The sequence below is a fragment of the Streptomyces zaehneri genome (assembly GCF_032248645.1).
Lineage (GTDB): Bacteria > Actinomycetota > Actinomycetes > Streptomycetales > Streptomycetaceae > Streptomyces > Streptomyces coriariae.
Map to the genome: position 1 here is coordinate 115,343 of NZ_JASTTJ010000017.1, position 54,904 is coordinate 170,246.

Here is a 54,904-nt window from a genome sequence, read left to right on the forward strand (position 1 = left end):
GGCCTCCGCGACGTTACAGTCGCATGTCCGCAATGCGAACACGCACTCCCAATAATGCAGTTGACTTGTTCAAGTCAAGGTCTGTCTTTTCTCGTAAACCAGTAGTCAAATGGCGTCACTTGACTACACGCGTATAACAGCGCGCGGACCTTCCTTGACAGGGATCCCCCCTTTCCGCGCGTCCGGACGCGTGCGTGGGAGGACATCAAGTGACCAGTAGATCCTGGACGTTCAGGACGGCCGCCACGGTCGTCGCCCTTGCGGCGGCCTCGGCGACGTTCTCGACGTTCGCCGTGGCACAGGCCGCCGACAACACCTCGGCGAAGGCCCCGGCGGTGGACCGGCAGGACCCGCAGCCGGCCAAGGCCAAGGAGCACGACTTCGACGGCCCGCTCAGCAAGACCCAGGAGGCGCAGCGCGAGGAGGCCATCGAGCAGGTCATATCCGGCGAGGCGTCGGTCAAGGACCGGGACGGCTCGAAGGTCGTCCAGCTCAAGAGCCGGAAGGGCGACAGCAAGTACGTCGAGCTCGGCCGCGAGAAGACCGACAAGATCTTCACGATCCTCGTCGAGTTCGGCGACCAGGTCGACAGCCGCTACGGCGGCACGGCCGGCCCGCTGCACAACCGGATAGCCGCGCCGGACCGCAGCAAGGACAACTCCACCGCCTGGCAGGCGGACTACAACCAGAAGCACTTCCAGGAGCTGTACTTCGGCACCGGCAAGAACACCGAGTCGCTGAAGAAGTACTACGAGAAGCAGTCCTCGGGCCGCTACTCGGTCGAGGGCGAGGTGACCGACTGGGTCAAGGTCCCGTACAACGAGGCCCGGTACGGCTCCAACAGCGCCTCCACCGGCGCCTGGTACGCGGTCCAGGACGGCGTCAACGCCTGGGTCGCCGAGCGTGAGGCGGCCGGCGCCACCGCCGCCGAGATCAAGGCGGAGCTGGCCGAGTTCGACCAGTGGGACCGCTACGACTACGACGGCGACGGCGACTTCAACGAGTCCGACGGCTACATCGACCACTTCCAGATCGTGCACGCCGGTGAGGACGAGTCCGCGGGCGGCGGCGCCCAGGGCGAGGACGCCATCTGGGCACACCGCTGGTACGCCTTCGGCACCGACGCCGGCTCCACCGGCCCGGACACCAACAAGCTCGGCGGCGCCCAGGTCGGCGACACCGGCATCTGGGTCGGCGACTACACCATCCAGCCGGAGAACGGCGGACTCGGCGTCTACGCGCACGAGTACGGTCACGACCTCGGTCTGCCGGACGAGTACGACACCTCCGGCGGCGGCGAGAACTCCACCGGCTTCTGGACGCTGATGTCGTCCGGTTCCTGGCTCGGCACCGGCAAGGAGGCCATCGGCGACCTTCCCGGCGACATGAACGCCTGGGACAAGCTCCAGCTGGGCTGGCTGGACTACGACGTCGCCAAGGCGGGCGTGAAGTCCACCCACACGCTGGGCGTCGCGGAGTACAACACCAAGAACGCCCAGGCCCTCGTGGTCCAGTTGCCGGAGAAGGAGGTCACCACCGAGGTGGTCGCCCCGGCCGAGGGCGCCACGCAGTGGTGGAGCGGCAGCGGCGACGACCTGCGCAACACCCTGACCCGCGCGGTCGACCTGACCGGCAGGACGTCGGCCTCGCTGTCCCTGGACGGCTGGTGGGACATCGAGCAGGACTACGACTACCTGTACACCGAGGTCTCCACCGACGGCGCCAACTGGACGCCGATCGACGGCACCCTGGCCGACGGCAGCGCCGTCCCGCGCGACGGCAGCGGCAAGCCCGCCCTGACCGGCACGGTCGACGCCTACCAGAAGCTGACCTTCCCGCTGAACGCCTACGCGGGCCAGAAGATCAGCCTCCGCTTCCGCTACGCCACCGACGGCGGCGTGGCCCAGAAGGGCTTCGCGGCCGACGAGATCAAGGTGACGGCGGACGGCGCCACGCTGTTCTCCGACAACGCGGAGACCGCGGACGCGGCGTGGACGGCGACCGGCTTCTCCCGGATCGGCGCGTCCATCACGGACGACTACGCCCAGTACTACATCGCCGAGAACCGCCAGTACGTGTCGTACGACAAGACCCTCAAGGTCGGCCCGTACAACTTCGGCTTCTCGACGACCCGGCCCGACTGGGTGGAGCACTACGCCTACCAGAACGGCCTGCTGATCTGGAAGTGGGACACCTCGCAGGCGGACGACAACACCAGCCAGCACCCGGGTGAGGGCCTGATCCTTCCGGTCGACTCGCACCCGACCGCGCTGAAGTGGGCCGACGGCTCCGTGATGAACGCCCGTCTGCAGAGCTTCGACTCGCCGTTCAGCCAGTACCGGACGGACGCGATCACGCTGCACAGGGCGGACGTCGCGGTCAAGATCAAGTCGCGTCCGGGTGTCCCGGTCTTCGACGACGGCAAGTCCACGTACTACGACGCGACGACCCCGCTCGCGGGCGTCAAGGTCACTGACACCAACACCTCGATCAAGATCGTCAATGAGCCGCTCAGCGGTTCGACGATCAAGGTGAAGGTCGGTCCGTCGACCAAGTAGTCGACGTTTTAGCAGGTCAGACGCGTATCGGCGGCAACCCCTCTGGCGGGTTGCCGCCGATCGTGTTTAGGTGCCTCCTGTGCCCTTCTTATTGACACCTGCATCGACACCGACATCGACAGCGACCTCGGCGCCGGCCCCGGCGACGACCTCGATACCGACGCGCACGGGGGTGTGACCGCATGGCCGCAGGAGGCTTCTGCAAGCTGCCCGACGGCATGGTGGTGGTGGCGTTGAACCTGCCCAGCCCGACCGCCCGAGAGGGCCTCCCAGGGTCCTCCACGGACGTCCGCGTGCTGGTTCACGCCCGGAACCGGGCCCGAGCCCTGACCAGGCTCCGCAACCTGGGCCTGCGGGCCGTCTACCTGCGCGGCAACGCGGCGCCACCCACCCCGGACGAGGTCACGGCGGTGCTCCACCACCCGGACGGCCTGATCTGGCGCACGGCCCCCGGAGGCGGTGTCCCGATCGGCGTCGTGGCCGTACCGGAGCTGTGGCGCCCCATCCGCTCGCTGCTGCGGGGCGCGGCGGCGGCATAGCCGCGGGGGCCACCGGAACGCGCTGCGCGCCTCAGTACGCCTCGACGACCCGTACCTCCTCCTCCGTGACCACCGCGTCCACGATGCGGAACGAGCGGAACTGGAACTCGCCCCCGCCGTCCGTGTCGGCCGTCGACACCAGCACGTAGTGCGCGCCCGGCTCGTTCGCGTACGAGATGTCCGTGCGGGACGGGTACGCCTCCGTGGCGGTGTGGGAGTGGTAGATGATCACCGGATCCTCGTCGCGGTCGTCCAGCTCGCGGTAGAGCTTGAACAGGTCGCCCGAGTCGAACTCGTAGAACGTGGGCGACATGGCCGCGTTCAGCATCGGGATGAAACGTTCCGGGCGGTCCGTGCCCGCCGGACCCGCGACCACGCCGCACGCCTCGTCGGGGTGGTCCTTGCGCGCGTGGGCGACGATCTGGTCGTGCAGGGCCTGGGTGATGGTCAGCATGGTCGCCAGGATAAGCAAAGGGGCCGTTCCGTACCGAGGAGTGGTACGGAACGGCCCACATCGCGGACGTCCTGAGCGGCTGCCGCAGGGGGCGCCACGAGTGCTCCCTGCGGCCGGACGTCCCGGGGGTGGTCGACCGGTCGGTCAGCCGACCTTCTCGAACTCCGGCTCGCGCCGTTCGGTGATCTCCGGGTTGCGGCCCTTCAGGACCGCCCAGCCGATGCCGAGCGCGACCGCCCAGCCCGCCATCACGTAGAGGCAGACCCGGGAGTCGGCGTCGTACGCGATCAGGCCGGTGACGAAGAGCAGGAAGGCGATGGCCACCCAGCTGAACGCCGAGCCGCCCGGGGCCGGGAAGGACGAGGCGGGCAGCCGGCCCGCGACGACCGCGCGGCGGTACAGGACGTGGCTGATCAGGATCATCAGCCAGGTCCAGATGCCGGCCGCGGTGGCCACCGAGGTGACGTAGCCGAAGGCCTTCTCGGGGACGACGTAGTTCAGGATCACGCCGATGCCCATGAACAGCACCGAGACCGTGATGCCGAAGGCGGGGGTCTTCGTCGACGACAGCTTGCGGAAGACCGCGGGGGCCTCGCCGCTGTCGGCCAGGTTCCGCAGCATCCGGCCCGTGGAGTACATGCCCGAGTTGCAGGAGGACAGGGCCGCCGTCAGCACGACGAAGTTCACGATGCCGGCGCCCGCCGGGATGCCGATCTTCGCGAACGCCTCGACGAACGGGCTCACGCCCGGCGCGAACTCCGTCCACTTCACGACGCAGAGGATGACGGTGAGCGCGCCGACGTAGAACAGCGCGATACGCCACGGAAGGGTGTTGATCGCCTTCGGGAGGGTCTTCTCCGGGTCCTGCGACTCGCCTGCCGTGACACCGACCAGCTCGACCGCGAGGTAGGCGAACATGACGCCCTGGAGGGTCATCAGGGACGAGCCGACGCCCTTGGGGAAGAAGCCGTCGAAGGCCCACAGGTTGGAGACCGCGGCCGTGTCGCCGGCGCTGCTGAAGCCGAAGGTGAGGACGCCCAGGCCGATGACGATCATGCCGATCAGCGCGGTGACCTTCACCATCGAGAACCAGAACTCCAGCTCACCGAAGAGCTTCACGGAGATCAGGTTGACCCCGAACAGGATCACCAGGAAGACCAGTGCGGTCACCCACTGGGGGACGGCCGGGAACCAGTAGTTGACGTAGATCGCGGCGGCCGTCAGCTCGGCCATACCGGTGACGACCCACATCAGCCAGTACGTCCAGCCGGTGAAGTAGCCGAAGAACGGGCCGAGGAACTCGCGCGAGTACTCCGCGAAGGAACCCGAGACCGGGCGGTAGAGCAGCAGCTCGCCCAGCGCCCGCATGATGAAGAAGATGATCCCGCCCGCGAGGGCGTACATCAGGATGAGACTGGGGCCGGCCTTGGCGATGTTCGCCCCGGCGCCCAGGAAGAGCCCGACGCCGATGGCGCCGCCGATGGCGATCATCTGGACCTGGCGGCTGCCGAGTCCGCGTTCGTATCCCTCTTCGGGAGTGTCAGTGACAGCGGTGTCAGTGACCTTCTCGGAGGTCATGTGTGGTGCGCCTTTCTCCATGCCGAACCGGGCCTCTCGTCGGCCTCGGATCGGGTTTCGATCCCCCCGGATTGATGGAGCGATGCCTGGCCGGCGATCAACCGGCTCGGTGGCGCACCCGGCCGAACATGCGGATGGTGTTCGCCGGGCGGTCGTGAAGATTTATCACGCCCGCAATATTGATCAACCGGGCGCGCTGTGGCGCACGACACAAGAAGAAGCGGATGAACGAGACACAAAGAGGACACTCCCGGCCGTCGCGTTGACGCGATCGTTATCCGGATTTGAGCGTCCTCTGAGCGAACAAAAAAGCGAAGGAATCAGGGCAGAAGCGTCGTCACGAGGGTCTCCTGGAGCCCGCCCAGCCACAGGTACGCCATCACCATCGGCTTGCGCGGGTCCTCGTCAGGCAGCCGGTAGAGGAGATCGGTGTCGTCCTCGTCGGTGATCTCCAGGCGGGAGCCGATCGCGAGGCGCAGGTCGTTCAGCGCGCGGAGCCACTGCTGGGACTCCTGCGGCGTCAGCTTCAGCACCGCCCCGCCCGCGCCGGCCGCCTCGGAGGCCAGCGCGTCCAGCGAGCGGACCACCGTGAGGGCGTTCTCGCGCTTGCCGGCCCGCAGGTCGTTCTCGGTGTAGCGGCGGAACTCGGCGGAGTGCGCCTTCTGCTCGCCCGCCCGCTCGGGCCCCGGGGAGCCCTCCGGGTCGGTGTAGGCGTCGGGGAAGAGGCGGCGCAGCACCGGGTCGGCGGGAGGCTCGCTCGGCCCGTCGGCGAAGAGCTCGGCGAGCGGGTCGTCGGGGGCGTCCTCGGCCGGACCGGGGCCGATGAGCTCCAGGAGCTGCACGGCCAGTGACCGGATGATGGAGATCTCGACGTCGTCGAGTGCGACGGCCGCGCCGCCGCCGGGGAGCGGTTCGAAGTGTCCAGGCATAGGAGGGGAGGCTACTTCCGGTCCTGCTGGAGGGTGGCCCACAGGCCGTATCCGTGCATCGCCTGCACGTCGCGCTCCATCTCCTCGCGCGAACCGCTGGAGACGACGGCCCGGCCCTTGTGGTGGACGTCCATCATGAGCTTGGTGGCCTTGTCCTTGCTGTACCCGAAGTACGACTGGAAGACGTACGTCACGTAGCTCATGAGGTTGACCGGGTCGTTGTGCACGATCGTGACCCAGGGGACGTCCGGCTCGGGTACGGCGAAGACCTCCTCCGCCGACTCGGTGCGTTCGATCTCAAGGGGAGCGGGTGACGTCACAAGCCCATGCTGCCACGCATCCGGGAAATCGTCACACCGACGAAAAGGGAGTAGCATCCATTGCCATGCTGCACATACCGGGGGACAACCCCCGGACCCCCGGCCGCGCCTGGGGTTGCCGGAGAGTCACGGACTGGGTGAGTTAATTGGACGTTGCGGACCTTGGGCTGCCGGTGGAAGTTCCGTCGACGGCGCTCTTCACGGACCAGTACGAACTGACGATGCTCCAGGCAGCCCTGAAAGCGGGCACGGCCGAACGGCGCAGCGTGTTCGAGGTCTTCACCCGGCGGCTGCCGGAGGGCCGGCGCTACGGCGTCGTCGCGGGCACCGGGCGGGTCCTGGACGCCGTCGAGAACCTCCGGTTCGACGCGGACGTCCTCGGCTTCCTGCGCGAGCGGAACATCGTCGACGACGAGACCCTGGAATGGCTCGCCGGATACCGCTTCTCGGGTGACATCTGGGGCTACCCGGAGGGCGAGGTCTACTTCCCGGGCTCGCCGATCATGCGCGTCGAGGGCTCCTTCGCCGAGTGCGTGCTCCTCGAGACCGTGATCCTCTCCATCCTCAACCACGACTCCGCGATCGCGGCCGCCGCCTCCCGGATGTCCTCCGCCGCGGGCGAGCGCCCCCTGATCGAGATGGGCGCCCGCCGCACCCACGAACTGGCCGCGGTCGCCGCCGCCCGCGCCGCCTACATCGGCGGCTTCGCCACCACCTCCGACCTGGCCGCCGGCTTCCGCTACGGCATCCCCACCGTGGGCACCAGCGCCCACGCCTTCACCCTCCTGCACGACACCGAGCGGGACGCCTTCCAGGCCCAGGTCGACTCGCTCGGCCGCGGCACCACCCTGCTCGTCGACACCTACGACGTCGCCGAGGCCGTCCGGACGGCCGTCGAGGTCGCCGGACCCGAGCTCGGCGCGGTCCGCATCGACTCCGGTGACCTGCTCCTCGTGGCCCACCGGGTGCGCCGGCAGCTCGACGAGCTCGGCGCGACGGACACCCGGATCGTGGTCACCTCCGACCTCGACGAGTACGCCATCGCCTCGCTGGCCGCGTCCCCCGTCGACGCGTACGGCGTCGGCACCCAGCTGGTGACCGGATCCGGGCACCCGACCTGCTCGATGGTCTACAAGCTGGTCGCCCGCGCCGGATCCGCCGACCCGCAGGCACCGCTGGTGCCGGTGGCGAAGAAGTCCTCCGGCGGCAAGACCTCCATCGGCGGCCGCAAGTGGGCGGCGCGCCGGCCCGACGCGCACGGGGTGGCCGAGGCCGAGGTCGTCGGCACCGGCGCCGTCCCCGCCGCACTGGCCGGCCACCAGCTGCTCGTCGAGCTGCTCAAGAGCGGCGAGGTCGTCGGCCGCGAGCCCCTGGACGCCGTCCGCGACCGCCACATCGCGGCCCGCGCCGGCCTGCCCCTCTCCGCGACCCAGCTGTCGCGCGGGGAACCCGTCATTCCCACGGAGTATGTACAGGACCAGTCGGGTAACTAGGGCGTGTGCCCGGCACACACCGGGCGACGCCCCCTCCCGCGGGACCGACAAAGTCTCTAGGCTCAATTACTTCACCCTCAGTCGAAGGACACCGACCATGCGCCGCGCCTTGATCGTCGTAGACGTGCAGAACGACTTCTGCGAGGGAGGCAGCCTCGCGGTGGCCGGCGGTGCCGACGTGGCCGCCGCCATCACCGAGCTGATCGGACAGGCGCCCGCCGGATACCGGCATGTGGTGGCCACCCGCGACCACCACATCGCGCCCGGCGGCCACTTCGCCGACAACCCCGACTACGTGCACTCCTGGCCCGCGCACTGCGTGGCGGGCACGGAGGGCGTCGGCTTCCACCCCAACTTCGCGCCCGCCGTCGCCTCCGGCGCCATCGACGCCGTCTTCGACAAGGGCGCCTACGCGGCCGCGTACAGCGGCTTCGAGGGCGCCGACGAGAACGGCGCCACGCTGGGCGACTGGCTGCGGGACCGCCACATCGACGAGGTGGACGTCGTCGGCATCGCCACCGACCACTGCGTACGCGCCACCGCCCTGGACGCCGCCCGCGAGGGCTTCCGCACCCAGGTCCTGCTGGACCTCACCGCGGGCGTGGCCAAGGAGAGCACCGACCGGGCCCTGGAGGAACTGCGCGCGGCCGGCGTGGAACTGACGGGCAAGCCGGTCGTCTAGGGCCCGTCCGACCGTCCCCGCCGGGCGCGCGACGCCCGGCACGGCGCCTCGCCGCGGTGTCGGATCACCCGAGTGCATCCGGTACGCGGGCGGTCCGCCGCCTCGCGACGCGCCGCATCAGAGGCCGCGCGCCGATCCGACGCGCATGGTCGGACCCGCCCCAGGACCCGCCCGAGGGCAGGCCCTGGCCCCGGCGCCGCCCCCGCCCGCCGGTTACCGTTTCCGCAAGGTGCACGTACAACTCGCCCCAACGGAGATGGTGTTGACGCAACGCTCGCACGTACGGCGGCCCACGCTCGAAGACGTCGCCCGGCAGTCGGGAGTCTCGAAGTCGACCGTGTCCCGGGTGATCAACGGGGAGGCCCGGGTCCGGGCGGAGGTCGTCGACCGGGTCCGCCGGGTGATCTCCGAGCTGGGATACGTCCCCAACCAGGGGGCCCGGCAACTCGTCACCCACCGCACGAACGCCGTCGCCGTGGTCGCCGCCCAGCCCGAGAACCGGCTCTTCATCGACCCCTTCTTCGACCTCCTCCTGCGCGGCATCCGCCGCGAACTCGCACTCCACGGCGCCCAGGCCGTCCTGCTGTTCCTGGAGGAACCCGACGACTACGCGCGTGTGGCCGACTACCTCGGCGGCGGCCATGTCGACGGCGCGATCCTGTTCTCCCTGCGCCCCGGCGACCGGCTGGCCGAGATCATCGACCGGCTCGGCCTGCCCGCGGTGTTCGGCGGCCGCCCGCTGCTGCGCGACGGCGACCCCGTGCGGCCCGGCCAGGCCCACGTCGACGGCGACAACCGCGGCGGCGCCCGGCTGGCCGTCCAGCACCTGGTCGCCCTCGGCCGGCGGCGGATCGCGACCGTCACCGGGCCCTACGACCAGGAGAACTCCGCCGCGGACCGGCTGGCCGGATACCGGGACGTGCTGCGCGACACCGGCGCGCCGCCCCTCGTGGAGCGGGCCGACTACACCCGGCAGGGCGGCGCCGACGCCATGGCCGCGCTCCTCGACCGCCACCCCGGCCTCGACGCCGTGTTCGTCGCCTCCGACCTCATGGCGTCCGGCGCCCTGCAGACCCTGCGGGAGCGCGGGCGCAGGGTCCCCGAGGACGTGGCCGTCGTCGGCTTCGACGACCTCACCTCCATCGCCGAGACGACCGACCCGCCGCTCACCACCGTCCACCAGGACATCGAGGAGATGGGCCGGCTGATGGCCCGGCTGCTGCTCGCCCGGGAAGACGCCCCGGACGGGTCGCCGGAAGGGGCGCCGGAAGGGTCGCCGGACGGGCCCTCCGTGATCGTCCCCACCCGCCTGGTGCGCCGCGCGTCGGCCTAGCGGCACGGTGGCATCTCACTCCCCGGCCCCATACCGTCCGCGATGTGGGATCACATTCCAGGAGCCGGACCGGGAATCGATACGATGAGCCCATGGTTCTGAACGACGTGAGCGAGAAGACGCCGGGCGCACTGCTCGTGGCGCGGCTGCACGTCGACCTGTGCAGGCTCGCCAGCGACATCTGTTGACGCACCACCCGCCGCCGTACGGCCGTGAGCCGACGGGGGTACGCCCGCGCGAGCGCAGCCGAGCGTGGGGGAGCCACACACGCACGAACCCGCGCCGCCCACACCTTCCGACAGGAGCCCTGAGCCATGGCCATCGAGGTCCGCATCCCCACCATCCTCCGCCAGTACACCGACGGTCAGAAGGCGGTGGAGGGCAACGGTGACACCCTCGCCGACCTGTTCACCGACCTCGAGACCCGGCACACGGGCATCCGGGCCCGCATCGTGGACGACGGAAAGCTGCGCCGCTTCGTCAACGTGTACCTCAACGACGAGGACGTCCGCTTCGTCGACGGCATCGACACCAAGCTGACCGACGGCGACACCGTGACCATCCTGCCGGCCGTGGCCGGCGGCATGGCCTGATCGGCCCCGACCCCCATGCGTTACGACTCCCCGCTGGCCGCGGTGGGCAACACCCCTCTGGTGCGCCTGCCGCGGCTCTCGCCGTCCGCCGACGTCCGCATCTGGGCGAAGCTCGAGGACCGCAACCCCACCGGCTCGGTCAAGGACCGCCCCGCCCTGCACATGGTCGAGCAGGCCGAGAAGGACGGCCGCCTCACCCCCGGCTGCACCATCCTGGAACCGACGAGCGGCAACACCGGCATCTCCCTCGCCATGGCGGCCAGGCTCAAGGGCTACCGCATGGTCTGCGTGATGCCCGAGAACACCTCTCAGGAGCGCCGGGAACTGCTCGCCATGTGGGGCGCCGAGATCATCCCCTCCCCGGCGGCCGGCGGTTCCAACACCGCGGTCCGCGTCGCCAAGGAGCTCTCGGCCGAGCACCCGGACTGGGTGATGCTCTACCAGTACGGCAACCCCGACAACGCGGGCGCGCACTACGCCACCACGGGCCCCGAGATCCTCGCCGACCTCCCGTCCATCACCCACTTCGTCGCAGGCCTCGGCACGACGGGGACGCTCATGGGCGTCGGCCGGTTCCTCCGCGAGCACAAGCCGGACGTGAAGATCGTCGCCGCCGAGCCGCGCTACGACGACCTGGTCTACGGCCTGCGCAACCTCGACGAGGGCTTCGTGCCCGAGCTGTACGACGCCTCCGTCCTCACCACCCGCTTCTCGGTCGGCTCGGCGGACGCCGTGACCCGCACCCGTGAACTCCTCCAGCAGGAGGGCATCTTCGCCGGCGTCTCCACGGGCGCGGCCCTGCACGCGGCGATCGGCGTCGGAAGGAAGGCGCTGAAGGCGGGGGAGAGCGCCGACATCGCGTTCGTCGTCGCCGACGGCGGCTGGAAGTACCTGTCCACGGGCGTCTACACCGCGGCCACCACGGAGGAAGCGATCGAGACCCTCCAGGGCCAGCTCTGGGCGTAGGGTTTCAGGTAGCCAGGTGACGGACCTGGTCCCACAGGACCGGGTCCACCACACCCACCCTGCGCCGGAAGTCGCTCACCCGGACCTGGCGCAGCTCGTCCGTCTCCAGGAAACTCGGCCGCCCCTGCGCGTCCCCCACGGCACCCGGCGGCAGCGGGATCACCCCGGCCCGCTCGTCGTGGTACTTGCTGGTGATCTTCGCGACGGTGGCGCGGTCACCGCGCACCATGAGCACCAGACACGGCCGGTCCTTCACCCCCGGACCGTCCTCGAACGGCACGTCCGCCCACCAGATCTCCGCCGGCTGGGGGCGGCCGGCGACGCCGTGGCCCCGGGTCGGCCGGCCCGAAGGCCGCCCCGTCGTCCGGCCCGGCGGCCGGGTCCCGCGCCGCTTCGGCCGGCGGCCCCGCCCCCAGCCGTCCACGAGTGTCGCGACCAGCGCGAGCAGTATCACCGCCGCGAGCGCGAGCCACCAGGACGTGTCCATACGACGACGTTACCGGCGTGCGGGCGCCGCCGCGCGCCCCATCGCCACCTTCACATGCCCCCGGTCCAGCCGAACCGGTGACACCACAGGTGAGTTCGCCCACAACGGCCCCTGGCGGAGGAGCGACCCGGGGTTTCGCGCCTTACGCTCGACGCACCGCACGACCCCCGTCGCCCCATTTAACGATCATTCGTTCCACGATCCGTCCCCCGGACCTCACCCGGTACTTCTCGGTTTCCCGCCAGCGGAGGTTTCGCCTTCATGAAGCTCACCGTCGTCGGCTGCTCGGGGTCGTTCCCGTCCGCGGAATCGGCCTGCTCGAGCTACCTCCTCGAGGCCGACGGCTTCCGGCTGCTTCTCGACATGGGCAACGGCGCCCTGGGTGAGTTGCAGCGCCACTGCGGTCTCTACGACCTCGACGCGATCTTCCTGAGCCATCTGCACGCCGACCACTGCATCGACATGTGCGCCTACTTCGTCGCGCGCTACTACCGGCACGACGGCGGCCGCTGCGACCCCATCCCGGTCTACGGCCCGGAAGGCACGGAGCACCGCCTGACCACGGCCTACGCCGACACCCCGTCGGCCTCCTCGATGAGCGAGGTCTTCGACTTCCACACGGTCAAGCCGTCCACCTTCGACATCGGCCCGTTCACCGTGCACACCGAACGCGTGGCGCACCCGGTGGAGGCCTACGGCATCCGCGTCGAACACGGCGGCAGGTCGCTGACCTACTCCGGCGACACCGGCGTCAGCCCCGCGCTGGAGGACCTCGCCCGCGACACCGACCTCTTCCTGTGCGAGGCCGCCTTCACGCACGGCAAGGAGAACATCCCCGACCTGCACCTCAACGGCCGCGAAGCCGGCGAGACGGCGAGCAGGGCGGGCGCGAGGAAGCTCGTACTGACCCACATCCCGCCGTGGACCGACCCCCGGATCAACCTGGCCGACGCCCGCGCGGTGTTCGACGGCCCGGTGGAACTGGCCGCGCCACGGCTGACGTACGAGATCTAGAGCCGACGCCACGCAGAAGGCCCCGGAGCGGTTCAGGGCTCCGGGGCCTTCGCATGTCCAGCGCGGGCGGGGTAGTGCCTACGCCTTGGTGAGGTCCTCGACCTCCTCCTCGGGCTCACGGCCGGGGGTGGGGAGGTTGAACTTGGTGATGGCGAAGCGGAAGACGACGTAGTAGATCGCGCCGAACACCAGGCCGATCGGGATGATCAGCCAGGGCTTGGTGGCCAGGTTCCAGTTCAGCGCGTAGTCGATGAAGCCCGCGGAGAAGGTGAAGCCGGCGTGGACGCCCAAGGCCCAGGTGATCGCCATGGAGAGGGCCGTCAGCACCGCGTGGATCGCGTACAGCAGCGGCGCGATGAACATGAACGAGAACTCGATGGGCTCGGTGACACCGGTCACGAAGGAGGTCAGCGCGAGCGAGATCATCATGCCCAGCACGGCCTTGCGGCGCTCGGGGCGGGCGGTGTGTGCGATGGCCAGGGCGGCGGCCGGCAGACCGAACATCATGATCGGGAAGAAGCCGGACATGAACTGGCCGGCCGTCGGGTCACCGGCGAAGAAGCGGGTGAGGTCGCCGTGCACGACGGCACCGGTGGCGTCCTTGAAGTCGCCGATCTGGAACCAGGCGACGGAGTTCACGAACTGGTGCATGCCGACCGGGATCAGCGCGCGGTTGATCAGACCGAACAGGCCCGCGCCGAACGCGCCCAGACCCGTCATCCACTCGCCGAAGTCCGAGATGACCTCACCGATCGGCTCCCAGACCAGGCCGAAGAAGACACCTACGAGCGTGCCGACGAACGCCATGATGATCGGCACCAGACGGCGGCCGTTGAAGAAGCCGAGCCAGTCCACCAGCTTCGTGCGGTGGAACCGCTGCCAGACCACCGCGCCGAGCAGACCCATCACGATGCCGCCGAGGACACCGGGGTTGTTGTAGGTCGCGGCTATGTCCGCACCCGCCTGGACCTTGGCCTCGGCGACCGGGAACGCCTTCAGGACGTTGGCGTAGACCAGGAAGCCGACCAGCGCGGCCAGCGCCGTGGAGCCGTCCGACTTCTTGGCGAAGCCGATCGCGACACCGATACAGAAGAGCATCGGGAGGTTGTCGAAGATGGCACCGCCGGCCGTCGCGAAGACCGCCGTGACCTTGTCGGGCAGATGCAGCTTCTCCTGGACGTCCGACTGTCCGAGCCGCAGCAGCAGGCCCGCCGCCGGCAGCACGGCGATCGGGAGCTGAAGGCTGCGGCCGACCTTCTGGAGCCCCTGCAGAAGGCCGGATCCCCATCTCTTCTGTGGGGCCGCCGTGGGCGCGGTGGCGGTGCTCATAGACTTCCTCCATCGGGTGGTGGTCTACACCACTCAGTGGTGTAGACCATGTTGTAGCACGATGAAGGTGGCATAAGGAACCCACGATTACCGTAATCGTGGTATTACGCTCGGCTACGCCCGGCGACCCCCCGGCCGAGCCCCGGGCCGCGCCCCCGACTACGCCTTCGTGACGTCCTCCCGCTCCTCCTCCGGCTCCCGCCCGGGAGTCTTCAGATCGAACTTCGTGATCGCGAAACGGAAGATCGCGTAGTAGACGGCGGCGAAGCCCAGCCCGATCGGGACGATCGCCCACGGCCGCGTCGCCAGGTTCCAGTTGATGACGTAGTCGATGAGCCCGGCGGAGAAACTGAAACCGTCGTGCACACCCAGCCCCCACGTCACCGCCATCGACGCCCCCGTCAGCACCGCGTGCACCGCGTACAGCAGCGGCGCGACGAACAGGAACGAGTACTCGATCGGCTCGGTGATGCCGGTCACGAACGACGTCAGCGCCACGGACAGCATCAGACCGCCGACCTCCTTGCGGCGGGACGGCCTGGCGCAGTGCGTGATCGCCAGCGCCGCCGCGGGCAGCGCGAACATCATGATCGGGAAGAAACCCGAGGTGAACTGACCCGCGTCCGGGTCCCCCGCCAGGAACATGTTGATGTCACCGTGCACCACCGTGCCGTCCGGCTTCGTGAAACTGCCGAACTGGAACCAGATGGGCACGTTCAGGAACTGATGCAGACCGATCACCAGCAACGCCCGGTTCGCGACACCGAAGATGCCCGCACCCCACGCGTCCAGCCCGTCCAGCCAGTCACTGAAACTCTCCAGGGCGTCACCGATCGGCGGCCAGACCCACAGGCACAGCGCGGCGAACGCGATCGCCACGAACGCCATGATGATCGGCACCAGACGGCGGCCGTTGAAGAAGCCCAGCCAGTCCACCAGCTTCGTGCGGTGGTACCGCTGCCAGAAGTAGGCCGTCAGCAACCCGATGACGATCCCGCCGAAGACCCCCGGATTCTGGTACGCGAAGGCCCCCACCGTGTTGTCGGTCGCCTGGCACCCGATGTTCGGGATCACCTTCGAACCCGGCTCGCAGTCCTCCGGGAACTGCCGCAGCACGTTGTAGTAGACGAGGAATCCCGCCACCGCCGCCAGCGCCGTCGAACCGTCCGACTTCTTCGCCATGCCGATGGCCACACCCACACAGAACAGCAGCGGCAGCCCCAGGGAACCGTCGAGCAGCGCCGCGCCCGCCCCCGCCATCACCTTCGCCACGTCCGTCCAGCCGAGCCCGTCGTCCCCGAACACATCAGGCTGACCGAGCCTGTTGAGGATGCCCGCGGCCGGCAGCACCGCGATCGGCAGCTGAAGACTGCGTCCCATCTTCTGCAGACCCTGGAACGCGGTGTGCCAGCGCCGGCGGGCCGGGCTGATCTCGGTCTCGGCGCTCTCGGCACTCATCGTTTGGCGACCGCCTGTCAGGTGGTGTAGACCAGCTACGGACGATTGGGTTGCTGCGACGTCATCACTGACGTCATCCTTCGGCAGACCCGGCACAATCGCTCGCGAAGTTGGGCCAACTGTGGGTTACTGCGAAAAGCGGTTCACATCGCGGTTCGCATCAGGGAATTCAGGGAGACGGAACATGGCCACCAAGGCTGAGAAGATCGTCGCCGGACTCGGCGGCCTCGACAACATCGAAGAGATCGAAGGCTGCATCACCCGGCTGCGCACCGAGGTCAACGACGCCTCACTCGTCGACGAAGCCGCCCTGAAGGCCGCGGGCGCCCACGGCGTCGTCAAGATGGGCACCGCGATCCAGGTCGTCATCGGCACCGACGCCGACCCCATCGCCGCGGAGATCGAAGACATGATGTGAGCCTTCGCGCTCACACCTGAGGACCACCGAAGGGGCTCCTCCCACCACCGTGGGAGGAGCCCCTTCCACAGGTACGGCTAGCATCAGCGCCATGTCTCGAATCGACGGCCGCACCCCCGAACAGCTCCGCCCCGTCACCATCGAACGTGGCTGGAGCAAGCACGCCGAGGGCTCCGTCCTCGTCTCCTTCGGCGACACGAAGGTCTTCTGCACCGCCTCCGTCACCGAGGGCGTCCCCCGTTGGCGCAAGGGCAGCGGCGAGGGCTGGGTCACCGCGGAGTACTCCATGCTCCCCCGCGCCACCAACACCCGCGGCGACCGCGAGTCCGTCCGCGGCAAGATCGGCGGCCGCACCCACGAGATCTCCCGCCTCATCGGCCGCTCGCTGCGTGCGGTGATCGACTACAAGGCACTGGGCGAGAACACCATCGTCCTCGACTGCGACGTCCTCCAGGCCGACGGCGGCACCCGCACGGCGGCCATCACCGGCGCGTACGTCGCGCTGGCGGACGCCATCACGTGGGCCCAGGGCAAGAAGCTCGTCAAGGCCGGCCGCCAGCCCCTCACCGGCACGGTGAGCGCGGTCTCGGTCGGCATCGTCGCGGGAGTCCCGCTCCTCGACCTCCGCTACGAGGAGGACGTCCGCGCCGAGACCGACATGAACGTCGTCTGCACCGGCGACGGCCGCTTCGTCGAGGTCCAGGGCACCGCCGAGGCCGAGCCGTTCGCCCGCGAGGAACTCAACTCCCTTCTGGACCTTGCCGTTCTGGGCTGCACGGAACTGACTGTCCTGCAGCGCACGGCACTTGATACGGTCCTCGAAAAGTAAAGGGAACACCAAGAAGGGCGGCGGGCGCGAGCAACCGGCCCGCCCGCCGGCGCGTCTTGGCCAGTACACCAACGGGGGCCTCCTGGGCCTGGCAAGGGGAGGAACACACTGATGTCCACGGCCGCGAGCCGACGCCCGAACCGGCGTCGCCGAACCGTCATAGCCGCCGCCACGGCGGCCGTCGCCCTCACCGTGGGACTGACGGCGACCGGCTGCGACGCAGTCAACAAGGCCCTGGACTGCGTCCAGACCGCCGACTCCATCGCCGACAGCGTCACCGACCTCCAGCAGGCCGTGGAGAACGCCGCGAACGACCCCACACAGACGGAGGAGTCGCTGACCTCCATCGAGAACAACCTCGACAAGATCGGCGACAAGACGGACAACGCCGACGTCAACAAGGCGGTCGACGACCTCCAGGCCGCCGTCGCCAACGTCCGCACCGCCGTCGAGAACGGCGACAACACCCCCGACCTCAGCCCCGTCACCGACGCGGCGGGCGAACTGACGAAGGTCTGCACCCCGTAGTACCCGGCAGAACCCGGCAGAACCGGGCGGAGGAACTGGGGATACTGGGCGCATGACCCGCCTGATCCTCGCCACCCGCAACGCCGGAAAGATCACCGAACTGAGGTCGATCCTCGCCGACGCAGGCCTGCCCCACGACCTCGTCGGCGCGGACGCCTACCCCGACATCCCCGACGTCAGGGAAACCGGTGTCACCTTCGCCGAGAACGCGCTCCTGAAGGCCCACGCCCTCGCGCAGGCGACGGGCCTCCCGGCCGTCGCCGACGACTCGGGCCTCTGCGTCGACGTGCTGAACGGCGCGCCGGGCATCTTCTCCGCCCGCTGGGCCGGCAAGCACGGCGACGACCGGGCCAACCTGGACCTGCTCCTGGCCCAGCTCTCGGACATCGCCGAGGAGCACCGGGGCGCCCACTTCGCCTGCGCGGCGGCCCTGGCCCTCCCGGACGGCACGGAACGCGTCGTCGAGGGCCGTCTCACCGGCACCCTCCGCCATGCCCCGACCGGCACCAACGGCTTCGGCTACGACCCGATCCTCCAGCCGGCCGGCGAGACGCGCACCTGCGCGGAACTGACGGCAGCGGAAAAGAACGCGATCAGCCACCGGGGCAAGGCGTTCCGGGAGCTGGTGCCGGTGGTGCGGGAGTTGCTGGGCTGAACCAACGATCCAGGCCCTGCGCCTTCGAATCGAAGGTGCAGGGCCTGTTTCTTTTGTACGCCCGGTCGGATTCGAACCGACAGACACAACTACCTAAAAGTTGCCGCTCAGCCCTTGGCGTACGGGCGCCAGTGCTGCGGCCTACTTTACTGGGCTAGGTCGCTCTGCGTCCGCCCCCTCTGCACCAGGTGTCGGTGACGGCGTGGCAGTTAGGACACAACAACCTCAGGTTCTCCCGGCGGTCATCGCTCCAGTCCCCGTTGATGTGATCGACCTCCAGGGTCATGGGCTTGCCGAGCCACTCGGGGCCTGTGCCGCAGTTCGCGCAAGCCTCTGGTACGCCGACCTCGTGCAGCGCTCGGCGAAGTAGGCGGGTCCTGGTCCGGCGCTTGCCGTCGTGCTGAACGAGGATCTCTGCAGGCCGCCTCGACATGTCAGGCCGAGTCTTGCCCCGCTGGTGGGCTTGCCCCAAGAAGTGCGCGGTTTCGAGACCTTCCTCGGCGATCCACTGACGCAACAGCGCGCGTTGCCCGCCGTTGTCCGGGCGTTCCAGACAGCGTAGAGCCCCTCCGGTCGTTCCCTGGTGTATGCGCTCGCCCCCATCGAAACCCCCTCCGTCCCCGACCACCCGTTCGTGGTCTCGTACGGAGTAGCGAGCCGTTTATCGGACAGTCACGCCCGGTAAGTGAAGCGGCCCGTGTCGGGGGTTCCGGCGCGGGCCGCTTGCCGGCGGTGAGGGGGCTCAGATGCCCAGGTCCTTGATGATCTTGGCGACGTGGCCGGTGGCCCGGACGTTGTACAGGGCTCGTTCGACCTTGCCCTCCTCGTCGACCACGATGGTGGAGCGGATGACGCCCATGTACGTCTTGCCGTAGTTCTTCTTCTCGCCGTACGCCGCGTAGGCCTCGGTGACGGTCTTCTCGGGGTCGGCCAGGAGGGTTACCTTCAGGGACTCCTTGTCGCGGAACCTGCCCAGCTTCTCGGGGCTGTCGGGGGAGATGCCGATGACGTCGTACCCGGCGCCGGTCAGCAGTTCCAGGTTGTCCGTGAAGTCGCAGGCCTGCTTCGTGCAGCCGGGGGTAAGCGCGGCCGGGTAGAAGTAGACGATGACCTTGCGGCCCTTGTGGTCCGACAGGGACACCTGGTTGCCGTCGGCGTCGGGGAGGGTGAAGGCGGGGGCCACGTCCCCGGGCTGGAGTCGCTCGCTCATCGGGCCAGCGTAACCGGGGGTCCTGACAGTGCGGCGGCGGGCAGAGCTGACAGACTGTCCAGAACAAGACACAGCTGACTTCGGAGGCCTTACCGTGGCGGAGACGTCGGACACCAGAACCCCGGCGCAGATCGAGGCGGACATCAGGGCCCGCCGCGAGGTGCTGGCGGAGACGCTGGACGAGATCGGGGTGCGGGTGCATCCGAAGACCATCGTCGGGGACGCCAGAGCCAAGGTCGTCGCCAACGTCGATCACACGCTCGGGAGGGCCTACGTCCAGGTCAACCGCGCCGTGAGCGAGGTGCGTGCGCAGTTCGTGAACGAGGAGGGCGCGCCCCGGCTGGAGCGGGTCGTGCCGGTGGCGCTCGTGGTCGTCGGCGTGGTGGGGCTGCTCGCGTTCAGCGGGCGGCGCCGCAAGGGCTGATCCCCTGCGCTCCTCGTGCGTCTGCGCGGGGTAGGTTCAGTGGTGTGAGCGCCAAGAGAGACGACCTGAGTACCACGCACGACAAGCTGCCCATCCGGATGCTGCACGACCGTGTGCTCGTGAAGCAGGAGACCGGTGAGGGTGAGCGGCGTTCGGGTGGCGGCATTCTGATTCCCGCCACCGCGGCCGTCGGTCGTCGGCTGGCGTGGGCCCAGGTCGTCGCCGTGGGGCAGAACGTGCGGACCGTGGAGCCGGGGGACCGGGTGCTGTACGACCCCGAGGACCGTGCGGAGGTCGAGGTGCGGGGCGTCGCGTATGTGCTGATGCGGGAGCGCGATCTGCATGCGGTGGCGGCCGACCGGTTCGAGGGCTCGGAGGACTCGACCGGCCTGTACCTCTGATCGGCCTGTGGCTGTGTCTGTGCCTGTACCTCTGATGTAGTCGGCAAGAAGGGCTGGTGACCATGGTCACCAGCCCTTTTGTCGTTTCCTTGCTACGTTTGGAAGGAGCCCGACGAGACGCGCCGTACCGGGATGCCGCAGGAAAAGACGACGCATCGCTGTGTCAGTGCGTTCGCTCTCGCGTTCGCGTCTCGGAGGTGTCTGTCCATGGCCTGGGTTCTGCTCGTCGTCGCCGGTCTGCTGGAAGTCGGCTGGTCGATCGGGATGAAGTACACGGACGGGTTCACGCGGCTCGTCCCGAGTCTGTTCACCGGCGCCGGCATCGTGGCCAGCATGCTGCTGCTGTCGTACGCCGCCCGTTCCCTCCCCATCGGTACCGCCTACGGCGTGTGGGTCGGGATCGGGGCGGCGGGGGCCGCGGTGGCCGGCATGGTGGTGCTGGGGGAGCCGGCGACCGCGGCCCGGATCTTCTTCGTGTGTCTGCTGCTGGTCGCCGTGGTGGGGCTGAAGGCGACCAGCGGTCACTGAGGACGTCAGCCGGCGTCAGCCGGCTTCGGTCCGCTTCGGTCCACGCCGGTCCCGGCAGTCCACGTCAGTCCCAGCCGGTGGCTGTCAGCTGGGGGCCGGTCGTCGTGCCATCCGTGTTGCCGGTGCCTCCGGTCGCGCCGTCGGAGGTGCCGGTGGACGTGTTGCCGTCGGTGGTGCCGGAGTTGGTGCCCGAGGTCGTTGCGCCGGACGCCGTGCCGCCGTCGGTGGTGCCGGTGGACGTGTTGCCGGTGGTCGTGCCGCCGTCGGTGGTGCCGGAGGTGGTGCCCGCGGTGGTGCCGCCGCCGGTCGTGCCGCCGTTCGTCTGTCCCTGGGTCTGGCCCTGCGTCTGGCCCTTGGTGGTGTCGGTGTCCGGCGAGCTGCCGTCGGACGCTTCGTCGGTGGGCTCGTCCTCGGAGGGCGGGGCCGAGGGGTAGGCGGACTGCTCGCCGCCCTCCTGGATCTGGAGGTTGAAGTCCGCGGCCGGTTCGCCCTTCAGGGCGTTCTTGGTGAACTGGGCCCAGATCTCGGTGGGCGCCCCGCCGCCGTTGATGCGGGGCAGCCCCATCGCGCCCTTGAGGGACTTGTGGGCGGCGGTCTGCGGGTCCTGGCCCATGACGGCGACCACGGTGGCGAGGTCGGGGGTGTAGCCGGCGAACCAGGCGGCGGTGTCCTCCTCGGCGGTGCCGGTCTTGCCCGCGGCGGGCCGGTCGGCGGCGAGGGCCGCGGTGGCGGTGCCGTTCTGGACGACGCTGCGCAGGACCGAGGTGGTGGTGTCGGCGGCTTCGCGGCTGACGACCTGGGAGGACTTCTGCTCGGGCAGGTCGACCACGTCGGAGCCGTCCTTGGTGACCTTCTCGATCAGGGTGTACGTGCCGTGCTTGCCGTGGTTGGCGAGGGTGGCGTAGGCCTCCGCCATGTCCAGGACGCTGGCGTTGGCCGTGCCGAGGGCGATGGAGGGGTAGGGCTGGAGGTCGGGGGTGTCGGTGGGCAGGCCGAGTTCGATCGCGGTCTGCTTGACCTTGGCGGGGCCGACGTCGACGGCCATCTGCGCGTACACCGAGTTCACCGACTTGTCGGTGGCGGTGCGCACGTCGATGTTGCCGTAGTTGACGTAGTCCTCGTTCTCGGGGGCGTAGGTGCCGCCGGACCAGCCCTGGATGGGGCGCTTGTTGGTGCCGTCGTAGACCGTGTTGGGGGTGATCTGGCGGCCGTCCTGGGTCTCGGAGCCGTTCTCGACGGCCGAGGTGAAGACGAACGGCTTGAAGGTGGAGCCGACCTGGAAGTCCTGGCGGGTGGCGTTGTTGGTGTACTGCTTGATGTAGTCGATGCCGCCGTACAGGGCGAGGACCTTGCCGGTCTTGGGTTCGACGGCGGCGCCGCCCGCGCGGACGTAGGTGTCGACCTTGCGGTTCTTCTTGTCGAGCTTCTTCATCAGCTTGTCGTTGACGGCGTCGACGAAGGCGTCCTGCTTCTTCCTGTCGATCGTGGTGGTGATGCGGTAGCCGCCGGCGTCGAGTTCGTCCTGGGTGACGATCTTGTTCTCGCGCAGGTAGTCCTTGATCGCGTTGACGAGGTAGCCGCGCTGTCCGGACATTCCGGTGTCGGCGCCCGAGGTCTCCTTGACCGCGGGGAACTTCATGCCGGTGCGCGCGGACTCGTCGAGCCAGCCCTTGGTGACCATGCCGTCGAGGACGTAGTTCCAGCGGGCCTCGGCGGCGGCCTTGTTCTCGGGGTGGGCGATGATGTCGTACTCGCTGGGCGCGTTGACCAGGGCGGCGAGGTAGGCGCCCTGGGCCGGGGTGAGCCTGGCGGCCTCGATGCCGAAGTAGGCCTTGGCGGCGGCCTGCATGCCGTAGGCGTTGCGGCCGAAGTAGCTGGTGTTGAGGTAGCCCTCGAGGATGTTGTCCTTGGAGGTCTCGCGGTCCAGCTTGATGGAGATGAAGAACTCCTTCACCTTGCGGGTGACGGTCTGTTCCTGCGCGAGGTAGTAGTTCTTCACGTACTGCTGGGTGATCGTGGAGCCGGACTGCTTGCCCTTGCCGGTGGCGGTGTTCCAGCCGGCCCGGAGCATCGCCTTGGGGTCGATGGCGGACTCGGTGTAGAAGTCGCGGTCCTCGGCGGCGAGGACGGCGTGCTGGGCGTCCTTGGAGATCTGGGAGAGGTCGACGTTCTCGCGGTTGACGGTGCCGTCGCGGGCGATCTCGGTGCCGTCGGAGTAGAGGTAGACGTTGGACTGCTTGGTGGCGAGCGCGTTGGCCGGCGGGATCTCGACCATGGAGTAGCCGAGGAAGAAGAGTCCGGCGAGCACCAGGACGCCGAGGACGAACGTACCGAGCACCATCCGCCAGGTGGGCAGGAGCCGGCGCAGTCCGGTGCGCTTGGGTCGCTTCATCTTCTTGCCTCCCTCGCCACTTCCTCCGTCACCCGCCTCGGGGGCTCCGGGTGCCGAGCCCTCGGTGGGCTGCTGCGGCTGTGGCTCGTCACTCATGTGTTGCTGGACTCCTGTTTCGCGTCGTACGTTCCCGTACGCCTCGTAAGCCTCGTACGCCTTCTGCGTCCCCTGTTGAAGACTCTCGCACCAAGCGTTCCGTTCCCGACAATCGGCGCGCGTTCGGTCACACGTCGTGCCCGGAAAACGCGTGGCACGGGGCCGCAGCGGCGCACTAGGCTCCTGCGTTTCGGTGTCGAAGAGGGCACGAGGGGTGACTGGTGGGCGAGGAGGACGGTTGCCTTGGGATCGGCGCGGTTGTACGCGGCCGTCGCGGCGGGGGGTTTCAGAAGGTACGCGACCTATCGGGTGGCGACGGCCGCGGGAGTGTTCACCAACACCGTTTTCGGCCTGATCCTCGTCTACACATATCTGGCGTTGTGGGACGAGCGGCCGCACCTGGGGGGCTATGACCAGGCGCAGGCGGTCACCTATGTGTGGCTGGGGCAGGCGCTGTTCGCGACGCTCGCGATCCAGGGCGGCGGTTTCGAGACCGAGTTGATGGAGCGGATCCGTACGGGTGAGGTCGCCGTCGACCTGTACCGGCCGGCCGATCTCCAGGCGTGGTGGCTGGCGGGTGACCTGGGTCGGGCGTTGTTCCAGCTGCTGGGCCGCGGTGTGCTGCCGTTCGTCTTCGGGGCGTTGTTCTTCCCGACGGCGTTGCCCCACGATCCGGTGATCTGGCTGGCCTTCGCGGTGACGATCGCGTTGGCGATGGTGGTCAGTTACGGGATCCGGTTCCTGGTGGCGTTGAGCGGGTTCTGGTTGATGGACGGCACGGGTGCGGTGCAGGTGCTGATGGTCACCGGGATGTTCTTCTCGGGGATGGCGCTGCCGCTCAACGCGTTTCCCCAGCCGCTGGGGGACATCGTGACGCTGCTGCCGTGGTCGGCGTTGTTGCAGATGCCCGCGGACGTGCTGATGGGGCGGACGGATCCGCTGTTCGCGTTCGCGTTCCAGGCGGGTTGGGCGGTGGTGCTGCTGGCGGTGGGCCGGCTGGTGCAGGGGGCGGCGACGCGGCGGGTGGTGGTGCAGGGTGGGTGAGGGCGGCCGGCTGGTGGAGGGGTTGCGGGCCTATCGGCTGATCGCCGGGATGTGGATCCGTTCGACGCTGGCCTACCGGGTGTCGTTCGTGCTGACCGTGGTCGGTGGTCTGCTGGTGACCGGGCTGGACTTTGTCGCGATCTTGCTGATGTTCTCGCAGGTGGACGTGCTCGGCGGGTACACGCTGCCCGAGGTCGCGTTTCTGTACGGGTTGTCGGCGATGTCGTTCGGGCTCGCGGATCTGTCGATCGGTTCGGCGGGCCGGCTGGGTTCGCGGGTGCGGGACGGCACGCTCGACACGTTGCTGGTGCGGCCCGCGCCGGTGCTGGCCCAGGTCGCCGCGGACCGGTTCGCGCTGCGCAGGGTGGCCCGGCTGATCCAGGGCACGCTGGTGCTGGGGTACGCGTGTGTGGCGCTGGACGTGGCCTGGACGCCGGTGAAGGTGGCGCTGGTGCCGGTGATGCTGGTGTGCGGCGGGTTGATCTTCTCGGCGGTGTTCGTGGCGGGCGCGGCGTTCCAGTTCGTGGCGCAGGACGCGTCCGAGGTGCAGGCCGCGTTCACGTACGGCGGTCAGACGCTGTTGCAGTATCCGCCGACCGTGTTCGGTACGGAGCTGGTGCGCGGGGTGACGTTCGTGCTGCCGTTGGCGTTCGTCAACTGGGTTCCGGCGGCCCATGTGCTGGGGCGGCCGTATCCGTTGGGGCTGCCGGAGTGGGCGGCGTTCGCTCCGCCGCTGGTGGCGGTGGCGTGCTGTGCGGTGGCGGGGCTGGCGTGGCGGGCGGGGCTGCGGACGTATCGGAGTACGGGGAGTTGAGGAGTGCCGTGTCGGAGGGTGTGAGGGTGTCACAGAGCGCGTTCATCGAGGTGGACCGGGTCGAGAAGGTCTTCGACGTGCGCAGGAGGACCGGGTTTCTGAAGCGGGAGCTGCGGCGGGTGCGGGCGGTGGACGCGATCTCGTTCACCGTGGCGCGCGGTGAGATGGTCGGTTACATCGGGCCGAACGGTGCGGGGAAGTCGACGACGATCAAGATGCTGACGGGGATCCTGACGCCGAGCGGGGGCCGGCTGCGGGTCGCCGGGATCGATCCGTCCCGGGAGCGGACGCGGCTGGCGCATCGCATAGGGGTGGTGTTCGGGCAGCGTACGACTCTGTGGTGGGACCTTCCGCTGATCGACTCCTACCGGCTGATGCACCGCATGTACCGGATCCCGGACGGCCGTTACCGGGAGAACCTCGACCGGCTGGTCGAACTCCTCGATCTGTCGGCGCTGTTGGAGGTGCCGGTGCGTCAGCTGTCGCTCGGCCAGCGGATGCGCGGGGACATCGCGGCGGCGCTGCTGCACGATCCCGAGGTGCTCTATCTGGACGAGCCGACGATCGGTCTGGACGTGGTCTCCAAGGCGCGGGTGCGGGAGTTCCTGCGCGAGCTGAACACCGAGCGCGGCACGACGGTCCTGCTCACCACGCACGACCTCCAGGACATCGAGCAGCTCTGCTCGCGGGTGATGGTCATCGACCACGGCCGTCTGGTCTACGACGGTGCGCTGGCCGGGCTGCACGAGGCGGGGGAGAGCGAGCGGACGCTGGTGGTGGACCTGGAGCGGGAGCTGCCGCCGGTCGAGGTGGGGGAGGCGGCGCGGGTGGTGAGGGTGGACGGGCCGAGGCAGTGGCTGGCGTTCCCGGCATCGGAGTCGGCGGCTCCGCTCGTCGCCCGGATCGCGGCGGAGTATCCGCTGGTCGACCTGTCGGTGCGGGAGCCGGACATCGAGGCCGTGATCGCCAGGATGTACCAGGACCGGGAGACCGCGAGGGAGACCGTAGTGCCGGCGCCCGGGAACTCGTAGGCTGCTGATATGACCGACGACGCAGCCCCGGGCCTGCCGGAACTCCGTGCCTCCGACGCCGATCGTGAGCGGGTCGCCGAGGTCCTGCGGGACGCCCTCGCGGAGGGCCGGCTCGACATGTCGGAGTTCGAGGAACGGCTGGAGGAGACGTACAAGGCGCGCACGTACGGGGAGTTGGCGCCGATCACCCGGGATCTGCCGGTCGCCGGGGTCACGCCGCCGCCCGTCGTGTCGCTGCACAAGGAGCCCATCGAGGAGGGGAGTTGGGCCGGGCGGATCGTGGGCGGCGAGGGTTCGTCGACCTGGGCGGTGGCCGTGCTGTCCGGCTTCCAGCGCAGGGGCCGCTGGACGGCCCCCCGGCGGTTCAACTGCTTCGCCTTCTGGGGCGGCGGGGAGATCGACCTGCGCGAGGCGAACTTCGCCGCCGGTGAGATCGAGATCAACTGTGTCGCGATCATGGGCGGGGTGCAGATCACGGTGCCGCCGGGGGTCGAGGTCGTGGTCCGCGGGATCGGCGTGATGGGCGGGTTCGACCAGCGGGAGACCGGTGTGCCCGGCGAGCCGGGCGCGCCGCGGGTGGTCGTCGGCGGGTTCGCCTTCTGGGGTGGGGTCGGCATCGAGCGCAAGAAGACACGGGCCGCCCGGCGGCAGGAGAAGCTGGACCGCAAGGCGGCGAAGCGCGAGCTGCGGTCGTCGTCCCGGGACGACGAGTGGGAGACCCACCGCCGGATACTGGAGGGCCACAAGGACCTGCTGCACGGGCACGGCCTCGGCCACGGCGGGGGCCACGGAGCGGGGTCCGGGCCCCGGGAGGAACAGCGGGAGCGCCGCTACGAGGACTGAACCGGCCCCGAGATCCGCTCGGGCCGAGCCCGGCGCGCGGCCCGGCGGGTGTCACAGCCGGGCGGGTGCCGCTCCCGCCAGCTTCGCCAGGTCGATGGTCTCCGCCATCTTGCGGTAGCCCCGGTCGCTGGGGTGCAGATGGTCGCCCGAGTCGTACTCCGGGCGCAGGCCGCGCGGGTCGTACGGGTCGCGCAGTGCCCGGTCGAGGTCGACGACCGTGTCGAACACCCCGTCCGCCCGGATCGCCTCGTTGATCCGTTGCCGTACGCCCTCGCGGCCGTCGTTGTAGCCGCGGTGGCCGCGGAACGGCATGAGGGTGGTGCCGACGACCCTGATGCCGCGGGCGTGGGCGCGGTCGACGAGGGTCCGCAGGCCGTCCACGACCGTCTGCGGGTCGGCGAGCCCCGGGTCGCGCAGGATGTCGTTGATGCCGAGGTCGATGACGACGGCCTTGACGGCGGTGCGGCCGAGGACGTCCCGTTCGAAGCGGTTGACGGCGGCGGCGCCGCGGCGGGAGTCGTCCGTGAGGACCCGGTTGCCGCTGATGCCCTCGTTGACGACGCCGTAGCGGGGTGCGTCCCCGTCGGCGGCGACGCTCGCCCGCAGCCGGTCGGCGAGGACGTCGGGCCAGCGGCGGTTCGCGCCCGCGGTGGAGGTGACGCCGTCGGTGATGGAGTCGCCGAGGGCGACGAGGGTGCCGTCGGCCTCGTTGCTGAGCACGTCGAGGGCGGTCAGGTAGCGCCACTGGTCGCCGGCCCCGGTGAACGCGGCGCCGCTGACGTCCTCGGTGGACTCGCCCTCGGCCACGTAGTTGGTCTGCCGGGCGTGCGGGTGGTAGGTGACCGGCCCGGCGGAGGTGGGGGAGTAGGTGCTGACCAGGACGTCGCAGTCGTGCGGGACGACGACGGTGACGGCGTCGCTGACCGTCTGCCCGCCGGCCGGGACGACGACGGTGGTGGCGCCGCCGAAGGTGAGCCGGCGCAGCGTGCCGGGGACCGCTGCCGCGCTCCCGCCGTCGGCCGCGACGGCGAGGGTGGCGTGCGTCACGGTGAGCGGGCCGGTGCCGTAGAGGTTGGACAGCGTGACGCGGGCACTCGTCCCGCCGACGCTGGTGTGTACGACGTTGCGGACCGTGCGGCCCGCCATGCCGTCGGTCGCGGTGCCGGGTTCGCCGCTGACCGGGGAGGCCGCCCAGGTGCCGACCCAGACGCCGGTCGAGATGGGGGCGGCGTCGCCGGGGCCGGGTGCCGCGGCGCGGGTGACGGCCCGGGGGTCTGGTCCGGGACCGTGGTCGGAGGCGGCGGAGACGTATATGGCGGCGGACAGGCCCACGACCAGGGCGATGATCGCCGACAGGAGGGCGCCGTGTCTTGTGGGGGACACCCCCACACCCCCGACGTGTGGCCTGGTCATGCTGGGGGTTCTCCTCGGTGAAGGGAGCGGCGCGGCTCCGGGTCATGCGGTCGTGCGTGGATGCGTTCATGCGGTCGCGCGGTGATGCGTTCACGCAGGAGTTCGCCGTTGAGCTCCCCGCCTGAGAGACGCCGGGAACTCTTGTTCCGTTCCAGGAGTCGGTCAAGCAGGGACAATATCTGCGTGCGGGACACGGGTGGCACGGGCGTCGACCGGAACGGATGGAACGGATGGATCGTACGGAAGCGGAGCGGCCGGCCGGCACCAGGGCGGCGCGCACGATGACCGTCTTCAGCGCCGCCGACGAGGAGAAGCGGCGCGGGGTGCGCCGGATGAAGCTGACCGCGGCAGGTCTGCTGCTGTTCGTGGCCGTGGTGTACGTGCTCGCCGAGTGGGCCTCCCATCGGGGCGCGGGCCCCTGGGCGGGCTATGTGGCGGCGGCCGCGGAGGCGGGCATGGTCGGTGCGCTCGCCGACTGGTTCGCGGTCACGGCGCTCTTTCGCCACCCGCTCGGCCTGCCCATCCCGCACACCGCGATCATCCCGAACAAGAAGGACCAACTGGGTGTCTCGCTCGGTGAGTTCGTCGGGGAGAACTTCCTCTCCGAGGACGTCGTACGGCAGCGGCTGCGCGCGGTCGGCATCGGCACCCGGCTGGGCGCCTGGCTGGCCGATCCGGAGCACGCCGACCGGGTGACGGCCGAACTGGCGACGGCGCTGCGGGGCGCGCTCACGGTGCTGCGCGACTCGGACGTGCAGGCGGTGGTGGGGGAGGCGATCACGCGTCGTGCGGACGCGCAGGAGATCGCGCCGGGCATCGGGAAGATGCTGGAGAAGGTCGTCGTGGACGGCGGTCACCGGCGGGCCGTGGACCTGGTGGTGACCCGGGCGTACGACTGGCTGGTGCTGCACGGCGACTCGGTGATGGGCGCGGTGGAGGGCGGTGCGCCCGGCTGGACCCCCCGTTTCGTCGACAAGCGGATCGGCGAGCGCGTCTACAAGGAACTGCTGCGGTTCTGCGGGGAGATGCGGGACATGCCGTCCCATCCGGCCCGGGGCGCCCTCGACCGGTTCCTCACCGACTTCGCCTCCGACCTGCAGTCCGACACGGACACGCGGGCGCGGGTGGAGCGGCTCAAGGGCGAGGTGCTGGGCCGGGGCGAGGTGCAGGACCTGATCGCGTCCGCCTGGACCGCCGTGCGCTCCATGATCGTCGCGGCGGCGGAGGACGAGCGCAGTGAGCTGCGGCTGCGGGTGCGGGCCTCGCTGCTGTCCCTGGGGGCCCGGATGGCCACCGAGCGCAAGGTCCAGGAGAAGGTGGACAGCTGGGTGGAGGGCGCGGCGGTGCACGTGGTGACGACGTACCGCAAGGAGATCACCTCCCTGATCACCGACACGGTCGCGGGCTGGGACGCGGAGCACACGACCCGCAAGATCGAGGCCAACATCGGCCGTGACCTCCAGTTCATCCGGATCAACGGCACGGTGGTGGGCTCGCTGGCCGGGTTGCTCATCTACACGGTGGCGCGCGCGCTCGGGGCGTGAACCGGCCGGTCGCTTGAATCAGCCGGTCGCGGGAACACGATCCGCGTGCCGCCCGATGGGGAGCGTGCCGAGGAGGGAGCCCATGACCAGCGCAGACGCCGCCGTGCCGGCCGAGAGAGACCGTACGATCACCACCGACATCCCCGCCCGCCTCGACCGGCTGCCCTGGTCGCGCTGGCACTGGACCATCGTCTTCGGACTCGGCACCGTGTGGATCCTGGACGGCCTGGAGGTCACGGTCGTCGGGAACATCGCGAGCCGGCTGTCGGAGCCGGGAAGCGGCCTGCCGATCACCTCCGGGCAGGTCACCGGTATCGCGGCCGCGCTGTATGTGGCGGGCGCCTGTGTCGGCGCCCTGTTCTGGGGCCGGCTGACCGACAAGTGGGGCCGCAAGAAGCTGTTCATGATCACCCTCGCGGTGTATCTGGCGGCCACCGCCCTGACCGCGATCTCCTTCGACACCTGGTGGTTCCTGCTCTTCCGGTTCCTCACCGGTTTCGGCATCGGCGGCGAGTACGCGGCCATCAACTCCGCGATCGACGAGCTGATCCCCGCGCAGTACCGGGGCCGCGTCGACCTGATCATCAACGGCAGCTTCTGGCTGGGCGCGGTCGCCGGTTCGCTGCTGTCGATCGTCGCGCTGAACACGGACATCTTCGCGGCGGACGTGGGCTGGCGGCTGACGTTCGCGCTGGGCGCCGTCCTCGCCCTGGTGATCCTGCTCGTACGACGGCACGTCCCGGAGAGCCCGCGCTGGCTGCTGATCCACGGCCGGGACCGGGAGGCCGAGGAGATCGTCACCTCGATCGAACGGCAGATCGAGGAGGAGAACGGGGAGCGGCTGCCCCGGGCCGAGGGCGAGCTCACCATCCACCAGCGCCGCGGCGTCTCCTTCGTCGAGATCGCCCGCACGGTGTTCTCCTCCTACCGGCGCCGCGCGGTCCTCGGCTTCTCCCTCTTCATCGGGCAGGCCTTCCTCTACAACGCGATCACCTTCGGCTTCGGCGCCATCCTGACCAAGTTCTTCGACGTGCCGAGCGGCAACACCGGCTACTACTTCGCCGTCATCGCCATCGGCAACTTCTGCGGTCCGCTGCTGCTGGGCAAGCTGTTCGACACCGTGGGCCGGCGGGTGATGATCTCCTCGACGTATCTGCTCTCCGGTGTGCTGCTGTTCGGCACGGCCTGGCTGTTCGACCAGGGCTCGCTGACCGCGACGACGATGACGGCCTGCTGGTGCGCGGTGCTGTTCTTCGCGTCGGCGGGCGCGTCGAGCGCCTATCTGACGGTGTCCGAGGTCTTCCCGATGGAGACCCGCGCGATGTCCATCGCCTTCTTCTACGCCCTCGGCACCGCGGCGGGCGGCATCAGCGGCCCCCTGCTGTTCGCCGAGCTCACCGACACGGGCAAGGTCGGCGACACGGTCCTCGCCTTCTGCATCGGCGCGGCGCTGATGTGCGCGGCGGGTCTGGTGGCGGTGTTCCTGGCGGTCAACGCCGAGCGACGCTCCCTGGAGGACATCGCCCGGCCGCTGACGGCGGCGTCGACGAAGGCACGCGAGACGACGACACCGGACGCGTCGACGCCGGACGCGTCGACGCCGGACGCGTCGACGCCGGGCGGGCCGACGCCGGGCGGGCCGCGGAAGGCCACCGCCTGAGGGCGCGCGGGTGCCCTGCGCGGGTGCCCCCGGGCGCCTCGGCGCCTCCTACTCGGTCCCGCCCGGGGCCCCGCCCGCGGCCCTGCCCTCGGCGCCGTCCGTGGTCCGGCCCCGTCGGCGCAGCAACAGCAGGCCGCCGGCCAGGGCGGTGAGGCCGGTGGCCGCGGTCCACGCGACGAGGTCGGTGGAGCCGGTGGAGGCGAGGCCGCCGCTCTTCGCGGCGGCCGCCTCCGTCCCGGCCCGCGCCGCCGAGAGGGAGGGCGCGGCCGATCCGCCCGATGCGGCGGCGCCCGATGCGGCGGCGCCGGACGCGGACGGGGAGGAGGACACCGACGGGGTCGGGCCGGTCGAGGAGCCGCCCGCACCCGTCGTCGACCTGTCCCGGGTGAACGCCAGTGTCCCGAAGCCGAGCTGGTCGTAGCCGCCGCTGTTGGGCCCGTAGTCCCCGCCGCCGCCCTCGGGTCCCGCCTTGGCGGCGATGCGGGTGAGGTAGGGCGCGGACAGCCCCCGGCGCTTGGTGTAGTGGTTGGCGATCATCGCCCAGATCGGCCGGGTCATCGCCGGGTCGACGCCGGCCGCGTCGGCGGCGGTCTCGCTGCCCGACCAGCCGCCCACGGCGCCCTTCGCCCGGGTGTTGGCCGTATAGGCGACATCGCCGCCCAGGCTCCACTTGGCCACGTACTGGGCGCCCTTGAGGAAACGGCTGTCGTCGTAGCCGTAGAGGTCGATGCCCTGGTTCCAGGCCATCTCGCAGAAGGTGCCCATGAGGCCGACGCCGAGCAGCGCGTGCCCCTGGTCCCGGCCCGCCTCCAGCCACTCGGCGAGACCGTCGTCGTGCACCACGGGAATGGCCTTCCGGACGGCACCGAGCCCGGAGCCGTTCTTGAAGTACTCGACGGCCTGTTCCACCCTGGCGCCGTCGTCGCAGAAGATGCCGGTGGCGAGGACGCAGGCCATGGCGGTGAGGTCCCAGTTGGGCCAGTAGTTGGTGATCACGGCGCCGTTGTGACCGACGAGGAAGCTCTCGCTGAGCGGCGAGAAGACGGTGGTCAGCATCTTCCGGAAGCGTTCGAGCTCGAAGCCGGCGTGTTCGCGGACGAGCTCGGCGGCGTTGGCGGCCTGGTAGCCGTACAACCCGGCCGCGAGGAACCGGTCGGCCGAGCCCGCGAGCGAAGTGAGCTTCGCCGACCAGGCGTTGAGGATCGCGACGGCGGTGTCGGCGTACGCGCTCTCACCGCTGACGTGGAACCGCAGGCCGTTCTGGTAGGCGGCGTGGAGGTCGTTGTAGAGGATCGTGTAGTTCTGCGGCGAGCCCGAACCCCGGTACACGGTCGCCTGCGGGTTGGCCGTCCAGCCGCTCTGCGCATGCCTGTTGGCGGTGAGCCGGGCGTATCCGGCGGTGTAGGGCGCGGCGCCCGCCTTCACCTTGGCGGCCATGCGGGCCAGGTCGGCGCCGGTGTGCAGCAGGCCCGGGTGCGCGTATCCGACGGCGGCGGCGGGGGCCGCGGGGAGGGCCGCGGCCACACCGGCGGCTCCGGCCGCCGCGCCCGCCGCCTTCAGCAGGCCGCGGCGGCTGATCTGGTGGCCGCCGGTCTCGTGGCGGCTGAGCGCGCCGCGGCCGGTCGGTCCGGGTCGGGTCGGGTGCGGTTGGAGATGCATGCCGGGGAGACGGACGAGGGGCCGGGCCGATAACGAAAACCTGGTCGCCGGTCGCCGGTCGCCGGTCACCGGCCGACGGCCGGTCCAGGTTCAGGCGCCCGTCGTCGACCCCGGCCGGACGATCATCAGGATCGTCACGGTCGCCCACAGCAGGTTGAACACCCCGGTGAACATGGCGAGTTGGACCGTGGTCTCCCGCGCCCCGGCGCCCTCGACGAGCACCTCCTGCCGTGGCAGTACGAGGACCAGCAGCACACCCGCGGCCAGCACGGTCAGCACGATCGACGTGACCAGCCAGGGGTCGCCCATCACACCCATCGCGCCCGCCGTGGCGAACCCGAAGACGGGGACGGCGAGACCGACGGCCGCGTACACCTGGCAGATGCGGTGCAGCAGCCGCACGGTCTCGCTCGCGCGGGCGTCGTCGGGCGCGGCCAGGGCGCGGCGCGCGGCGGGCGGGAACATGCTGGCGGCGACGGTGACGGGCCCGATCGCGACGATCGCGGCGAGGACGTGCACGGCGAGGAGGAACTTGGTCACGCCCCGACGCTAGGCGGCGCGCGCGTCCCGCAGAAGCGGCGGAAATGCCAGAGGGCGACGGGTTCTCGCCAGGGGGAGGGAAGGGCTGGTGGGGGGTGGTGGGGGCGGTGGGGATGCGCGTTGCGACGAGCAGGGGCGGTGGCTGTCGGCTGTCGGCTGCCGGGGACCAGCGACCGGCACCGGTGGCCGTCGCGGCTAACAGGGGCTACCAGGGCTACCAGGGGCCGAGGGTCGGCGGCTTTCCTCAACCAGGGGGCAGGAGTGGCCGTAATCCGTCGTGCACCTACGCTCTTGCCATGCATACCGTCGTCGTACTGGTCCTGGACGGGGTCGTCCCGTTCGACCTGTCCGCCCCGATCGACGCCTTCGGCCGGCCGCGGCTGCCCGACGGTCGCCCGGCCTACCGGGTCAGGGTCTGCTCGCCGTCCCCCACCGGGGAGGTGAGCGCGGGGGCGTTCACCGTGCGGGCGCCGTACGGGCTCGAGGCGCTGGCCGAGGCGGACACGATCATCCTGCCCGGGGTGGCGGAACCGCCGGACGAGCTGCCGATCGGCGTCGCGGAGGCCCTGCGGGACGCGGCGGCGGGCGGCACCCGGATCGCCTCGGTCTGTGTCGGCGCGTTCCTGTTCGCCGCGACGGGCCTGCTGGACGGACTGCGCGCGACGACGCACTGGATCGCGGCGCGGGAGCTGGCCGAGCGCTACCCGAAGGTGACGGTCGACCCGAACGTCCTCTACGTCGACAACGGCCAGTTCCTCACCTCGGCGGGCGCCGCCGCGGCCCTCGACATGTGCCTGCACATGATCCGCGGCGACTACGGTTCGGCGGTCGCCGCAGAGGCGGCCAGGATGTCGGTCATGCCGCTCGAACGGGAGGGCGGCCAGGCTCAGTTCATCGTCCACGACCTGCCGCCCGCGCCCGCCGGGGCGACTCTCGAACCGGTACTGGCCTGGCTGGAGGACAACTGCGGCCGGGAGGTGACCCTGGAGCAGATCGCCGGGCGGGCCGGCATGAGCACCCGCACCCTCAACCGCCGCTTCCGCGAACAGACCGGCACGACACCGCTGCGCTGGCTGCACCGGGCGCGGGTACGGCGCGCGCAGTACCTGCTGGAGTCGACGGCGTACCCGGTGGAACGCATCGCCGCCCAGGCGGGTTTCGGCTCCCCGACGGCGTTCCGCGAACGCTTCCGCAAGGTGGTCGGCACCAGCCCCCAGGGGTATCGGCGGGCGTTCCGGTCGGGGGAGGGTCCTGAGGGCCCGGGGGCCACAGGGGCACAGGGACAGACGCAGGGACACACCGGCACGGACACGGGGATACGGGGATACGGGGGCACACGGACACAGGGGCAGGGGGCGGCAGCCGAGCCCGGGAAGTAAAGATCGTATAAGGTGATCCGCCGAACGTCTTGGTCAGCAGCGACGGCAGGGATCTCAACGGCATGTTCCGTACGGTTCGCGAGTTCCTCGAGATCGGCGCCGGGGCCGCCGACCCACGCCCGGGTCAGATCCAGGATCCCGTCATCAAACGGCTCCAGTCCGGCCGTACGCTGGCAGGGTTCACGGCGACGGGATGGATGCTGGTGTCCTACCCGCTGGCCGAAGGGCGCGCGGAGTTCGTCCTGGGCAAGCTGGTGGACCTGGTGGCCGGTTTCGGAATTCTCTGCACGGCCGGTCTTCTCGCCGTGGCGGTCTTCATCACCGCGACGCGTCCCCCGCTGCGTCGCGTCTACGTCAGGCGTCTCAAGGCACCGGGAGAGACGCTTCGCGCGCTGCTGATCGGCGCGATCATGGCCGGTGGCGGCGGCACGCTGCTGGCCAAGCTGCTGCGGGGGGAGATCATCCCGTGGAGCGAGATCCACTCCCACGGCATACTCGCCACGGTGGCGGCGTTCGTGCCGTTTCTTGTCCTCGTCCTCCCCGTCTGCCTCGTCCTCGTGGTCATGGGGGCTTTCTCGGTGCTGAGTTGCGTCTGGTACTCCTTCAACTCCTGCTTCCGCGTGGGCGATGTGCACGAGTTGCTGCCCGCGTTGGTCTCCCCGTTCCTGGTGTGGTCCCTGTTCGTCCTGAGCTGCCTGGACGGCCCCGAAGTGGCCGCACCGCCCCTCGTCCTCTACCCGTTCCTGCTGGGCGGTCCCCTGTCGGTGACGGCTCTGTCGGTGTGGGAGATACGACGGCTGAACCGGCGGTACGGGATGACGTTCACGTCGGCGCTGGGACGAGAGCCGCAGTGGGAGCCCGATCCGGAGTGGGAGCCCGATCCGGAGTGGGAGCCCGATCCGGAGTGGGAGCCGACGCCGCCGGTGGCGGGCCAGGAGCCCGGCTACGGAGCCCCGTCGCCGTACACCGCGCCCTCGGCTCCCTCGGCCCCCTCGACGGCATACCCTCCGTACCCGCCGTCGTCCCCCTGAGTCAGGCCTCCGCTCAGGCGCGCCGGTCGGCGACGGCCCACGACGCGAGGGCGACCGCGCCCGCCACGCCGAACACCGACGGCCAGGCGCCCACCTTCTTCGCCAGCGGATGCGACCCCGCGAAGGCGGCGACGTACGCGACGCTCAGCGCCCCCGCCGCCTTCCCGCCCGCCTGCCGCCGCCACTGCTGTGCGGCCGCGGCCCCCGCGACGGCGAGGACGGCCCCGCCCAGCGGCCGCTTCCTCGTCCACCGGGCCACGCCGTACCCGCCGACCAAACCGCTCGCGGCGATCACCGCGCTGGGAACCTTCGCCATGTCTTCCTGCCCTCTCCTCGGTCGCCCCGAGGCTAACGCGCGGACCCGCCGACACCACGAACATGAGCCGAGGCTTGTCAACTTTCCTCCCGCGAGCTATATAAGAAGGCGTAGGGCATCGCACCCAGCACCCAGGAAAGGAGTGACCCGTGATGCTCATGCGGACCGACCCGTTCCGTGAATTCGACCGACTCGCCCAGCAGTTCTTCGGCCCCGGCACCGGAACAGGCACCGAACACCACCCCGCGGCGATGGCGATGGACGCCTACCGGTCGGGTGACGAGTTCCTCGTCCACTTCGACCTCCCCGGCATCGACCCGGAGACGATCGAACTCGACGTCGAACGCAATGTCCTCAACGTGCGCGCCGAGCGCCGTTCCCCCGCCCCCGAGGGAGCCGAGCTGATCGTCGCCGAGCGGTCGACCGGCACCTTCACCCGCCAGCTCTTCCTGGGCGAGACCCTCGACACGGACCGCATCGACGCGTCCTACGAGGCCGGCGTCCTGACCCTGCGCATCCCGGTGGCCGAACAGGCCAAGCCGCGCCGTATCCAGATCACGGGCGGCGCGAGGAACGACCGCAGGCAGCTCAGCGGATGACGGGCGCCTGACGGGGCCCGGGGGAGCGCCGAGGCAACCACGCCCCGACGCTCCCCCGGGCCCCAGCACCACCGGGGTGCCAGGTGCCAGGCCCCCATCCCTCACCGCCGCCGGGCTGCCGGGCTCCCGAATTCCCGGGCAGCCGGGGCGCCGCCCGACGTCAGGGGCCGGCCGCGCCCGGCCCGACGCCGCTCACCCGGCTCCTGCCCGCTCCTGTCCACGACGGCCCGTTCCAGCACCGCCCTGGTGTCGTAGACCGTCCCCGCCTCGGCCCGCTCGGTGTCGCGGCTGAAGACGGTGCGTACGCCGAGGTAGCCGAGCGTGCCGGGATCGAAGATCCACTCGGTGCGGGTGCCGTGCCGGGTGTCCTCCCGGGCGATGGCGATGCCGTGCCGGCCGACGGCGTCCACCGCGTCGGCCACCTCGGTCACACCGGGGATCCGGGCGGTGGCCTTGTAGAACGCGGCAGCGGTCGCGGACGGCATGATCTGCTCGCCGATGAGATCGCCGATCCGGCCGAAGACCTCCTGGTCCTCGTCCTCCCCCTGCTCGACCCGGGTATCGGCGTAGAGCAGCTTCAGCAGGGCGTCGGGATCGGTGGGCAGCGAGGCGAGCCAGGCGTAGGTGGGCCGGTCGAACCCGGCCGGCACCGCGGCGTCCTTCGGATCCGTACCGTCCGGCACGCCGATCTCGACCGGCCAGTCCTGCCCGTACTCACGGATCAGCCCGACGTCGGTCACGGGCCCCTGCCGCTGCGAGAACCACACCTGCCGCTCGTGCATCTTCCCGAGCTCGACGGGCCCGTCGAAGACGCCCTCGTTCCCGGCGCCCCTGCTGCGCACGTACACGAACTGGCCGTCGCCCACGGGCTCGACGTCCGTCCGCAGGGCGACCGCGGCGATCCGGTCGAGGGTCACGACGGCGCCACGGCTCCCGCCCCCGCCCGCCGTACTGCTCGCACCGGTCCGGGCCGCCGTACCACTCTCGCCCCGCCCCGCGCCGATCCCGACGGTGAGCCCGGCGGCCAACGCGACGGCGACGGCGACGGAACCGGCCACGAGAGCGGGCCGCGAAAGCCGCGGGCGGCCCCGAACCGGCGAATCGGCGTAGTTTGTCTCGTGGTTGTGGTTGTGGTTGTGGTTGTGATTGTGGTTGTGGCCGCGGTCGTGGTCGATGAGCTGCATCAGAACGTCCTTGTGATGGGAGCGACGCCCGGGAGACAGCACCTGCCGCTCGACGGGACCGGCCGGCAACAGCCGCCGCAGTTCCTCGAGTTCCGCGCGCTCCTCCTGCTCGGACCCGGCGGGAGTGGCGTTCATCGGGCTTCCTCCTGAATGGGCAGGACCGCGAACGCGGTCTCACTCTCCACCTCTCCGCGACGGGAGCGGGGTTCCGTATGTAGTCCTGTACGCCGTCCTGTACGCCGTCCCGTACGCCGTCCCGCACCTCGTTCGGAACGCCGTTCTGTACGTCGCTCCGCCGGCCCGGACTGCCGTGTCTCCCCCTCGACGATCTCCCGAAGCCGGGCACGAGCCCGGGACAACCGGGACCGAACCGTTCCGACGGGCACGCCGAGGGCCTCCGCGGCCTGCGCGTAGTCGAGACCGCCCCACACGCACAGGGCGAGGACCTCCCGCTCGTGCCGCCGCAACCGCCCGAGCACCCGCCGTACTTCGGCGAGCCGTCGGGCGTCGTCGACCCGCCCGACGACGTCCTCGGCGAAGTCACCGACGGCGTCGTCGCCTCCGGTCCCGGCTCCCGCCTCGGCCCGCCGGGCGAGGAAGGCGAGCCGTCGGCGAAGACTCCGGTCGGCGTTGCGCGCCTTGTTGGTGGCGATCCCGAACAGCCAGGGCCGCAGCGAACCGCCCTCGGCCTCCACGGTCCCGCGCCCCCGCCAGGCGGCGAGGAACGTCTCGGACATGACCTCCTCGGCGACGGACCAGTCACCGGTCAGCCGGAGGGCGTGGTGGTACACGGCCGTCGCGTACAACTCGTAGAGCTCGGCGAACGCCGCCCGCTCCCCGCCCCGCACCCGCGCCCGCAGAAGCCCGTCACCGTCACGGCCCTCACCATCACGGCCCCGACCGTCACGGCTCTCGCCCCCGCCCTCGCGATCGTCGTCGACATCGCCATCGCCTTCGCCATCGGCATCGTTGGAACTCACACCTCTACCTCTCCGGCGTGTAGGAGACCGTTCCAGTGCCGTGGGTCACACCCCTCCGAACCGGGGAAAGCGGGGCCACCAGGGGGCGGGGGCTACCAGGGCAGCGTCCCCGCCGCGTCGAGATACGCGCCGGTCGGCCCGTCGGGACCCACCTGCGCCATCCGGACGATGATCTCGGCGCCCTCCTCGACGCTCTGGACGCCGGTGTTCCCGTTGAGGTCGGTCTTGGTGAAGCCGGGCTCCACCGCGTTGATCCGCATGGCCGGGAACGCCTTCGCGTACTGCACGGTGATCATGTTGACCGTGGTCTTCGAGGCCGGGTAGGCGACGCCCGGATAGGCGTACGCCGGGGTGCCCGCGTCGGTGACGCGGCTCAGGGATCCAAGGCCGCTGCCGACGTTGACGATGACCGGCGCGGGGGAGCGCCGCAGCAACGGCAGGAACGCGTGGGTGACCCGCACGACGCCGAAGACGTTCGTCTCGAACACCTCGCGCATGTGCTCGGCGGTCACCTCCGCGGCTCCGACGATGCCGTTGTCGGCGCCGCGGCTCTCGATGCCCGCGTTGTTGACCAGTACGTCCAGGCCGCCGTCGGCCTCGACGGCCTCGGCCGCGGCCTGGACGGAGTCGTCGTCGGTGACGTCGAGCCGGACCCAGCGCGCGCCCAGCCGTTCGGCGGCCCGCCGCCCGCGCTCGGCGTCGCGGCTGCCGACGTAGACGATGTGCCCCGCGCCGACGAGCCGACGAGCGGTCTCGAACCCGAGCCCCTTGTTGCCCCCGGTGATGAGTGTCGTGGTCCTGTTCGTCGTTGTCATGGCTCCAGGCTGCGACGACGGCGGGTGAGCAGCCAGGAGCCCCGTCTTCCTGGGACTGCCGGTACCAGGAAGAACCGGCAGGTCCGGTGCACAGTGGAGACATGGCGAGCACGGACTTCGGACGTACCGTACGACGCTGGCGGGACCGGGTCGCGCCGGAGGCGGCGGGACCGCCCTCGGGCGGGCACCGGCGCGCCCCCGGACTGCGCCGCGAGGAACTGGCGATGCTGGCGGGCATCTCGGTCGACTACGTCACCCGCCTCGAACAGGGCCGGGCGGAGAACCCGTCGGAGCAGGTCGTCGAGGCCCTCGGGCGGGCGCTGCGCGTCTCCCCGGCCGAGCGCGAGCACCTGTTCCACACCGCCGGCCTCGTACCGCCCGGCCGGGGCACGGTACCGGCGTACATCGCGCCGAGCGTCCACCGGATGCTGGACCGCCTGACGGGCACACCGGTGGCGGTCTCGGACGCGTCCTGGACGCTCCTCCTCACCAACCCGCTCTACACGGCCCTCATGGGCGAACGGCACGGCCGCGAACGCAACGGCGCCTGGCGCGCGTTCCTCGGCTCGGGCGGCCGCGTCCGCCACACACCGCAGTCCCGCCGGGCCCTGGAGGCCGCGGTCACCGCCGACCTGCGCACGGCGGCGAGCCGCTACCCGGCGGACCGGCGCCTGCGTCAACTCATCGCGGATCTCCGGGCGAACAGCGCCCGCTTCGCCGAACTCTGGGACTCCGGAGCCGTCGGCCACCACGAGGCCTCGCGCAAGACGATCGACCACCCCCAGGTGGGCCCCCTCACCCTGGACTGCGACGTCCTCACCGTCGCCGGCACCGACCTCCGCATCATGATCTACACCGCCGAACCGGCCACGCGGGACGCGGAACGCCTCGAACTCCTGGCGGTGTTGGGCCCTCAGCCGCTCGTCGAGCAGCCCGACGTCAGTGATTCCTCGGCATGGTGATCCGGCCGGTCATCAAGGATTCGTGATTGGCGAAGAGCGTCTCGAGTCCGACGTGCCGACGGATGTACGCCGTCCACGACGTGTCCGGCAGGTCCGTGTACGCCATGACCGTCCGGGCGCGACTCGCCTGGGTGAGGATCCATCGGGCCTGGTCGCCAACGTCGAGGCGACCGCCCAGGCCGCGTGCCAGCCGCCACAGTTCGTCGCCGTCACTCTGCGCGTCGACGACCGCGACGAGCCCGACGTCGCCGAGACCGCGGCCGTCGCTGGAGTGCGTGGTGTAAGCGACGCTGAGGCCTTCGAGGGGAAAGACGGTCACGCGGCTGATCGCGGTCAGCTCGGTCAGGGACACGGGCGCGAGTCCGTTCTGGCGTGAGGCGGGGCGGACCGACCGTGGAGACGGCCGGCCCGCACGGCGGGGAAGGGGATGCTCAGCAGCAGGGGCCGTCGCCGCAGCAGGCGGGCGGGTTGCACTCGGCGGCCGTACCCCACAGCCGTTCGTCGACGTCGAAGCCCGCGGCCCGGATTCTGCCGACGACGTCGACCATCAGCCCGCGCGTCCGGACCTTGGAGTTCGGCTGGTGATGCAGGAAGTAGCCGAAGCTGCGCGCGCACCAGTCGGCGTACCAGCCGGTGTGCAGGATGAGCGTGTGCCACCCGGGGTCGACCTGCCGCGACGGCGCCATGCTCCCGCCCTCACCGCTCGACCCCATGACGAAGACGAGAGCGAGGGCCTGATCGACGACCCGGTCGGCGACACAGCGCTCCAGGCCGTACTCGTCGGCACAGAACGCGGCGAGAGTCTCGAACTCGACATCGGTGACGAGGGAGCGGCCGGTGCGGGTCTGGGTGGTGACGGCGGTGGGGGCCATGGGGGCCATGGGGTGAGCTCCTTCGCGTGGGAACGTGCTTTCACTGCTCATCGCCCGTCAGCTGCTTTCCGGCGGCGATGAGCCGAGCGATGTCGAGGGGGCGGCACAGTGCGCCTGCCGAGGGCATGGGCACGGCCCAATAGGAGTTCCGCGTACCGGCTTCGAGGCAGACGGACTGCGGTCTCGGTACTCCGAGATAGGAGCCGGGGCCCAGGCACTTCACGCCCAGCGCGCGCCATTCCAGGACGGCCATGCGCCAATTGGTGGGCATGCAGGCGGGGACAAGGGCGTAGTACCGGGCGCCCTGCGGATCGCAGATGACCGGACCGGCATCGAGTGCCTCGCGGAGGAACGAGTCGATGTCTTCGCGCTCATGACTGTCGGCCACGGCGCGCACGAGGTCCTGCGGCAGCCGTACGGCTGACATGACGGTGCCGAGGGGCAGCAGCGCGATGCCCTGTTCCGTCCACTCCGCCGCCGCGTTGCCGGGTATGGGGTGAGCCGACAGCAGCCAGTAGGCAGTGGCCAACTCGCGGACGGCGCGGGTGTGGAGGCGGATCCCTGTTTCTGGTGGGACGGGTTGTGGAGCCCGAGTTCTCGTCTCGAAGGTCACCTTGCCGAAGCTAGGGCCGAGGCACGCGGTGCAGCCAGAGATGTGCACAGATGTGCACACCATCTCAAATGCGATGTCTGGCTGCTTTGTGGCCTTGACCAGACGCTTCAGAGGCGGGAAATTTGGTGCACATCAGCGCACAGGACCAATACGGAGGCAGCCATGCGCTTACGGTTCATCGGGATCGACCCGGATACGGGAAAGAACGGGTCGCCCACAGCGTGGGTCGACCTGGAGACCTCTGACATCGTGATCCAGAGCTACACGGCGGACGAGCCGACACGAGCCCAGTGCGTGGAGAACCCGGCACCGGGGCACGCCAAGGGCATCCCCGACCACGAGACGGTCGTGCGCATCCCAGCACGCCTGGTGCCGATCCTGCGGGAGGCCTGCGATGTCGCAGAACGTACCCGGCTTTGACGAGCTGATGGAGGCCGCGCAACACTCCGCCGTACACCTGGAGATGCGTGACGAGTACGCCGTCGGCGACGAGGCGGACGACTACGACACCTGGCTGCGCACCGGCCGGCGGGACGCCGATCCCAGCTCGGAGTACTGGGCGCCCTGGGTGGACCTGATCTCCCGAACAGTGGCCCGCGGGGTCGTCGTACGACGGGCCCGCATCGTGTCCGAGCCGGTCACCGCCTACATCCGCTACGAGCACGCCGGAACCGTCGTCAACGTGCGGGCGGGCGAACGAGTGCGCTGGTTGCCGCGTCGGCAGGCGGCCGACCTGATGCTGCCCGGCGCCGACCTGTGGATCTTCGACGACGCCCAAGTACTCTTCAACCACTTCGCGGGCAACGGCGATTGGAGTGGCACACCCAACGAACTGCGCACGGAACCCAACCTCGTCAAGCAGTGTTCCGACGCCTTCGAGGCAGTATGGGAGCGTGCCGTCCCGCACGACGACTACGAGATCCACTGACAGAAAGCGTCCTCGGCCAGCTCATGTCCATCTCCCCGTCCTCCTCCGCCCAGGCCGCACGCGAGAACGTGGCGCGGCGACTGCGCGACCTGAGGAGAAACGCCGGCCTCACGGTCACCGAGCTGGCCTCGCAATGCCGTTGGCACCACGCCAAGACGTCCAGGATCGAAAACGCCCGGACGCCCCCGTCCCCCGCGGACATCCGCTCGTGGTGCGGTGCGACCGGCGCCGAGGACCAGGCCGAGGATCTGATCGCGGCCTCCCAGGACGCGGAGTCCCTCTACCGCGAGTGGCGGCAACGCGTGCGGGCGGGACTTCGCAAGCTCCAGGACAGTTACGTGGAGCTCTACCGGGAAACGGACCTGCTGCGCACGTACTCCCCGGTCCTGGTGCCCGGGCTGCTGCAAACAGAGGGATACGCGCGGGCGCTGCTCAGCACCAACGCACGCCTTCTCGAGGTTCCCGACGACGCGGCCGAAGCCGCGTCGGCACGCCTCCAGCGCTCCCGGATCATCCATGAGCCCGGCCACCGCTTCGTGATGGTCGTCGAAGAGGCCGTGCTGTACTACCAGCTCGGCAACGCGGACGCGATGGCCGCGCAGCTCGGTTACCTGTTGACCGCCGGGGCGCTCCCGGCGGTGTCCCTCGGCGTCATCCCGATGTCGACCCGCGAACGGACGCTCTGGCCGCAGGAGACGTTCGACGTCCACGACGACACTCTCGTGTCCGTCGAACTGATCTCCGCCGAGGTGAACATCACCCAGCCTTCGGAGATCGCCCTGTATATCAAGGCTTTCGAGCGGTTGCGCCGCATGGCCGTCTACGGAGCGGATGCCCGGGCGCTGATACTGCGGGCGATCGAGGCGCTGCGGTAATCCGGCAACGGGCATCACCTCAGGTGCGGTCAGCTCTCGGCATCGCGCTTCACGGCACGCAGGAAGGAGAACCAAGCCCCGCTTCGTACGGCGATCTCGGGCCCTCCCGCACTCTTCGAGTCGCGTACCAACGCGCCGTCGTCCACCAGCGCGCACTCGACACACTCCCCTCCCGCCCCGTTGCTGTACGACGACGTGAACCACGCCGGACGGCTCTTCCTGCCGGGCGTTGCGTTGCTCATGTCGCGTACTCCTTCAGGACGGTTTCGATGAGGTGGACCGAACGCTGAGGGCTCAGAGCCGCGGCGCGCAGACCGTCGAACGCTCGGGTGTACTCACGAACATGATGCTCGCCCTCCAGGTAGACGGCGTCGGTGATTCCGTCGCGGTAGACGATGTCCGGGTCTTCTGGTGCAGGGAAGCCCAGCATGGTGAAGGAGCCGGTGGCCGGATAGGTACCGGAGTCGAAGGCGAGGACCTGAAGCGTGACGGCCGGCAACTGGGCTGCTTCCAGGAGGCGTTCCATCTGTTCGCGCATCAGCGCACGGTCGCCGATGACGTTGCGCAGAGCGCCTTCGTTCACGATGAACCAGGCTTCGGGCGCGTCCGAACCCATCAGCAGGGCTTGACGCTCCATCCGGACCCGTACGGCCCTGTCGACGTCCTCGGCGGACATCTGCGAACCGGTCTTGTGGAGTTCGGAGGTGTACGCGTGGGTCTGCATGAGACCAGGCACCAACTCGCACTGGTACTGCCGGAAGGTCGACGCCTCCTGTTCCAGACCGATGTAGATGTTGAACCACTCCGGAACCCCCGCCCCGTGGACCTGCCACCAGCCGCGCATCTTGGCCTGTCGGGCCAACGACTTGAGGAACTCGCGCAGTTCGTCGCTGGTGCCGTAGAACCGGCAGAGGGCGTCGATGTCGGACGGCTGGACCCGGCCGTTGCCCGTCTCCATGCGGTTGACCTTGGAACCGCTCCAGTCGAGGCCGGCGCCCACCTGGGCGCAGGTGAGCGTCGACTGTTCCCGGAGCTTCTTCAGCTCGATCGAGAGACGACGACGGCGTGCCGTCGGTGATCCGGCCATATCAACCCCGTTTTGGATAGCGGACGTTCAGTCTCAGGCCAAGGGGCACGCTTGCCAATCACTCGGAAGTGGGATTCTCGCCGTGCACATTGCACAGGGGGATTCGCAGGCTGCACCCTGAGGCAAAGCAACTCATCGTGATATCCCGTGACGCTGTGTGTCTTCATGGGGTGTCACCTGCGACGAAAGGGCTTCTCATGGGTCAGCACGCATGCATGACGCGCAAACCGTGGGACCTTGCCTTCACCGCCGAGCCGACGGAGGTGGCCGCCCTGCGCCGGATCATGCGGCTGCATCTGGGCATCTGGGGCCTACCGGAAGTCATCGACGACGCCCAGCTCTGCATGAGCGAGCTCGTTTCCAACGTCATCACCCACGTCGGCCCGGGAACCCCGGCCAGGCTCGCGGTGTCGATGAACGGCGTCCACCTGCGCATCGAGGTCCACGACCCCGACACGCGCGCCCTGCCCGTGCTCCGCGACATGCACGTCGGTTCGGAGGGCGGCCGAGGTGTCTCTCTCGTTGACGCGGTCGCCTCGCGCTGGGGCGTGCAGCTCCGTCCCGACCGGAAAGTCGCGTGGTGTGAGCTGGCAACGGGCCTCGAGTCACCGGACAGCCATGTGGAAGGTCCGGGTGTACGCCGGGCTGAGGCCTTGCTGCGGCTCTGTGCCGGTGAAAAGGCGCTTCACCGACCTGGCCCGACGAGACTGGGGAGGGCCGTGGCCGAGGACTCGGTGATCACCGCCATCACGGACTTCCTCCATTGGCTTCGTGTGCATGGCTGCGATGTGGACGAAGCCTTGGATCGTGCTCAGAGCCGCTTTGAAGCCGAACTCCGGTCAACCGCGGCGACAGAGGGTCGTGGTTCGAGTGCATGAGGGCGGACACCCACCGGGCCGTCTCTGCGCATGACCGGAGAAGCGCATGGCATCAAGGCGAGGAACCACCGCTCGCCGCACCTTCCGTGCACGGCTGCAGCGGCAGGGACCTGAATCGGAGCGTCGGCCACCCTACCGAATCTCGTTCTCTGTCAGGAGCCGATGCTGATCAGCCGATCCGGTTGGTGTCCCATGGTCCGTCCGGTGTCACCGCTCCAGTACGGTCGCGAAGAAGCCCACGCGGGGATCGTCCGGGGTGCCGATGAGCAGCGCTCGATCCAAAAGGATGTTGTTGTGCTCGCAACTCGTCTCCGGGAGCATCACACAGGCGTGGCAGGCTGCCAGGTTGATTCCGCCGGCGCCGGACGCCTCGGTCTCCATGCAGAGCGGGTCCGAGGAACACCACTCGGCACGGCGGACGGCCGAACGGACCGTGCGTGCGAGAATCCCTGGCTCACCTTGAGCGACCAGGCCACCCAGACTGCCCGCGGAGTCGCTCGTCGCCGTGTAGATGAGCACCCCGGCCATGTCGTCGGCGGCGTAGAGGCGCTCGCGCAGGGACGCGGCCGGGTAGCCCGCTTCCAGGCTCCATTCGTTGATGAGGACGTGGGCCAAAGTGTGCAGCAGCACCATGCGAGGGGTGGCGGGGGAGGGGACGACGCGGCTCGGGTCGTCGGCCCGCTGTTCCAACATCCGCTGGTGGGCTGTACGCATCCGTTCGATCCGAGCTGCCACCGCAGCGGATTTCTCCCAGGCGCCGAGTCGATCCCCGTTCAGACGGAGAAAGACTCCCTCGCCCCGAACCTCCATGGCCGGGAGCCAACGCAGGGAGCGTTCGGAGAGCGACATCTCCTTGGGATCGGTCGTCGACTCGGCGTCGACGAGCCGGGTGAACGCCTTCAGGGCACGCACCTCGCGGAGCTTCTTGACCAGCATCGGGCCGGTGACGCCGAGCGGGTCGAGCACGCTTCGGTCGCCCAGCGGGGTCTCGCAGACGAACTCCTCGTCACGGGAGTGCTCGCTCTCGTCGTTGCCGGAGCGGAGACGCTCGTATTCCTTGTTGCGCAGGGCACGATAGCGATGGTCGAAGGAGGACGCTTCGTCGCCAGTGGGGTCTTCCTCCCGCTCGGCGTCGAGGAAGGCCATGACTTCGTCGATCGGAACCGGGCTCTCGCCCTTGAAGACGAACTTGAGGCACATCTCGACCTCTGCGCGGCTTTTCAGCTCGCGCAGTTGGTCCCAGTGTTCGGCGAGCGGATCCGCGCGGCGGTTGCTCCACGGCGGGATGGAGAGCGCCGACTTCAACACCGGCTGCCAGACTGCCGACGAACCGCGCTGCAGGGTGCGCAGGGGGAGTCCGCATCCACCCGTGACGGCGGACGCGCCGAGCCACGGACGGGAGCCGCGGCACTTGAGGCCCAGATCCTTGAGTGCTCTCCTCCGGAAGGAACCCTCCATCGAGACCTCGGGAGCCTGCCCACAGGTGCAGGAGACGAGGATGGAGCGCAGGGAGGAAGTACGTCCGGACGTGCGCATCTTGAGTTTCCCCCCGCACTGTGCCGCCGTCGAGGCGCCACGGTCCGCGGAACGGTGCACCCACTGCCGGTACGGGAACTCGTCGAGGTGTCCGGCCTCGCATGCGACGACGAAACGGGAGGGGACCAGGTCGACCTCACACGTGCCGCAGACGCTTCTCCCGGCAGGCGGGTTGAAGTCGCGGTGCCGCTGCAGGTCGTTGCACTCCGGGCAGGAATGCATCAAGGGGAACCGTCGGACCCGGAGGCCGTCCTTGCTGGTGTCGTCGGAAGCGGGCGGCAGCCGGAAGCAGTCGACGTCGAGCACTCGGGCCAGCCGCCGTTCGTGGATCTGCGGGGCCTCGTCCGGGCTCCAGCTCCGGTCGGCCTCGTCGAGTCCCGAGACGATGAAGGACTCGTGGTCCACGGCGATGAGCGACCCGACGCCGTACGTGGTGATCGCCTGGGCGCGGCGGACCGCACCGCGCCGCGGAAAGTTGTGGGCGGGTGTGGCGCCGTCCGCGCCGGTACGGCGACGGCGGGCGGGGGGCGGGGTCATCGGGTTCCCTCCAGGAACAGGGCGGTCTCGGCGTCGACGTCACGCAGGCTCCACAGCGTGGGGTATGCCCCGGTGCCCTCGGACTCGTCGTCGTAGGCCTTGAGGAGCGAAGGCGTGCGACTGCCCCTCTTGGGCTCGAACAGCAGGACGTTGTGGATGCCGGCCTCTTTGCACCACCAGTCGACGAACTCGTCGAAGGCCCGGGACACGGCCTTGGTTTCTTCCGGAGTGACCGCGTCCACGCGCTTCAGGAGGATCGTCTTGATGCGGCCACGGAGTACCTCTTCGTAGGCCTCGACCTTGCCGGCGCCATCGTTGGGTCGGGCGGCGGGGATCATGATGCGGGCGAGGGCGACGATCACCGCGTGCAGGCCCCGGTAGCGGGCGCGGGCGGAGAAGGGCGTGACGGAGGTGGACTCGACCTCGCGGTACAGGGCCGAGTGGAAATGCTGGAAGCTCTCGTAGTGGGAACGGTCCCGGGAACGTGTCGAGTTGAGCATGACCGCGACCAGGCCGGGGTGCGCGCGGCCGACGCGGCTGGTCGCCTGGATGTATTCGGCGGTCGTCTGCGGTTGGCCCATCACGGCCATGAGACCGAGGCGGTCCACGTCCACGCCGACCGCGATCATGTTGGTGGCCAGGAGAACGTCCACGGTGTCCTCGTCGGGCAGCCGCTTCTCGATGCCCTTGAGGCGGGTGGGGATCTCACTGGCGTCGATACGGCTCGTCAGCTCCGAGTAGTTCACCACCGGTCGGACTTGCACCCCCTCGCGCTCGGCGAGCACCTCGAGATAGGCCACCACGTCGTCGTGGACCTGGAGTTCGGCCGCGGACAACAGTCGGAGGCTGTTGAAGTAGCCGACGAGACTCCAGTAGGCGTCGCGTACCTCGTCCTCGGTCTTCGCCTGCGCGGCCCGGTGGAGCAGGGTGGCGTACGTGCGGATCAAGAGGGTGGCCTGGCTGGTGCCGGGGGCAAGGAGGCCGACGTAGCGGCGACTCGCCTTCTCCTCGCGGGGTGTCTCCACGGCGAACCACGAGTCGCGGGCGTCGAGGCCGGCGGGTGGGAACTGCCGTACTTCGCGGGCGAAGAGGTGGCGTCCCTGATCGGCCGCGCGACGGATGGTCGCCGTGGAGGCGATCACTTTGGGCCGGTCGGCGAGGGCGTCCACGGCCGTTTCGTAGAGGCCGGTGAGTGTGCCCAACGGGCCTGAGATCAGGTGGAGTTCGTCCTGGACGATCAGCTCCGGTGGCGGGGTGCCGCCCTCCGTGTCGTCGTCGCGGTTGAAGAGCGCGGAGGTCGCCGGACGCCAGGGCATCGAAGCGAACTTGTCCACAGTGGCGATCACCAGTGTCGGCCGTGCGTCGTACACCGTCTCGTCGATGAGGTGGACGGGCAGGCCGTCGGCGAAGTCGCAGTCCGCACCGGGGCATCGGACGTGCATCCGCTTCGCGTCCTCGTCGACTTCGTAGTTCCGTGCGTCGAGGCGGGTTCCGCACCAAGGGCAGGCGTGCAGTTGGACGGGATTCTCGGTGGCGAGGCGCTTGTCGAGGTTCGCGCGTAGCTCGTCGAGCTTCAGGCCTGCCTCGGTCAGCGTGTTGGGGGTGGCCGAACGTCCCACCCACATGCCGACGGAGAACTCCTCACGACCCAGTTCGGGTGTCCGACGCCGCATGTGCTCCATGGCGCAGAGAAGGATCGCAGCGCGCTCGAACTGCTGGAGGGTGAGCAGCCGCAGCGTGTAGCGCATGAGGACGGTGACACCGCCGCCGTCCGCGCCCCTGCGGATACGGCGCAGGAACGAGGTGAAGGCGATCAGGCCGAGGTAGGCCTCGGTCTTGCCACCACCGGTGGGGAACCACAACAGATCGGAGATGTTCCGGTCAGGATGCTCGGGGTCGTCGATGCCGGCCAGGCACAGAAGGACGAACGCGATCTGGAAGGGACGCCAGCGTCCGGCGGTCGGCTCGGGGACGCCTGCGCACCCTCTCTTCACCCAGGCGCTGCGGGCACGCTGGTCGGCCATGGCGCGGTTGGCAAGTCGGAAAGCCTTCATCAGATCGGGCTTGGTCCGCAACAGCTCGATGCCCTCGCGGATCCGGTCGAGAGCCTCGCGGCAGGCCTTGACCTGCCCCCGCGCGGGTTCCTCGTACGGTCCGTCGGCCAGATCCTCTGTCTCGGCCGCCTTGCGATCGATCCAGCGTTCGTACCCGTCGGCGAGCCCTTCCAGCGCGGTCAGGATCTTGGCGGCGGACCTCTCCGCCAAACCCAGCATGGACAGCGCCGAGCTGTCGATCTCGGGGTTGGAGTCGGTGAGCAGCACCTCCACCGTCGGCACGAACTGGCTCCGCACCTCGGGGACGGCGATCTCCGGGGTCGTGTCGGTCACGCCGACAGGCCACGGATTCCAGTCCCATTCGGCGGCACAGCCGTGCCCGACGGCGAAGGTCGGGGCGTGGCGGTGCAGCAGCCGACTCGTGGCGACCTCCGGGTCGTGGGCGGCGTCCGGAGCCGGGCGCTCGACGAACGCGTCGGAGCCGTCGGCGGCCCGGACCGTCAGCCCGCACTGGAAGAGGGAGAACGCGTCCTGCAGATCCCACTCACCGATCTTCTGTGTGTTGATCAGGGTGACCGTGATCGTGACCGTGCCTGTGGTCTCGTCGAAGCGGCGGATGTTGACGTGCAGTGAGGCTTCGTCGCTGAGCGGAATCGGCTCCTTCGGAGCGACCTCGGTCACGTCGAAGCGCTGCTCGGAGAAGGAGAGTTCCCGGCGGCGCCACCGTTCACGCTGGTCGTCCACAGTACGGGCCTCGGCGCGACGGGCCGGGATCCGCTTGCCGTCGGCGTCCGTGGGCTCGTAGACGGCCGCACGCGCCGACACAACGATCGTGCGGCTTATGCCCGGCTTGACGGCGAAGGTCAGGCCCATCGAGGAAGGCCGCCTGTCCCCGGAGGCACCGACCTCCGGCAGGGTGCCGGACTCCTCGCCGTCGCCACGGGTGGTCACGGGAGCGTCGTCCGGGCCGTTCTGCTCGGCGGCCTCTTCCGCTGTGCGTTCCTTCGTGGCACGTGGGTACAGAACGCCGGTCAGGTAGCGGTCGATCGGCGCGTCCTGGGTGAGCACCTCGCCCCGATCGTCCGGTTCGGCATCGGCGGCGGGGCCCAGGAGTTCACGGCGAAGCCCCACCAGGAGTTCCTCGTCCCGGACCCGGTAGTACTCGGAGTGCCTGCCTGCCACCTGCGTCATGCGCCCTGCTCCTCGTCGTTGTCGGCCCTGCGGTACCGGCCGATACCGGTGATCCGGGGGGCCATCCACACGCCTCGCTCACCGAGCCCGGCGTTCGCGCCGGCGGCGGTACTGCCCGTCACGGTCTCCAGGGTGTCGATCCGCAGGTCGTGGATCTCGTCAGGCCACCAAGGGTCCCAGGTGCGGTTGACCTTCTGTACCTGGAAGAGATCCTTGCGGAACCGCTGCGAGGCCTCGCCGATCTCCTTGCCGTCGTGCATCAGGACGTACGGTGGGCTCTCGCCCTCGCTCATCGGCAGGTCGTGGCGCTTGCGCAGCAGCACCTCCTGGCCGGGGCGCACCTGTTGCAGGAGATACGCCTGGGTGGCGACGGCGTCGACCTCATGGCCTGGCGGGTCGTCCCGGCACACGTCGCCCGCCTCGGCGACGATCCCGTGCCTGTCGTACGACCGCCACGACCCGAGATAGCGCCGGCCGTGGCTCTGGCTCCCCGCCCGCTTGAAGTGCGGCAGTTCGGGAGGGGCCACGTGATACAGGTCCTGGCGGGCGCGTGTCATGGCCACGTACAGGGCGCGGGCTTCGGCAGGCAGGTCCGACTCGTCCTGGTACCGCTTGTGGAGCTCGGCCAGGGTCGGTGGCGTCAGGACGATCACCCGATCGAACTCCAGCCCTTTGGCTCGGTGCACCGTCGAGACGACGAGGGGGGCGTTCTCCGGGTCAGCCGCCTCGTCCGGGAACCTGCCTTCGGCGACCGCGCTGCGCAGCCGATCCAGGTCGAGCACCCCGCGCCCCGCTCCGCGCGCGACCCTACGCAGCACCGTCCACAGGGTGGCGGCGTCAGGTTCGTAGGGAAGAGGGATTTCCGAGAGGACCGTACGGAATCGGTCCTCGCTGAGGCCGGTAGCCTCCGTGCGACGCAGCAACTCGGCCACCCAGTACGGCACCGGACGCTCCTCCAGCGGGCGCCGCAGCCGGTGGTCGATGCCGTGCGCGTGCAGCAGGCCGGAGATCACGAGGGCCTGCTGGTTGTCACGGGTGAGGACGGCGCAGGTGTCGGAGAGGTCCCGCAGGCCGGCCAGGGTGAACTCGTCGTCCAGGTCGCCGAGGCCGTTCGCGGGATCCAGAAGCAGATCGCGCAGTTCGTCGTAGAGCCGCCCGGCCTCGTCCGGGTCGGTGACCTGCTGGAGAAGGGGGCCGTGCGCCAGCGCGACCCGGGCCTCGGCGGTGGTGGCTCGGAAGTTCCGCGTGAGACGCAGCTCCACCAGGTCGTCGGGATAGGAGCAGCGCAGCCAGTCGAAAAATCGGCCGGTCTCGTCGGCGCGCTCGCCCAAGACCTCGATCTGGAAGCCGTACACGGACTGGGCGGCGTCTCCGACGACGGTGAACCCGCAGCTGTCCTGGTACCGGTCGAGAAGCGTCTCCACCAGTTCACGGCGGCTGCCCAGCAGGTCCTGCACCTCGTCGATGACGACATGGGCCGGTGGCCCCGCGTCGCCGATCTCCAGCGCGCCCTTCTCGACAGCCCGGGTCGCGGCGGTGATCCGCTCGTCGAAGCCGACCGCACCCCACTCGCCGTCCGGGTGTGCCTGGAGGAGCACCTCATAGGCCCACGCGTCGAAGGTACGGGCGCGTACTCGGTGAGCTCGTTTTCCGTGCCGAGAGATCCGTTCGCGCAGTTCCCTGGCCGCCGCTCGGGAGAAGGTCAGCACCAGGATCTCGGCCGCCTCCAGGGCCTGCTCGGAGTCCTCGTGACCGCACAGCGCGTCGAGCCGGCGCACCAGGGTGTGTGTCTTTCCTGCCCCGGCGCCCGCGGTGACCAGGACACGCGCGTCCCAGGGCTTTTCGACGACGGCCTGTTGCTCGTCGGTGAGCGGAGGGCTGTCCTGGTAGGCGTCGGTCACTTCCGGCTCCAGAGGTGCTCGAACTCGGTGAAGGCGAGGGCGGTGTCGAAGTTCGTGATGTTGTCGCTGATGTTGAGGATCAGGCAGCTCTCCTTGCCGCCGTTCCGTGGTCCGCGCAGTCCGCGACCGATCATCTGCTGGTACACGTTGGTGCTGAAGACCGGTCGCGCCACGACCACGGCACGCGTGGCCGGCGCGTCGAATCCCTGGGTGAGCACACCGTAGTTGGTGAGGACACGGATACGTCCGTTTCGGAAGTTCTCGATGCGGGTGCGACGGTCCTGGGTACTGGTCGTCGAGTCCACGGCGGCGGACGGGACACCTCGGTCGTTGAGCATGGCCGCCAGATATTTGGCGTGGTCGACGGAGGTCGCGAAGAGCAACGTAGGCCAGGTGTCCGGCAGCTCGGCCACCGAGTCGACGATCCGCCGACTGCGCGCGTGGTCGTCGGTCAGCCGCTGTTCGGCGGAGCGTGAGAGCATCGCCATGCGATCGGCGTGTGTCTTCTCGTCCCGGGTGAGTTCGATCCGGCCACCCTCCAGAGTGCGGTGCTCGACCTGAGCCAGGATGCGCCAGTCCTGGAGGTCGCGATACGGGTCGCCCGACGGGAAGACTCCTTGGTCGAGGAGTCGGTTGCCGAATCGGCCGGCCAGGCGGCGGGTCTCCTCCTCGTTGCGGTTGCGGAACGGGGTGGCGGTCAGGCCCAGGAGATGCCGCCCGGTCTCGTACTGGGTGAGTCCCAACTGCCCCAGGATCTCGGTGTATCGCTTGGAAATGGCGGTGTGCGCCTCGTCCACGATCACCAGCGACGCCTGGCGCAACCAGGCGTACTGGTCGGTGCCCAGGCACCGCTCCAGCTTGGCGTCGGTGGCGACCACCAAGTGCGGGTGGTCGACGACGTCGCCGACCTCGCCGGTGCTCCACAGCCGACTGATGGTGAGCGGGCGTTCGGCGCCCACTTTGCTCCAGACGAACTTCCAGCTCTGGACGGCCTGTTCGCACAGCTCCTCGGTCTGCGCGATCCACAGCAGCGGACCTCTCAGGTCGCCGACACGCTTCACCCATCGGATCACGGCCTCGGCCGTGACCCGGGTCTTGCCGGCGCCTGTCGGCAGCGACAGCATTCCACGCTGGGGCGCCAGTCGATCGAGCATCGTGGAGATGTTCCGGACCAGGTCCTCCTGGTAGCCGTGGAGACTGGGGAAGTCCCGAGGGCCTTCCACGGTCTCGAACGGAGGCAGGGACGGAGTCCTGGAACCGGCGAACGAGACGGGCAGCCTCATTTCCGAGACGAACGCGATGGCCGCCGACGAACCGCCGTACGCAATCGGGGCGTTGGGAAAGCGCGCCTGGATGTCCCGGGCGTGTTGGTGGAGCACTCCGTCACCGTGCGCGTTGAACGCC

55 protein-coding genes, 1 tRNA gene, 1 pseudogene and 1 riboswitch (1 of these 58 only partly in view) are annotated in these 54,904 nt (G+C 69.8%); of the genes and pseudogenes, 30 read left to right on the top strand and 27 right to left on the bottom strand.

Translation table 11 applies throughout. The features are described 5' to 3' along the window. Positions 1-209 precede the first annotated feature (209 nt). Positions 210-2,558, top strand: coding sequence for an immune inhibitor A domain-containing protein (locus QQM72_RS26040; RefSeq protein ID WP_314223270.1), 2,349 nt, complete (start codon positions 210-212; stop codon positions 2,556-2,558). A gap of 182 nt (positions 2,559-2,740) precedes the next feature. Beyond that, a complete protein-coding gene (locus tag QQM72_RS26045) occupies positions 2,741-3,097 on the top strand; it encodes a hypothetical protein (protein WP_314223271.1) in 357 nt (118 codons plus the stop codon). A gap of 31 nt (positions 3,098-3,128) precedes the next feature. On the opposite strand, the gene QQM72_RS26050 is transcribed toward QQM72_RS26045, so the two are convergent. The 4 genes from QQM72_RS26050 to clpS form a co-directional block, all read right to left on the bottom strand. After that, positions 3,129-3,551 carry a M67 family metallopeptidase gene (locus tag QQM72_RS26050; RefSeq protein ID WP_314223272.1) on the bottom strand — a complete coding sequence of 141 codons (423 nt, stop codon included), beginning with the start codon at positions 3,549-3,551 and terminating at the stop codon, positions 3,129-3,131. Between the two features lie 144 nt (positions 3,552-3,695). Beyond that, a complete protein-coding gene (locus tag QQM72_RS26055; RefSeq protein WP_314223273.1) occupies positions 3,696-5,129 on the bottom strand; it encodes an amino acid permease in 1,434 nt (477 codons plus the stop codon). 320 nt (positions 5,130-5,449) lie between these two features. Beyond that, complete coding sequence (locus QQM72_RS26060) at positions 5,450-6,058, bottom strand: DUF2017 domain-containing protein (protein WP_314223274.1); 609 nt, start codon at positions 6,056-6,058, stop codon at positions 5,450-5,452. An 11-nt stretch (positions 6,059-6,069) separates the two neighbouring features. Then, positions 6,070-6,435, bottom strand: coding sequence for an ATP-dependent Clp protease adapter ClpS (clpS, locus tag QQM72_RS26065; protein ID WP_314223275.1), 366 nt, complete (start codon positions 6,433-6,435; stop codon positions 6,070-6,072). Positions 6,436-6,524: 89 nt separating this feature from the next. Here clpS and QQM72_RS26070 point away from each other — a divergent pair, with 89 nt between their 5' ends. The 6 genes from QQM72_RS26070 to QQM72_RS26095 all read left to right on the top strand — a co-directional run bounded on the left by QQM72_RS26070 (position 6,525) and on the right by QQM72_RS26095 (position 11,445). After that, the gene (locus tag QQM72_RS26070) at positions 6,525-7,871 is read left to right on the top strand and encodes a nicotinate phosphoribosyltransferase (RefSeq protein ID WP_314223276.1); all 1,347 of its coding nucleotides are present in this window, start codon (positions 6,525-6,527) and stop codon (positions 7,869-7,871) included. A 97-nt stretch (positions 7,872-7,968) separates the two neighbouring features. Then, positions 7,969-8,553 (top strand): isochorismatase family protein, encoded by a 585-nt coding sequence (locus QQM72_RS26075; protein WP_314223277.1) that lies wholly within the window; start codon positions 7,969-7,971, stop codon positions 8,551-8,553. A 256-nt stretch (positions 8,554-8,809) separates the two neighbouring features. Beyond that, positions 8,810-9,886, top strand: a complete 1,077-nt coding sequence (locus QQM72_RS26080) for a LacI family DNA-binding transcriptional regulator (protein ID WP_314223278.1) — start codon at positions 8,810-8,812, stop codon at positions 9,884-9,886. A gap of 92 nt (positions 9,887-9,978) precedes the next feature. Continuing rightward, on the top strand, positions 9,979-10,074 hold the full coding sequence (locus QQM72_RS26085; protein WP_314223279.1) for a putative leader peptide: 96 nt from the start codon (positions 9,979-9,981) through the stop codon (positions 10,072-10,074). A gap of 126 nt (positions 10,075-10,200) precedes the next feature. Then, entirely contained in the window at positions 10,201-10,479 is a 279-nt protein-coding gene (locus QQM72_RS26090; RefSeq protein ID WP_057600398.1) for a MoaD/ThiS family protein, read from the top strand. 15 nt (positions 10,480-10,494) lie between these two features. Next, the gene (locus tag QQM72_RS26095) at positions 10,495-11,445 is read left to right on the top strand and encodes a PLP-dependent cysteine synthase family protein (RefSeq protein WP_314223280.1); all 951 of its coding nucleotides are present in this window, start codon (positions 10,495-10,497) and stop codon (positions 11,443-11,445) included. Between the two features lie 4 nt (positions 11,446-11,449). On the opposite strand, the gene QQM72_RS26100 is transcribed toward QQM72_RS26095, so the two are convergent. Beyond that, entirely contained in the window at positions 11,450-11,932 is a 483-nt protein-coding gene (locus tag QQM72_RS26100; RefSeq protein ID WP_314223281.1) for a type II toxin-antitoxin system PemK/MazF family toxin, read from the bottom strand. A 261-nt stretch (positions 11,933-12,193) separates the two neighbouring features. Here QQM72_RS26100 and QQM72_RS26105 point away from each other — a divergent pair, with 261 nt between their 5' ends. After that, the gene (locus tag QQM72_RS26105; RefSeq protein WP_314223282.1) at positions 12,194-12,946 is read left to right on the top strand and encodes an MBL fold metallo-hydrolase; all 753 of its coding nucleotides are present in this window, start codon (positions 12,194-12,196) and stop codon (positions 12,944-12,946) included. A gap of 78 nt (positions 12,947-13,024) precedes the next feature. On the opposite strand, the gene QQM72_RS26110 is transcribed toward QQM72_RS26105, so the two are convergent. Next, the gene (locus tag QQM72_RS26110) at positions 13,025-14,275 is read right to left on the bottom strand and encodes a PTS transporter subunit EIIC (RefSeq protein ID WP_314223283.1); all 1,251 of its coding nucleotides are present in this window, start codon (positions 14,273-14,275) and stop codon (positions 13,025-13,027) included. A gap of 159 nt (positions 14,276-14,434) precedes the next feature. Beyond that, positions 14,435-15,733, bottom strand: coding sequence for a PTS transporter subunit EIIC (locus QQM72_RS26115; RefSeq protein WP_314223284.1), 1,299 nt, complete (start codon positions 15,731-15,733; stop codon positions 14,435-14,437). A 184-nt stretch (positions 15,734-15,917) separates the two neighbouring features. Here QQM72_RS26115 and QQM72_RS26120 point away from each other — a divergent pair, with 184 nt between their 5' ends. From QQM72_RS26120 to rdgB, 4 genes are all read left to right on the top strand, one after another. Continuing rightward, positions 15,918-16,151, top strand: a complete 234-nt coding sequence (locus tag QQM72_RS26120) for a glucose PTS transporter subunit EIIB (protein WP_020132213.1) — start codon at positions 15,918-15,920, stop codon at positions 16,149-16,151. A 91-nt stretch (positions 16,152-16,242) separates the two neighbouring features. Next, positions 16,243-16,980: a ribonuclease PH gene (gene rph / locus QQM72_RS26125; protein WP_142264541.1), complete on the top strand. Its 738-nt coding sequence runs from the start codon at positions 16,243-16,245 to the stop codon at positions 16,978-16,980. Positions 16,981-17,091: 111 nt separating this feature from the next. Continuing rightward, entirely contained in the window at positions 17,092-17,508 is a 417-nt protein-coding gene (locus QQM72_RS26130; protein ID WP_314223285.1) for a hypothetical protein, read from the top strand. Positions 17,509-17,560: 52 nt separating this feature from the next. After that, positions 17,561-18,163 (top strand): RdgB/HAM1 family non-canonical purine NTP pyrophosphatase, encoded by a 603-nt coding sequence (gene rdgB / locus QQM72_RS26135; protein ID WP_314223286.1) that lies wholly within the window; start codon positions 17,561-17,563, stop codon positions 18,161-18,163. Positions 18,164-18,219: 56 nt separating this feature from the next. On the opposite strand, the gene QQM72_RS26140 is transcribed toward rdgB, so the two are convergent. The 3 genes and pseudogenes from QQM72_RS26140 to bcp form a co-directional block, all read right to left on the bottom strand. Beyond that, a tRNA-Leu gene (locus QQM72_RS26140) sits at positions 18,220-18,292 on the bottom strand. Between the two features lie 25 nt (positions 18,293-18,317). Beyond that, positions 18,318-18,728 (bottom strand): annotated as a pseudogene (locus tag QQM72_RS26145) (HNH endonuclease); the annotation flags it as partial. Positions 18,729-18,905: 177 nt separating this feature from the next. After that, complete coding sequence (bcp, locus tag QQM72_RS26150; protein WP_314223287.1) at positions 18,906-19,373, bottom strand: thioredoxin-dependent thiol peroxidase; 468 nt, start codon at positions 19,371-19,373, stop codon at positions 18,906-18,908. 94 nt (positions 19,374-19,467) lie between these two features. Here bcp and QQM72_RS26155 point away from each other — a divergent pair, with 94 nt between their 5' ends. The 3 genes from QQM72_RS26155 (at position 19,468) to sugE (ending at position 20,726) form a co-directional block, all read left to right on the top strand. Beyond that, complete coding sequence (locus QQM72_RS26155; protein ID WP_314223288.1) at positions 19,468-19,797, top strand: DUF3618 domain-containing protein; 330 nt, start codon at positions 19,468-19,470, stop codon at positions 19,795-19,797. A 98-nt stretch (positions 19,798-19,895) separates the two neighbouring features. Further along, positions 19,896-20,198, top strand: a complete 303-nt coding sequence (locus tag QQM72_RS26160; RefSeq protein WP_372481747.1) for a GroES family chaperonin — start codon at positions 19,896-19,898, stop codon at positions 20,196-20,198. A gap of 86 nt (positions 20,199-20,284) precedes the next feature. Beyond that, a riboswitch (guanidine-III (ykkC-III) riboswitch) is annotated at positions 20,285-20,355 on the top strand. Between the two features lie 50 nt (positions 20,356-20,405). After that, positions 20,406-20,726, top strand: a complete 321-nt coding sequence (gene sugE / locus QQM72_RS26165; protein WP_314223289.1) for a quaternary ammonium compound efflux SMR transporter SugE — start codon at positions 20,406-20,408, stop codon at positions 20,724-20,726. Between the two features lie 64 nt (positions 20,727-20,790). On the opposite strand, the gene QQM72_RS26170 is transcribed toward sugE, so the two are convergent. Further along, positions 20,791-23,214, bottom strand: a complete 2,424-nt coding sequence (locus tag QQM72_RS26170) for a transglycosylase domain-containing protein (RefSeq protein ID WP_314223290.1) — start codon at positions 23,212-23,214, stop codon at positions 20,791-20,793. Positions 23,215-23,457: 243 nt separating this feature from the next. Between QQM72_RS26170 and QQM72_RS26175 the strand changes: the two genes are divergently transcribed. Genes QQM72_RS26175 through QQM72_RS26190 form a run of 4 tightly spaced genes read left to right on the top strand, consistent with a single transcriptional unit; the run spans position 23,458 to position 26,946 of the window. Then, positions 23,458-24,258 (top strand): ABC transporter permease, encoded by an 801-nt coding sequence (locus QQM72_RS26175; protein ID WP_314223291.1) that lies wholly within the window; start codon positions 23,458-23,460, stop codon positions 24,256-24,258. Positions 24,259-24,307: 49 nt separating this feature from the next. Beyond that, entirely contained in the window at positions 24,308-25,072 is a 765-nt protein-coding gene (locus tag QQM72_RS26180) for an ABC transporter permease (RefSeq protein ID WP_314223351.1), read from the top strand. Positions 25,073-25,098: 26 nt separating this feature from the next. Further along, positions 25,099-26,103 carry an ABC transporter ATP-binding protein gene (locus tag QQM72_RS26185; RefSeq protein ID WP_314223292.1) on the top strand — a complete coding sequence of 335 codons (1,005 nt, stop codon included), beginning with the start codon at positions 25,099-25,101 and terminating at the stop codon, positions 26,101-26,103. Positions 26,104-26,112: 9 nt separating this feature from the next. After that, entirely contained in the window at positions 26,113-26,946 is an 834-nt protein-coding gene (locus tag QQM72_RS26190; RefSeq protein ID WP_314223293.1) for a DUF1707 SHOCT-like domain-containing protein, read from the top strand. A gap of 51 nt (positions 26,947-26,997) precedes the next feature. On the opposite strand, the gene QQM72_RS26195 is transcribed toward QQM72_RS26190, so the two are convergent. Continuing rightward, positions 26,998-28,359, bottom strand: coding sequence for an SGNH/GDSL hydrolase family protein (locus QQM72_RS26195; protein ID WP_314223294.1), 1,362 nt, complete (start codon positions 28,357-28,359; stop codon positions 26,998-27,000). Positions 28,360-28,580: 221 nt separating this feature from the next. Between QQM72_RS26195 and QQM72_RS26200 the strand changes: the two genes are divergently transcribed. Then, entirely contained in the window at positions 28,581-29,903 is a 1,323-nt protein-coding gene (locus QQM72_RS26200; protein ID WP_314223295.1) for a DUF445 domain-containing protein, read from the top strand. 82 nt (positions 29,904-29,985) lie between these two features. After that, positions 29,986-31,563, top strand: a complete 1,578-nt coding sequence (locus tag QQM72_RS26205) for an MFS transporter (protein WP_314223296.1) — start codon at positions 29,986-29,988, stop codon at positions 31,561-31,563. Positions 31,564-31,611: 48 nt separating this feature from the next. Here the strand turns inward: QQM72_RS26205 and QQM72_RS26210 are convergent, their stop codons facing one another. Both QQM72_RS26210 and QQM72_RS26215 read right to left on the bottom strand, forming a co-directional pair. After that, complete coding sequence (locus QQM72_RS26210) at positions 31,612-33,222, bottom strand: alginate lyase family protein (RefSeq protein WP_314223297.1); 1,611 nt, start codon at positions 33,220-33,222, stop codon at positions 31,612-31,614. A gap of 90 nt (positions 33,223-33,312) precedes the next feature. After that, entirely contained in the window at positions 33,313-33,762 is a 450-nt protein-coding gene (locus QQM72_RS26215; RefSeq protein ID WP_314223298.1) for a hypothetical protein, read from the bottom strand. A 296-nt stretch (positions 33,763-34,058) separates the two neighbouring features. Here QQM72_RS26215 and QQM72_RS26220 point away from each other — a divergent pair, with 296 nt between their 5' ends. After that, positions 34,059-35,141, top strand: coding sequence for a GlxA family transcriptional regulator (locus QQM72_RS26220; RefSeq protein WP_314223299.1), 1,083 nt, complete (start codon positions 34,059-34,061; stop codon positions 35,139-35,141). Between the two features lie 62 nt (positions 35,142-35,203). Continuing rightward, positions 35,204-36,172, top strand: coding sequence for a hypothetical protein (locus QQM72_RS26225; RefSeq protein ID WP_314223300.1), 969 nt, complete (start codon positions 35,204-35,206; stop codon positions 36,170-36,172). A gap of 13 nt (positions 36,173-36,185) precedes the next feature. Here QQM72_RS26225 and QQM72_RS26230 read toward each other — a convergent pair whose 3' ends face one another. Beyond that, positions 36,186-36,488, bottom strand: coding sequence for a hypothetical protein (locus QQM72_RS26230; RefSeq protein WP_314223301.1), 303 nt, complete (start codon positions 36,486-36,488; stop codon positions 36,186-36,188). 152 nt (positions 36,489-36,640) lie between these two features. Between QQM72_RS26230 and QQM72_RS26235 the strand changes: the two genes are divergently transcribed. After that, positions 36,641-37,087 (top strand): Hsp20/alpha crystallin family protein, encoded by a 447-nt coding sequence (locus QQM72_RS26235; RefSeq protein WP_314223352.1) that lies wholly within the window; start codon positions 36,641-36,643, stop codon positions 37,085-37,087. A gap of 101 nt (positions 37,088-37,188) precedes the next feature. Here QQM72_RS26235 and QQM72_RS26240 read toward each other — a convergent pair whose 3' ends face one another. The 3 genes from QQM72_RS26240 to QQM72_RS26250 form a co-directional block, all read right to left on the bottom strand. Then, positions 37,189-38,406 (bottom strand): CU044_5270 family protein, encoded by a 1,218-nt coding sequence (locus tag QQM72_RS26240; protein WP_314223302.1) that lies wholly within the window; start codon positions 38,404-38,406, stop codon positions 37,189-37,191. Beyond that, positions 38,403-39,131, bottom strand: coding sequence for an RNA polymerase sigma factor (locus tag QQM72_RS26245; protein WP_314223353.1), 729 nt, complete (start codon positions 39,129-39,131; stop codon positions 38,403-38,405). The genes QQM72_RS26240 and QQM72_RS26245 overlap by 4 nt, the downstream gene beginning before the upstream one ends. A 212-nt stretch (positions 39,132-39,343) precedes the next feature. Then, the gene (locus QQM72_RS26250) at positions 39,344-40,066 is read right to left on the bottom strand and encodes an SDR family NAD(P)-dependent oxidoreductase (protein WP_314223303.1); all 723 of its coding nucleotides are present in this window, start codon (positions 40,064-40,066) and stop codon (positions 39,344-39,346) included. A gap of 101 nt (positions 40,067-40,167) precedes the next feature. On the opposite strand from QQM72_RS26250, the gene QQM72_RS26255 reads away from it, so the two are divergent. Continuing rightward, positions 40,168-41,028: a helix-turn-helix transcriptional regulator gene (locus tag QQM72_RS26255; protein ID WP_314223304.1), complete on the top strand. Its 861-nt coding sequence runs from the start codon at positions 40,168-40,170 to the stop codon at positions 41,026-41,028. On the opposite strand, the gene QQM72_RS26260 is transcribed toward QQM72_RS26255, so the two are convergent. The 3 genes from QQM72_RS26260 to QQM72_RS26270 form a co-directional block, all read right to left on the bottom strand. Further along, a complete protein-coding gene (locus QQM72_RS26260; protein ID WP_314223305.1) occupies positions 41,006-41,380 on the bottom strand; it encodes a hypothetical protein in 375 nt (124 codons plus the stop codon). The two genes, QQM72_RS26255 and QQM72_RS26260, sit on opposite strands and share 23 nt — an antisense overlap. A gap of 79 nt (positions 41,381-41,459) precedes the next feature. After that, positions 41,460-41,900 carry a glycine-rich domain-containing protein gene (locus QQM72_RS26265; protein WP_314223354.1) on the bottom strand — a complete coding sequence of 147 codons (441 nt, stop codon included), beginning with the start codon at positions 41,898-41,900 and terminating at the stop codon, positions 41,460-41,462. Positions 41,901-41,940: 40 nt separating this feature from the next. Then, positions 41,941-42,429 (bottom strand): hypothetical protein, encoded by a 489-nt coding sequence (locus QQM72_RS26270; RefSeq protein ID WP_314223306.1) that lies wholly within the window; start codon positions 42,427-42,429, stop codon positions 41,941-41,943. A gap of 246 nt (positions 42,430-42,675) precedes the next feature. Here QQM72_RS26270 and QQM72_RS26275 point away from each other — a divergent pair, with 246 nt between their 5' ends. The 3 genes from QQM72_RS26275 to QQM72_RS26285 are packed head-to-tail and all read left to right on the top strand — an operon-like array spanning position 42,676 to position 44,316. Next, positions 42,676-42,933, top strand: a complete 258-nt coding sequence (locus tag QQM72_RS26275; RefSeq protein ID WP_314223307.1) for a hypothetical protein — start codon at positions 42,676-42,678, stop codon at positions 42,931-42,933. Then, the gene (locus QQM72_RS26280; protein ID WP_314223308.1) at positions 42,908-43,441 is read left to right on the top strand and encodes a DUF6879 family protein; all 534 of its coding nucleotides are present in this window, start codon (positions 42,908-42,910) and stop codon (positions 43,439-43,441) included. Before QQM72_RS26275 ends, QQM72_RS26280 begins: the two co-directional genes overlap by 26 nt. A gap of 23 nt (positions 43,442-43,464) precedes the next feature. Then, entirely contained in the window at positions 43,465-44,316 is an 852-nt protein-coding gene (locus QQM72_RS26285) for a helix-turn-helix domain-containing protein (RefSeq protein WP_314223309.1), read from the top strand. 29 nt (positions 44,317-44,345) lie between these two features. On the opposite strand, the gene QQM72_RS26290 is transcribed toward QQM72_RS26285, so the two are convergent. Continuing rightward, entirely contained in the window at positions 44,346-44,558 is a 213-nt protein-coding gene (locus QQM72_RS26290) for a DUF397 domain-containing protein (RefSeq protein ID WP_314223310.1), read from the bottom strand. Continuing rightward, a complete protein-coding gene (locus QQM72_RS26295) occupies positions 44,555-45,403 on the bottom strand; it encodes a helix-turn-helix domain-containing protein (protein ID WP_314223311.1) in 849 nt (282 codons plus the stop codon). The genes QQM72_RS26290 and QQM72_RS26295 overlap by 4 nt, the downstream gene beginning before the upstream one ends. A 215-nt stretch (positions 45,404-45,618) precedes the next feature. On the opposite strand from QQM72_RS26295, the gene QQM72_RS26300 reads away from it, so the two are divergent. Continuing rightward, positions 45,619-46,281 carry an ATP-binding protein gene (locus QQM72_RS26300; protein WP_314223312.1) on the top strand — a complete coding sequence of 221 codons (663 nt, stop codon included), beginning with the start codon at positions 45,619-45,621 and terminating at the stop codon, positions 46,279-46,281. 207 nt (positions 46,282-46,488) lie between these two features. On the opposite strand, the gene QQM72_RS26305 is transcribed toward QQM72_RS26300, so the two are convergent. The 4 genes in view from QQM72_RS26305 to QQM72_RS26320 are tightly spaced (each overlapping or abutting the next) and all read right to left on the bottom strand, a layout consistent with a single transcriptional unit that may run on beyond the window. Then, complete coding sequence (locus QQM72_RS26305) at positions 46,489-48,354, bottom strand: DUF1998 domain-containing protein (protein WP_314223313.1); 1,866 nt, start codon at positions 48,352-48,354, stop codon at positions 46,489-46,491. Continuing rightward, complete coding sequence (locus QQM72_RS26310; protein WP_314223314.1) at positions 48,351-51,599, bottom strand: helicase-related protein; 3,249 nt, start codon at positions 51,597-51,599, stop codon at positions 48,351-48,353. Before QQM72_RS26310 ends, QQM72_RS26305 begins: the two co-directional genes overlap by 4 nt. Further along, positions 51,596-53,500 (bottom strand): ATP-dependent helicase, encoded by a 1,905-nt coding sequence (locus QQM72_RS26315; protein WP_314223315.1) that lies wholly within the window; start codon positions 53,498-53,500, stop codon positions 51,596-51,598. The genes QQM72_RS26310 and QQM72_RS26315 overlap by 4 nt, the downstream gene beginning before the upstream one ends. Further along, on the bottom strand, positions 53,497-54,904 hold the 3' portion of the coding sequence (locus QQM72_RS26320; RefSeq protein ID WP_399078667.1) for a sacsin N-terminal ATP-binding-like domain-containing protein. The gene runs 3,365 nt beyond the window's last position; only the last 1,408 of its 4,773 coding nucleotides appear in the window; the start codon falls outside the window, past its right edge; the stop codon is at positions 53,497-53,499. Before QQM72_RS26320 ends, QQM72_RS26315 begins: the two co-directional genes overlap by 4 nt.

Bases quoted from the DNA above. Each gene is read 5' to 3' on its own strand.
- QQM72_RS26310 (WP_314223314.1), bottom strand. From the start codon at position 51,599: ATGACGCAGGTGGCAGGCAGGCACTCCGAGTACTACCGGGTCCGGGAC.
- QQM72_RS26050 (WP_314223272.1), bottom strand. From the start codon at position 3,551: ATGCTGACCATCACCCAGGCCCTGCACGACCAGATCGTCGCCCACGCG.
- QQM72_RS26195 (WP_314223294.1), bottom strand. From the start codon at position 28,359: ATGACCAGGCCACACGTCGGGGGTGTGGGGGTGTCCCCCACAAGACAC.
- QQM72_RS26210 (WP_314223297.1), bottom strand. From the start codon at position 33,222: ATGCATCTCCAACCGCACCCGACCCGACCCGGACCGACCGGCCGCGGC.
- QQM72_RS26170 (WP_314223290.1), bottom strand. From the start codon at position 23,214: ATGAGTGACGAGCCACAGCCGCAGCAGCCCACCGAGGGCTCGGCACCC.
- QQM72_RS26080 (WP_314223278.1), top strand. From the start codon at position 8,810: ATGGTGTTGACGCAACGCTCGCACGTACGGCGGCCCACGCTCGAAGAC.
- sugE (WP_314223289.1), top strand. From the start codon at position 20,406: ATGGCCTGGGTTCTGCTCGTCGTCGCCGGTCTGCTGGAAGTCGGCTGG.
- QQM72_RS26280 (WP_314223308.1), top strand. From the start codon at position 42,908: ATGTCGCAGAACGTACCCGGCTTTGACGAGCTGATGGAGGCCGCGCAA.
- rdgB (WP_314223286.1), top strand. From the start codon at position 17,561: ATGACCCGCCTGATCCTCGCCACCCGCAACGCCGGAAAGATCACCGAA.
- clpS (WP_314223275.1), bottom strand. From the start codon at position 6,435: ATGCTACTCCCTTTTCGTCGGTGTGACGATTTCCCGGATGCGTGGCAG.
- QQM72_RS26305 (WP_314223313.1), bottom strand. From the start codon at position 48,354: ATGACCCCGCCCCCCGCCCGCCGTCGCCGTACCGGCGCGGACGGCGCC.
- QQM72_RS26130 (WP_314223285.1), top strand. From the start codon at position 17,092: ATGTCCACGGCCGCGAGCCGACGCCCGAACCGGCGTCGCCGAACCGTC.
- QQM72_RS26085 (WP_314223279.1), top strand. From the start codon at position 9,979: ATGGTTCTGAACGACGTGAGCGAGAAGACGCCGGGCGCACTGCTCGTG.
- QQM72_RS26045 (WP_314223271.1), top strand. From the start codon at position 2,741: ATGGCCGCAGGAGGCTTCTGCAAGCTGCCCGACGGCATGGTGGTGGTG.
- QQM72_RS26200 (WP_314223295.1), top strand. From the start codon at position 28,581: ATGGAACGGATGGATCGTACGGAAGCGGAGCGGCCGGCCGGCACCAGG.
- QQM72_RS26090 (WP_057600398.1), top strand. From the start codon at position 10,201: ATGGCCATCGAGGTCCGCATCCCCACCATCCTCCGCCAGTACACCGAC.
- QQM72_RS26190 (WP_314223293.1), top strand. From the start codon at position 26,113: ATGACCGACGACGCAGCCCCGGGCCTGCCGGAACTCCGTGCCTCCGAC.
- QQM72_RS26160 (WP_372481747.1), top strand. From the start codon at position 19,896: ATGCTGCACGACCGTGTGCTCGTGAAGCAGGAGACCGGTGAGGGTGAG.
- QQM72_RS26100 (WP_314223281.1), bottom strand. From the start codon at position 11,932: ATGGACACGTCCTGGTGGCTCGCGCTCGCGGCGGTGATACTGCTCGCG.
- QQM72_RS26180 (WP_314223351.1), top strand. From the start codon at position 24,308: ATGTGGATCCGTTCGACGCTGGCCTACCGGGTGTCGTTCGTGCTGACC.
- QQM72_RS26105 (WP_314223282.1), top strand. From the start codon at position 12,194: ATGAAGCTCACCGTCGTCGGCTGCTCGGGGTCGTTCCCGTCCGCGGAA.
- QQM72_RS26250 (WP_314223303.1), bottom strand. From the start codon at position 40,066: ATGACAACGACGAACAGGACCACGACACTCATCACCGGGGGCAACAAG.
- QQM72_RS26300 (WP_314223312.1), top strand. From the start codon at position 45,619: ATGACGCGCAAACCGTGGGACCTTGCCTTCACCGCCGAGCCGACGGAG.
- QQM72_RS26275 (WP_314223307.1), top strand. From the start codon at position 42,676: ATGCGCTTACGGTTCATCGGGATCGACCCGGATACGGGAAAGAACGGG.
- QQM72_RS26290 (WP_314223310.1), bottom strand. From the start codon at position 44,558: ATGAGCAACGCAACGCCCGGCAGGAAGAGCCGTCCGGCGTGGTTCACG.
- QQM72_RS26230 (WP_314223301.1), bottom strand. From the start codon at position 36,488: ATGGCGAAGGTTCCCAGCGCGGTGATCGCCGCGAGCGGTTTGGTCGGC.
- QQM72_RS26235 (WP_314223352.1), top strand. From the start codon at position 36,641: ATGCTCATGCGGACCGACCCGTTCCGTGAATTCGACCGACTCGCCCAG.
- QQM72_RS26240 (WP_314223302.1), bottom strand. From the start codon at position 38,406: ATGAACGCCACTCCCGCCGGGTCCGAGCAGGAGGAGCGCGCGGAACTC.
- QQM72_RS26055 (WP_314223273.1), bottom strand. From the start codon at position 5,129: ATGACCTCCGAGAAGGTCACTGACACCGCTGTCACTGACACTCCCGAA.
- QQM72_RS26255 (WP_314223304.1), top strand. From the start codon at position 40,168: ATGGCGAGCACGGACTTCGGACGTACCGTACGACGCTGGCGGGACCGG.
- QQM72_RS26095 (WP_314223280.1), top strand. From the start codon at position 10,495: ATGCGTTACGACTCCCCGCTGGCCGCGGTGGGCAACACCCCTCTGGTG.
- QQM72_RS26225 (WP_314223300.1), top strand. From the start codon at position 35,204: ATGTTCCGTACGGTTCGCGAGTTCCTCGAGATCGGCGCCGGGGCCGCC.
- QQM72_RS26220 (WP_314223299.1), top strand. From the start codon at position 34,059: ATGCATACCGTCGTCGTACTGGTCCTGGACGGGGTCGTCCCGTTCGAC.
- QQM72_RS26075 (WP_314223277.1), top strand. From the start codon at position 7,969: ATGCGCCGCGCCTTGATCGTCGTAGACGTGCAGAACGACTTCTGCGAG.
- QQM72_RS26110 (WP_314223283.1), bottom strand. From the start codon at position 14,275: ATGAGCACCGCCACCGCGCCCACGGCGGCCCCACAGAAGAGATGGGGA.
- QQM72_RS26265 (WP_314223354.1), bottom strand. From the start codon at position 41,900: ATGGCCCCCACCGCCGTCACCACCCAGACCCGCACCGGCCGCTCCCTC.
- bcp (WP_314223287.1), bottom strand. From the start codon at position 19,373: ATGAGCGAGCGACTCCAGCCCGGGGACGTGGCCCCCGCCTTCACCCTC.
- QQM72_RS26285 (WP_314223309.1), top strand. From the start codon at position 43,465: ATGTCCATCTCCCCGTCCTCCTCCGCCCAGGCCGCACGCGAGAACGTG.
- rph (WP_142264541.1), top strand. From the start codon at position 16,243: ATGTCTCGAATCGACGGCCGCACCCCCGAACAGCTCCGCCCCGTCACC.
- QQM72_RS26295 (WP_314223311.1), bottom strand. From the start codon at position 45,403: ATGGCCGGATCACCGACGGCACGCCGTCGTCGTCTCTCGATCGAGCTG.
- QQM72_RS26060 (WP_314223274.1), bottom strand. From the start codon at position 6,058: ATGCCTGGACACTTCGAACCGCTCCCCGGCGGCGGCGCGGCCGTCGCA.
- QQM72_RS26205 (WP_314223296.1), top strand. From the start codon at position 29,986: ATGACCAGCGCAGACGCCGCCGTGCCGGCCGAGAGAGACCGTACGATC.
- QQM72_RS26120 (WP_020132213.1), top strand. From the start codon at position 15,918: ATGGCCACCAAGGCTGAGAAGATCGTCGCCGGACTCGGCGGCCTCGAC.
- QQM72_RS26115 (WP_314223284.1), bottom strand. From the start codon at position 15,733: ATGAGTGCCGAGAGCGCCGAGACCGAGATCAGCCCGGCCCGCCGGCGC.